Origin of the sequence: Streptomyces sp. NPDC051286 (genome assembly GCF_044455345.1) — a bacterium.
In the GTDB taxonomy this organism is placed as follows: domain Bacteria; phylum Actinomycetota; class Actinomycetes; order Streptomycetales; family Streptomycetaceae; genus Streptomyces.
The window spans coordinates 1-57,671 of the sequence record NZ_JBITER010000037.1 but is presented as its reverse complement, the minus strand read 5'-3'; the positions used below and the strand labels follow the sequence as shown (position 1 = coordinate 57,671).

Genomic DNA, 57,671 nt, shown 5'->3' with positions numbered 1-57,671 from the left:
GGTGTGCGGGGTGTCCGGCGCCGCGAGGGCGAAGTTGCCGCCCATGCCGACGAACACCTTCACATCGCCGCTGTGCATCGCCTTGATCGTGTGGACGGTGTCCAGGCCGTGCTCACGGGGCGGCTCGATATCGCAGACCTCGGCGAGGCGGTCCAGGAACTCCTCGGTGGGGCGGTGGTCGATGCCGCAGGTGCGGTTGCCCTGGACGTTGCTGTGCCCTCGTACGGGGGAGGGGCCCGCTCCTTCGCGTCCCAGATTGCCGCGGAGCAGGAGCAGGTTGACGATCTCCCGGACGGTGTCGACGCCGTGCTCGTGCTGGCTGATGCCCAGGCACCAGCTGACGATGCTGCGGTCGGCTTCGCCGTACACGCGCGCCGCTTTGAGGACATCGGCGCGGCTCAGCCCGGACTGCTTCTCGATCTCCTCCCATGGCGTGGCCTCGCACAGCGCACGGTATTCCTCGAAGCCGGCGGTGTGACGGTCGATGAACTCCCGGTCCAGAGCCCTGGGGTCGGAATCGGACTGCTCCAGGATCGCCTTGGACATGCCGCGCAGCAGAGCCATGTCGCCGCCGATGCGCGGCTGCAGGTTCAGGGTGCTGGTCCGTGTCGCCTTGGAGAGGGCCATGTCCGTGAAGTCGTGCGGGATGATGGTGCGTGTGGCCGCCGCCTCGACGAGCGGATTGATGTGCACGATCTGGGCGCCGCGGTGATAGGCCTCGGCGAGGGCGGTGAGCATCCGGGGTGCGTTGGAGGCGGCGTTGACTCCCAGGATGAACAGCGCGTCGGCCGACTCCCAGTCCTTCAGGTCGACGGTCCCCTTGCCGGTGCCCAGGGACGCCTGGAGGGCGCGGCCGCTGGCCTCGTGGCACATGTTGGAGCAGTCCGGCAGGTTGTTCGTGCCCAGTTCACGGGCCATCAACTGGTAGAGGAACGTGGCCTCGTTGCTGAGCCGGCCGGAGGTGTAGTACGACGCCTGATTGGGGTTGTCGAGGCCGCGCAGGGCACGGCCGGCCACCTCGAACGCGTCTTTCCAGCTGATCGGGACGTAGTGGTCCGTCTCCGGGTCGTAGACCATCGGTTCGGTCAACCGCCCCTGGTTCTCCAGGTCGTAGTCGCTCCACCCGGCCAGCTCCGTCACCGAGTGCGCGGCGAAGAACTCGCGCCCGACCCGCTTGCGGGTCATCTCCCAGGTGACGTGCTTGATCCCGTTCTCGCAGATGTCCAGGTGCAGACCCTTGGTGTCGTCCGGCCATGCGCAGCCCGGACAGTCGAACCCGGTGTTCTCGTGGTTCATCCGCATGATCGCCCGCGGCCCGTCCACCAGCGCACCCTCGCGCACCAGGAAACGGGTCACGCTCTTGGCCGCCCCCCAGCCTGCGGCCGGGTGGTGGTAGGGGCGGAACTCCGGATCCTCCTCGGGGGTGGGCCCCACGCGGTGCTCCAGGGGTTCCTGTTCGTCAGTGTTGGCGCTCAAGACTCTCAACCCTTCCACCATGCGGGCACGAGGGGATAAATGGCACTTTTGGGCAGGCTATGCCCGCTGGTATCCGCTCGCCATTCGACTTTCGGGGGAGCAGGGCGGTGCCGGCTACTCCGTGGGGGTGTGCCGCCGCGCTGTACCCCGGTTCACGCGCGGCTACTCTGACACTGTTCCCCTTTATTGCCTTTGCGGCTTATTGTCCGCCGGGAGCCCCATGGCTGTGTCCCAGCCCGTCGTCACACCGCCCTCCAGGGCAGCGGTCCTCCTGGTGGCCACCATGGCCCTCGGTGGTGAGGCCGCCGTGCCGAGGGTCTCCAGGACCTGGCGGGTCCGACCCGTTCCGTTCGACCCGGACGTCCCGGGGCACGTCGCCGTTGACACCGGACACCTCTCCGGCATCACACCGCCCGCTCCCGGAGTCACGGCGCGGCTGCGCGACGCGAAACCGATCGTCACACTGCGGGTGACGTTTCCCCGTCGACAGGGCCGCCGCACCAGGCACGACGCGAGCGGAATCGATCTGTACGTCCATGAGACGCTGATGTTCCTGACCTACACGGACGAGACCGTCGTCGTACTGGAAGCCTGAGACCCTTGACCGAGCTGCCGAGGCATCACTCTCGAGGCCCCAAGAACCAGTGGCTGATGCTTTCCGCCGTTCCCCGACTCGCGGGCGCGGCGGTAGTCGGAGTGCTCGTCGGCGCGGTCGTCGGCGTCCTGACCCACCTACCCCTGGGAATCCTCGCCGGGATTGCCACGGCGGAAACGTTTTTCGTCGTGACAGGGTGGATCGCCTTGTGGCCCATGGACGCCGCCACCACCCATCGCAACGTCCGGCGCGAGCAGTTCCGGCCTGTCGTCGAGGAACTCGCCGTCGTCGCGGCCGCCGTGTGCGGGCTGGTCAGCATCGTGGCGCTGCTCCTGGTCGGCCACTCGGGCCTGAGCCACGCCGCGGCCGCGACGGCGCTCTGCGGCGTGTTCATGGCCTGGGCGGCACTCCACCTGATGTACGCCGCCCGCTACGCGTACATCTATTACCTGCCACCCGAGGGCGGGATCGACTTCAACACCGACGAGCTGCCGCGGTACAGCGACTTCCTCTACTTCAGCTACAACCTCGGCATGACCTATCAGGTCTCCGACACCGACGTCTCCAGTTCCACGATCCGCGCGGTCGCCCTCCGGCACTGCCTGCTCTCCTATGTCTTCGGCGCGAGCATCCTGGCCACCACCATCAACCTCGTCGCCGGAATCGTCACGGGCTGACACGAGGGCGGTCTGGTGTCCCGACTTGCCGGATCGCCACTGCGTCGTTCTGAAGGCCGAGTGGCGTCGAGGTTGATGTCGTGGACTTCTCCGCGGGCGTCGCGGCAGACTCCTCGGCATGGTGCACCTGCGCGTTCTCACGAAAAGCGATTGGCCGTTGTGGCGGGAGGTTCGCCTTGCTGCGCTGGGCGAGGCACCGCAGGCGTTCAAGGCTCGGCTTGCGGACTGGCACAGCGGTGGGGAGGAGCAGTGGCGTGCGCGCTTGGAAATGCCCGACGCCTACAACATCGTTGCGCTGCTGGGTAGTCGAACGGTCGCGGTGGCCAGCGGCGTTCCCGGGGAGAGCGGCGCATGCGAGCTGAGGTCGGTGTGGGTCAGTCCCCAGGCGCGGGGTCTCGGCGTCGGAGACCGGTTGATAGCGGCAGTCGAAAGGTGGGCCCTGCAGTCGGGTGCTACGACTCTGAAACTCGCGGTGATCCCGGGCAACGAGCCGGCCATCGCGCTGTACCAGCGCAACGGCTTCGTCGTCGCGGAAGAGCTCGGAGACCGGTTGGCCGATGGTGTGACCAGGGAGCGGGTGATGGTGAAGGCGCTTCGCTGACGAGACGACACACGAGCTCGGCGGATCATTCCGCCTGCTTGCGCGGCCGTAGGACACCTGGCGTCTTCAGATGTCTGGGGTGGTGAGGTAGAGGCCGCAGGCGCAGTCCAGGGCTTCCTCGGGAGTGCCGGCGAAGCTGCCGGTGGGCAGGATGGTGTCTTCGTACCTGTCGGTGCTGGCGAGGTAGAGGGCGAAGCCCCAGGTGCTGGCGGATCCGCCTGAGCGCAGGCGCATGAGCTTGATGCGCTCGCCGTCGGTCAGTTCGCAGTCGATGTAGGCGAACTGGCCACGGTAGCGGACGTCCAGGCCGGCGAGCTGTGGCCAGGCGGTACGGGCTCGCGCGGTCAGCTTCTGGGTTCGACCGTGACCAGCTGCGGCCGATCGCGGGCGACAGCGACCAGGCCCAGGCCGTCAAGGTCGTCGCACGCGCCCACCAGACCCTGATCTGGGAACGCACCCGAACCTTCCAGCGGCTCCGCAACATCCTGCGGGAGTACTTCCCCGCCGCCCTGACCGCCTACGCGGGCCTGGAGCTGACCAGCACGGACGCGCTGGAACTGCTGGTCAAGGCCCCCACCCCGGCCGCCGCTGCGAGGCTGACCCGCACCCAGATCACCGCGGTCCTCGCCCGGGCCCGCCGGCGCAACCGCGACCAGAAGGCCGGCGCGATCCAGGCCGCGCTGCGCGAGAAGCACCTGGAGCTGCCGTTCAGTCGGTGACGACGGCGACGGGGCACGGCGCATGGTGGAGCATCGCGTGGGGGACCGGGCCGAGCCGCCCGAACGGGCGGCGGCAGCCGACCACGAGCAGATCCGCGCCGACGGCGGCGTCCAGCAGGGCGGAGGCCTTGCCGCCCGGCACGCACGAGCGGTTCACGGGCACCCCCGCGCCGTCGTGTTCCAGTTGGTCGGCGACCGCGGTCAGCAGTGCCTCGGCCCGCTCCCGGGCGGGGCTCGGGTCCAGCAGCGCGGACAGACCGGAGAAGTCCACATCCTGCTGCCAGGCGTGGACCACGTCGAGTTCGGCCTTGCGGCAGGCGGCCTCGGCCAGCGCGAAGTCCGCGGCACGGCCGGGAAGGTGACGGCTGCCGACGCCGAGGACGACCCGGCCGGTCTCCGTACGTGCCGGGCCGCGGACCACGACGACCGGGAAGTCGGCGCGGGCGGCCACCCGCAGGCTGACCGAGCCCAGCAGCAGGCCCTCGAATCCGCCGTGGCCGCGCGAGCCCAGGACCAGCATGGCGGAGCCGCGTCCCGCGCGCAGCAGGGACGGAACGGTCTCGTCCGCCAGCAGTTCGGTAATGACCGGCACACCGGGGCGGCGCAGCGAAACGCGCGTGGCCTCGGCCGCCAGCATGCCGTGCGCCGCCTCGCGCAGCCGCCCGACAAGGTCGTCGTCCGGTCCGGGACCGCAGCGCTCCCAGAGCGAGGCGCACACCAGGCGCAGTGGCACGCCCCGGCGGTCTGCCTCCTCCACCGCCCAGTCCGCGGCCCGCGCCGCACCGGCCGATCCATCGACCGCCACCACCACGTGTGTCACGTTCGTACGTCCTTCTGGTTGTCGCCTTCCGCGTCCGCGGAGGCCTTGGAGCGAGTACACCGGTCGGCCCGGAGGAACGGACAGGGCCGAACGGGCCCGTGCGGGCGGGCGGTGGTCCCGCCCCGCCCGCCGCAGTCGGCCCCGCAGGGGCTGTGGATCGAGACGGGCAGTCGGCTGAGCGAATCCGTTCTGCTGGGCCTGGCCGTGCTTGCCGCGCGCGGCCGGGTGCAGCGATGACCCCGTCCCCACCGGGCAGGACCTCGCACCGACGCTGCTGTGCGCCCGCCCCGGCCGACCGGGGCGTGGAGGTGCGGGTCCGCTGCCTTCTGGTCCCAGGCCTGACCCACGAGACCGCAGGCACCGAAGACGTCGTCTCCTTCGCGGCGACCCCGGGACACGCCAGCCGCGCCGGCATCCTCTCGTTCCACGGGCTGGACGCCGCCAAGTGGACAGCACCGGCCAAGGAGTTACCGCTCTGCGAGACCCCCCTCGCCCACCGCGGAGCAGTTGGACGCGCATGCCGGGTCCTCGCGGCCCACGGCCTGCGAGCCGTCCGAGCCGTCGCGTTCGGACCGTCGCGACCACCTCCGGCTGGGGGTGCTCGCGACGGTCTCGGTCGGCTGTGCCGCGATGCCGCTACGCGGCGGGTGTGATCAGTCCGTAGTGGCCGTCGTACCGGTGGTACAGGACGTGTCCGCGCCCGCTGGCACTGTCGAGGAAGAAGACGAACGGCAGCCCGGTGAGGGCCAGTCGCTCGGTCGCCTCCCGCACACTGATCTCGGGCGCCGGGACCTCGCTCACCGTCAGATGCGGTGCTGCCGGGGGCTCGGCAGTGGCTTTGTCGGCTGTCGCCATGCGGTGGTAGCCGGTGCGCGGGTCGCGATAGACGACGCTGTCGCGGCCGGAGTCGGCGTCGGCGAAGAGATAGAAGTCGTAGTCCATCGACTCCAGGTCGAAAACGGCCTCCTCGGGGGTCTGCCGGGGCAGGCCGAATGACTTGTGCCGCACGATCTGGCGTTCCTCGGCCGGCAGCTGGCGGTGCTGCGGACGGTGCTCGTGCCCGTCGTCGTGCCACCGGTCGCCGGGCAGGCGCACCGTGTCACCGTGGTGGTCCCCCCGGTTGTGGCGGCGTGTCCTGGCCAGCCGGGCGACCAGCCGGTCACGGAGCAGATCGACGGCTTCGAACATGGTGCCCGCGGCCACATGGGCCCGCACCGGGCACCCGTTGACGTCCACCACGGCCTGCGCGGCGGCGGGACGGCCCGACGCCGCGTTGGCGGCCTGAGTGAGCTTCACTCGGGCCGCAAGGACCGGCTCGCTCAGGTGGTCAAGGGCGGCCAGCGTCTTCTCACGCGCGTAGCCGGCCGCTCCGCGTGGCACCTGACCGCGGGCCTCCACTTGGATGTCGACGGCGGGCCTGGTCTTGAGACGAGTCATCAGAGATCCTCCTTGATCGCTCCCAGGATTGCCGTCGCGGCGGCCGGCGGGCGAGGGCCGGGTGGCCCGCGTGCCTGGCTCGTGGTCCCCACCTCGTCAGCCGTATGCCGGGACCGTCGGGCCGGAGCCGAGGACCTTCGCCCCATGACCGTCACCACCCCGTACGCGTCCGGGCGATTCACACGCGCGAAAACGGCAGCCGGGGCGGATGGCCGCGCGAACCGGACCGGGGAACGCCCGCTGCCACGCTCCGGCCGGGGCACGACAGGGCCCAATGGCCCTGCCGCAGTGGTCGCAACGGGCCACGCACGGTGGTGCCGACAGGGCCGCGGACGGGGACCTTCGCGACCCTGCCCGGGCCATGGCCGCGTGGCAGGGTCTGAGGTGATCTCCCCGGCGAGGTGCGGAACGCATCCGCCGTACCAGCAGGTCCATGCCGGACTGCGGAGATCCACCACTTCCAGTTCTTCGTCTTACTTCCCCTGGGGGAGATTCATGTCGTTCCACGTCGACTCCGAGACCGGCCGCCTCAAGCAGGTCATCCTGCACCGCCCCGACCTCGAGCTGAAGCGCCTGACACCCACGAACAAGGACGAGCTGCTCTTCGACGATGTGCTCTGGGTCAAGCGGGCGCGGGAAGAGCACGATGCGTTCGCCGACGTCCTGCGGGACCGGGGCGTGCGCGTCCATCTCTTCTCCGACCTCCTCACCGAGACCTTGGAGAACCCCGCCGCCCGGACGCTCATTCACGACCGGGTCTTCGACGAGCGGGAGTACGGCCCGCTGGCCACCGACCGCATGCGTGCCTTCTTCGACTCCCTGGGGCCGGCCGAACTCGCGGCCTGTCTCGTGGGCGGTGTCACCCGGCGCGAGCTCATGGACCGCCTGGGCCCGGTTGCGAGCGTACGGCTGCACGCCATGGATCCGGACGGCTTCGTGCTCGCGCCCCTGCCCAACCATCTGTTCACCCGCGACACCTCGTGCTGGATCTATGACGGGGTGAGCGTGAACCCCATGAAGAAGCGGGCGCGGCGCCGCGAGACCGTCCACTTCGAGGCCGTCTATCAGCACCACCCGCTCTTCGAGAAGCAGGAGTTCCACCGCTGGGCCGACGGGCAGACCGGCTACCCCTCCACCATCGAGGGCGGTGACGTGCTGGTCATCGGCAACGGCGCGGTCCTGGTGGGGATGGGGGAGCGGACCACGCCTCAGGCCGTCGAGGCGCTCGCGCTGCGCATGTTCGCCGCCGGGTCCGCCCGCCGGGTCGTGGCGATCGATCTGCCCAAATCCCGCAGCTTCATGCACCTCGACACGGTGATGACCATGGTGAGCGGTGACACCTTCACCAAGTACGCCGGTCTGGGCATGCTGCCCTCCTGCACCATCGAGCCCGGTCAGGACGGGCACAGCTTGAAGATCACCGATCATGCACCGGAGTACATGCACCAGGCGATCGCCGACGCCCTGGGCCTGGATGCCATCAGTGTGCTCACGCCGACTCAGGATGTGCGCTCCGCGGAGCGGGAGCAGTGGGATGACGGCTGCAACGTCCTGGCTGTCGAGCCGGGAGTCGTCCTTGCCTACGAGCGCAACGTCACCACCAACACCTATCTGCGCCGCAACGGCATCGAGGTCATCACCGTCCGGGGCAGCGAGCTGGGCCGGGGCCGCGGCGGTCCGCGCTGCATGAGCTGCCCCGTCGAACGCGACGCCGCCTGACCGGCACCGCCCCGGCACACCGCCCACCCCCGCACGTCCGTCTTCCGCTCGAAGGAGAGCACCCGCCATGACCATCGACCTGCGCCACCGCTCACTGCTGAAGGAACTCGACTTCACTCCCGATGAGTTCCGCCACCTCCTGGAACTGTCCGTCCGGCTCAAGTCGGCCCACTACGAGGGCACCGAACAGCAGCGCCTGCGGGGCAGGAACATAGCCCTCGTCTTCGAGAAGACCTCCACCCGTACCCGCTGTGCCTTCGAGGTGGCCGCGCTCCAGCAGGGAGCCCACGTCACGCCTCTGGATCCGACGGGCTCCCAGATCGGCCACAAGGAGTCCATCAAGGACACCGCACGGGTCCTGGGCCGCTTCTACGACGGCATCGAGTACCGGGGCAGCAGCCAGAGCGCCGTGGAGGAGCTGGCCGAGTACGCGGGTGTCCCGGTGTGGAATGGCCTGACCGACGACTGGCATCCCACCCAGTCCCTCGCCGACGCGCTGACCATGCGGGAGCACACCGACAAGCCCCTGCACGAGATCTCCTTCGCCTATCTCGGCGACGCCCGCAGCAACGTGGGCAACTCCTTGCTCGTCATGGGCGCGATGCTCGGCATGGACGTCCGCATGGTAGGCCCCGAGAGCCTGCACAACACCCCCGGCGTGGTGGCGGAGGCCAAGCGGATCGCACGGTCCACCGGGGCCCGGATCACCCTCACCGAGAACGCCGACGAGGGCGTGGCGGGCGTCGACTTCGTCTACACCGACGTGTGGCTCTCCATGGGGGAGCCGAAGGAACTCTGGGACGAGCGGATCGCCCTGCTCAAGCCGTATCAGGTGACCATGGACGTGCTGAAGGCGACGGGCAACCCCCAGGTGAGGTTCATGCACTGCCTGCCGGCCTTCCACGACAGCGGCACCACCGTGGGCGCGGAGATCCTGGAGCGCACCGGGATGAACGCCCTGGAGGTCACCGACGAGGTCTTCGAGTCCCCCCACTCCGTCGTCTTCGACCAGGCGGAGAACCGGATGCACACGATCAAGGCCGTCCTCGTCGCCACCCTCGGCAACTGACGCGCGATAACCGCCACCCCACCCGTACAGGAGAAGTCATGCGCGTCGTCGTCGCGCTCGGCGGTAATGCCCTGCTCCGCAGGGGAGACCGGCCGGACGCCGCCGTCCAGCTCACCAACGTCCAGGCGGCCGTGGCCGCCCTGGCCCCGCTCGCCCGACAGCACGAGTTGGTGATCACCCACGGGAACGGCCCCCAGGTCGGCCTGCTCGCCCTGGAGAACGCCGCCGACACATCCCTCACCCGCCCCTACCCGTTCGATGTCCTCGGCGCGGAAACCCAGGGGATGATCGGCTACTGGCTGCTGCAGTCCCTGCAGAACGCCCTGCCCGGCAGGCAGGTGTGCGCCCTGCTCAACCAGACCCTCGTCTCCGCCGCCGACCCCGCCTTCCACGACCCCACCAAATTCGTGGGCCCGGTCTACACACGCGAGGAAGCCGAACGCCTCGCCGCTGAAAGCCACTGGACGGTCAAACAGGACGGCCCGCACTGGCGCCGGGTCGTCCCGTCCCCCGATCCGCAGCGTGTCGTCGAGACCCGGCTGATCCGACTGCTGCTCACCTCCGGTGCCGTGGCCGTCTGCGCCGGAGGCGGCGGGGTCCCCGTGGTCCGCGACGAGCACGGACGGCTTACCGGTGTCGAGGCGGTGGTGGACAAGGACCTCACCGCCGCCCTGCTCGCCGAAGCCCTCGACGCGGATGCGCTGCTGCTGCTTACCGACGTACCCCAGGTCATGCGCGGATACGGCACCCCGCAGGCGCAACCCATCGGCCGTACGACCCCCGCCCGCCTGCGGGCCGAGCACCTTCCGGCCGGTTCCATGGGGCCGAAGGCGGAAGCGGCCTGTCGGTTCGTGGAACTCACCGGCGGCCTCGCCGCCATCGGCGCCCTCGGAGACGCCCAGGCCATCCTCGACGGCATCGCCGGCACGGTCGTCACTCCCAGCGGCCATCACCCCCAGGGCCAGGCCCTCACCGGCCCGCGCCACGACGACACCCTCGAGATCTGACATGACCACACACGCCGCCCCGGCCGCACCGGAGCCCGACACCCTGTCCGCAGCCGCGCCAACCAGGAAGAAGGGCCCGCACTTCCCCTCGGCGTATACCGTCCTGGCGATCGTCACCCTGGTGGTCTGGGCTCTGACCTTCGTCGTCCCCGCCGGACACTACGACACCAAGGACGGTCGCCCGGTCCCTGGCAGCTACCACACCGTGGAGCTGACCACCGGCTTCTGGGGCCGTCTCAAGGACCTCTTCCTCGCCCCCGTCAACGGACTCTACGGAGTCACCGACCCGCACACCGGGCTCACCGCCCCCGGCGGCAGCGGCGACTTCTTCGGCGCAGCGGGCGTGTTCCTCTTCGTGCTTGCCGTCGGCGCCTTCATCACCGTCACCGTGCGCACCGGAGCGCTGACCACGGGAGTGGCCCGCCTCGCCGAACGGCTGAGGCGCCACAGGACAGTCCTGCTCGTCGTCCTGCTCACCCTGTTCTCGCTGGGCGGCACCACCTACGGCATGGCGGAGGAAACACTCGGCTTCTACGCCCTGATGATCCCCCTGGCGCTCAAGCTCGGCTACGACCGGATGACCGGCGCGGCCGTGATCGTCGTCGGGGCCGGAATCGGCACCCTCGCCTCCACCGTCAACCCGTTCGCCACCGGAGTCGCCTCCGACAGCGCGGGCATCGGCACAGGCGACGGCATCGTGCTGCGGCTGCTGATGTGGGCCGTGCTGACCGCTCTTGCCGCGGCCTATGTGGTGCGCTACGCCAACCGCGTCCACCAGGACCCGTCCCGCTCCCTGGTCACGCCGAAGCCGGAGGACGAGGAACTGCGGACCCAGGGCGCCACCGCCGAACCCTTGACCGTGCGTCAGCGCATCGTGCTGGCGGTCTTCGCCGCAACCTTCCTCTTCATGATCTTTGCAGTGATCCCCTGGGCCGACCTGGGCGTCACCTTCCTGCCGACCCTGGGCTGGTACTTCCCCGAACTGGCGGCCCTGTTCATCGTCGCAGCCGTCGCCGTGGGCCTGTTCGCCGGGCTCGGTGAGAAGGGCACCACCGAGGCCGTCGTGGCGGGCGCCGGCGACTTTATCGGAGCAGCGATGATCATCATGCTGGCTCGCGGAGTCACCGTCATCATGAACAACGCCAGCATCACCGACACCATCCTCAACAGCCTGCACAGCGTCGTCTCCGGCACCTCGTCGGGACTGTTCGCCGTGCTGATGTTCCTGGTCAACCTCCCCCTCGCGTTCCTCGTGCCCTCCTCCTCCGGACACGCGGCCCTGGCCATGCCCGTCCTCGCCCCGCTCGCCGACTTCGCCGGCGTCAGCCGCGCCGTGGTGGTCACCGCCTACCAGTCGGCCTCCGGTTGGATCAACCTCATCACCCCGACCTCCGCCGTCGTCATGGGCGGACTGGCCCTTGCCAAGGTCCGCTATGACCGCTACCTGCGCTTCATGGCCCCGCTGATGGGCATCCTCCTGGTCGCTGTCGCGGGCTTCTTGGCCCTGGGAGCGGCGATCGGCTGAGCACCGGGCCGACAAGGGCCGTCTCAGCGGCGTCCTGGATCACCCCGGCGATTCCGTACACCGGCATGACCGCGAAGATGTGCACGCCGGCGAGAGGCTCGGCCTCTCGCCGGCCGCGCGGCTACCAGCGGTCGCGAACGAACTCGACGAACGTGGTCCACGCACTGCCGTCGATCACGACCACGGGGCCGTGCGGGGCGGTCTTGCTGTCGCGGACGGGGACGACGGCGACGAAGCCGTCGGCCACTTCGAGGCACTCGCCGCCGTCGTCGTTGCTGTGGCTGGACTTGCGCCAGCGAGCCGTGGTCAGGTCGAGCTTCGTGGTGAGCATCTGGCGTGGTCCTCCATCGTCGATCGGATCATCGCCTCGGACTCCCGGCGCGGTAGGGCAAGCGACCTGAGCCGGGTCGGTCGGTGCTCCCCGGCATGACCACGCGCCCACAGTGTCGGTGGCCTCATCTGGCCCGGTTGTTGTCCCGCTCGGATTCGAGCCAGCCCAGCCGTGCCGCCTGGAAGCCCAGTTGCATGCGATTGTGCACCTTCGCGACGTCCATCAGATGCCGGATCCGGCGCTGCACCGTCCGCAGGGAGGCGCGCAGTTGGGTGGCGATCGCCTGGTCGGTGAGGCCGGTCAGCGATAGGCTGAGGATTTGTGCATCCAGATCATCGATGGCGGGCGCGTTCTGCAGGGCACCTGCGGAGGTGACGAACTGCGTTGCCTTCTCCCATTCGGACTCGAACAGTGCAATCAGCGCGTCGAGCAGGCTGCTCTCGTGCACGAGCAGGGCTCCCGCCTTTGCGGCACTGGCCGAACCGAGGAGTGGAACAACGGCCAACTCGCGGTCCACGATGAAGAGTTTCAGCGGCACCATGTCGGCGACCCGGACCTCCTCTCCTGAGGCCCGCGCCTGGGCGATCTCGTCGAACGACGGGGCTCCCCCGTCGAGCATCGCGCGTTCGAGTATCACGCGGTAACGGACGCCGCGCGCGATGACCGTGTCGTCGGTCATGTTGCCGGGCGAAAAGATCGGCGCCTTGACGAAGTTCATGATCTCTTTCCGTGCGCCGAGTTGTATGTGTCCGACGCGCTCGCGGACGGCCTCGGTGCCGTGGATCACGTCGACGACCTCCGCGACGCCGCGCCCGAGGGTGGCCGCGCGGTAGATTTCGTCGAGGGAGTCGATTTCGAGTTCCGCCAGATTGAGCTCGTTCTGTCGCTGGACCAGGAGCGCCCGCAGCGCCGCCGCCGGTGGGGAGGCGACGAACCGGGTGGTGTGGCCGAGGCTGCGCGCGGCGAGTCCCCGGCCTTCGAGCATGCAGAGGATGCGTACGACCTGGCCGGCCTCGCAGCCGACGGACTCGGCGAGTTCGGCGGGAGTGGCGGAGGCTACGGAGATCAGGTTGTGGTAGATGTCCGCCTCTTCGGAGGTCAGTCCCAGCACGTCTGACAGCATGATGTTCCTCCGCCTGTCTGTCGGTACTTCGGCCTGGTGCGTTGCGAACGCGAGAGACGGCCGGGGCGAAACTTACGTCTCGCCCCGGCCGTGACCCCTCAGGGTCGGTTCACCGTTTCAGCGGTTCACCTCAGCGCAGTCGGTACGCCTTGGGAATGGTCTGCTTGACGGTGTTGCCCGCGCTGTCGGTCGCGGTGATCCGCAGTGCTGCGACTCCTCCGGGAGCCTGGTTACGCTTCGGGTCCTTGATGCGCGCGGTGAAGGTGTTCTTCCCGTCGGCCTGGGTGCTCACCGGCTGCCAGGTCTTGCCGCCGTCGAAGCTGGCCTCCGCCCGCAACTCGGTCACGGTCGGCGGCGTGCTGAGCCGATCCTGGTAGTAGCCGGTGACGGTGATGGGGTGGACCCCGCCGGCCTTGGCGGTGTTGTCCAGGTCCAGGCCCAGGTCGTATCGCAGGAAGATGAGCGGCTCCGGACGGCACTGGCCGGGATCCTTGACAACGACATCCGCGATGCACGGCTGTGACGTCGGCGTGTCGGGCTTGGTCGGCCGGTCGGACGTGTACTCCCACGCGGTCTTGACCCCGTTGGTCTCCGCCTGGAACGTGTAGCGGGCTGATTCCGCAGGCAGGTCGTAGGAGATGACGTCGGCCTTGCATCCCACCAGCGCGAGCATCGCCACGGCTGCCGACGCCGCCAGGTTCACCATCCGGCGCCGCCTCGATGGCTCGGCCGCGTTCATCGGAGCAGTCTCCTTTCCCATTTCGGTCATCACCGCCCGCTCCTCGACATCAGGTCCGACGCGTTGCCGGGCTCGCCGAGCTGGAAGACGAACTCGACCGGGTTGAGCTTTTGCTGGAGCTCGTGGCCGGCGTCGTCGAAGAGGCCTACCTTGCAGGCGGGGGGCTCACAGGACTGGACCCCGTAGATCAAATGGGCGATACCCGTGTCGTTGAGCATGCCCATCATGGCCTGGCGACCGCCCCCGCTGCTGGTCTGGTACAGGGTGGGCCAGAAGCGGTCGCCCTCCCGGCAGCCGGCGCACGGCAGGCCGGTGTCGGCGGTGAAGCCCGACTTGGTGCGGACCTGGGGCACCGCGCCGGGAAGCGACGGACCCGCGTTCCAGGCGATGGTGTTCTTCGCGCCGAGCGCCAGGTCCTGAGTTTCGACCGGGCCCGATGGACTTGCCACGGACGGCGCGAGATAGTCCCTGATGGACATCTCGAAGCGGTCGATCGCGTTGTCGTTCCGCGGCCCGACCAACGTGGTGAACTGCCGCTGACTGTCCGGCTTGGGCAGCATGCTTTCCTCTGTCACCGGGCCGGACTTCGTCATCCGGTTCCAGCTGAAGTGGGGAATCGCGCCAGGCTGGTCGGCGTGGAAGCGGTGATCGACGCGGTCGAGATCCCGGGACTGGACCTGGTACGGCAGGTTGCCGGGAACCCGACCGGCGGAGTCGAAGGCCAGAGCGTAGGCCCTGGACACTTCGCGGCTGCCGCCGAGCTCGATCTGGACGCCGGACTTCGCTCCGCCCTCGATCCGCCGGATCAGCGTGGCGGCCTGGGCCGGGGGTACGGTCACGATCGGCAGCGCTGCGTAGGGGTCGACCGGCGGGCAGCTGTCGGGACCGTTGTCGCACTTGTATTGCCGCCACGACTCGTACTTCAGCAGGGCGACCCGATCGGTTTCGCCGGTCACCAGCACCCCGACCGCGCCCGCGGCGGCAGCCGCCGCCACTCGCTTACGCAGTGCGGTGAAGTCGCCGCAGGTCTTCCCGCAGATGTCGGTCGGCTTCAGCAGCACCAGCGCACCCTTGGCATCGACCTTGGCGAGGTCCTCGGCCGAGCCGGTGCCCGCGTAGACGACGGGCTTCTTCCCGTTGGCGGGCAGCCGGGGAATCGTCGACCGCACGAGGGTGGTTACGGGCTTCCCGTCCTTCGTCCACCTCTGGTTTCCACCGTTTATGGTGGTGTCCGGTGTCGCGTAGCGGGCGTCGAGGTCGAAGGAATCGCCGTTCCCCGTGACCTTCATCGTCACTGACGGCGGTACCAGGACATGCCGGCTGAAGAAGTCGAGCGTGCCGAGGCTGACCTCACCGGCGGTCGGCAGTGCCCACCAGTTCGGCTCACCGGGACCGTATTCGGCGGCCAACGACGCCGTGATCCCCCAGTCTCCGTTCACGGAGATCCGCTGGGTCTTGAAGAGTGCCGTGTATGTCTCGGTCCGCTCCGGGGTGTTCACACTGATGGGCTTGACCTTCCGAAGGTCCAGCTCCACCGTGGTCGCCCCGGTGACCTCCACCTCCGGCACCATCGGTGCGGCCTTGTGCAGCTCGCCGGCTGCGTCCCGCCACGTCACCCCGATGGCCGCCGTGACAGTGCCGGCGAAAACCCGTGCCTTGATCGTCTCGCCGCCCGGTGCCGTCAGCGGCTTTTCGTACAGGTTCAGCTTGTCCTCGTCGACCGGGACGATCAGCGCGCTGCCGTACGAGACATCGGTGGCGCCGACTGGAGGAGTGACCTTGATGGTCAGGTCGTGGCGGATCGGTTCCACATAGCTCGAGATCCGCGACGATCCGAGCACTGCCCCCGCGCTGTCCTTGGCGGTCAGGACGCCGGTGTATGCGCCGTACTGCCCGGAACTGTCCACCACCCTGCCGTCCACGGTCACCGTCACATCGGCCGAGCCCTTGGCGGGCACGGTGACCTGGTCGGCGCTGAGGGTGAAGAGCCCCGCCGGTGCGGGCTTGCCCGAGGAGGAAGCCGAGGCGGAGAGCGCAAGAGTGATCGGCTCGTCGGTCCAGTTGCTGTAGGTGACCGTCCTGGACACCGGCGAGTGCGGGTATTCGGCTCGGCCGAAGTTCAGGTTTCCGTCGGGGGTGATCTTCGGATCGATCGCGCGGGCCACGTCCACCCGGCCGGCGCCCTGCGCGTACAGGTCGTGCCCGAGGTCCTTGGAGGTCGCCATCAGCAGCGCCTTGATCTGCCGCCCGGTGAAGTCCGGGTGCTGCTGGGCGATGATCGCTGCCGCGCCGGTCATATGGGGCGTGGCCATGGAAGTGCCGCTGACGGACGTGTAGAAGTCGCCCACGGGCTTGCCCATTTTGGAGCCCTTGGCGCGGGCCGCGACGATGGCGACGCCCGGCGCCGCGATGTCCGGCTTGGCCGCGCCGTCCCCGACGCGAGGTCCGCGGCTGGAGAAGGGGGCCATCTGGTCGTTCTTGTCCACGGCCGCGACGGTCAGCGCATCGTCGGCGGCACCTGGCGCCCCGACCGTCCCGGAGTTCGGGCCGTTGTTGCCCGCGGCGATGACGAACAGGGTGCCGTAGGTGCGGCTGAGCCTGTTGACCGTTGAGCTCAGCAGGTCCGTTCCGTCGGTGGCCTGGCCGCCGATGCTCATGTTCACCACGTCGGCACCGGACTTGGCGGCCCACTCCATGCCGGCGATGACCGCGTCGCCGGGGCACGAGCCGTCGTCGCCGCACACCTTGCCGATGGCGAGCTTCGCACCGGGCGCCACTCCGCGGCGCAGCCCATCGGAGGCCTTGCCGGTACCGGCGATCGTGGACGCCACATGGGTACCGTGTCCGTGTCCGTCCACCGGACCGCTCGGGCTGTTGGTGAAGTCGACCGCCTCGGCGATCTGGCCGACGAGATCAGGGTGGGTGGCATCGATGCCACTGTCCAGCACCGCGACCTTCACGTTCGAACCGTCGTAGCCGCGTTCCCAGGCGGCGGGCGCGCCGATCTGCGGTACGGACTGTTCGAGCTGCAGCTTCGTCAGCTCGTTCAGCCACACCTTCCCCACCCCGGCCAGCGGGCCGGTCGCCAGGGAGGCGGCGGCGGACTTGCCGGTGTTCTTCTTCCGCACCTCTCGCCACCACTGGCCGTTGCCCTTGATGCTCATCGAGCGGGCGTTGATGCTCGGCAGGACGGTCTTGGCGGTCGTACCGGTGGGGGGCGTCGCCGTCCGGGCACTGGTCTTGCCGGTGTACGTGGCGATCACCGGGACCTCGCCGGTCCTGCCCTCGGCCGCCCAGCCGGCCAGCTTGGCGAGGTTGAAGAGCTCCCAGTCCAGCAGGTCGGCACCCAGCAGCGGCAATGCGTCGTCCGGTACGACGTAGACCTGACCCTTCCTGGTGACGGTGTGAAAGAGAACCGACTCGTTCCCGGGCCGCGTCGCGGGCTCGATCTCACGGACGACCGGCTGCTGGCCCTTGGTGACGCCGATTTGCACCTTGTCGCCGGTCACCAGCGTCAGCGGCAGGTTCGCCCGATTTCCGGCGGTAGCCTTGAGAAGGCTGTCGCTGACCGAAGCCGGCAGGTTGAGGGAAGTAAAGGAAGACGGAGCCGGAGTTGGGTTGGAGGCATTCGCCGCGGTGCTCGACATGACCGTCCCGAGGACGGTGATGCCGGCGGCCGCGGTGGCCAGCCGTCGCCCGAAACGCCTCATCGCGAGGCCTCCTGAGGTGCCGTTCTTTCGGGTTCGCCCTGAATATGGCGCGGTGGATGCATGAGCGTCTCCTGCTCGTCGCGAGAAAGAAGTACTTGCTGCATTCGGCAGATACTTTCGGGCTCTGCACGGACCGAGGCAACCGACTGGCAGTGGCGGATTTCCTCCATGTCACAAACCCGCCACGGCAATCGGGCGGAAAACCGGCGAAGGAACGCCAGAGTGTTCGCGGGCAGGGAAAACTGCTGGCGCTGCGCTCGGGAATGTGGAGCTGCGTCGATGGTGCGGTGTATCAAGCGTGCTGGTGCGGACGTCAGAACTCTCGGACAGGTCCAGTCTTTTCGAGGATGCTGTTAATTTCGGCAATACGGTGGACCGGTAAGGTATTTGATTGCCAATACAACGGGTTATGCCCCTGGCGCAAGGGCGTTCCTTGTGCCAGGGGCGCGTTCAGGAAAGGGTTGCTGTGCGGGTCAGCGAATGGCGTAGGCCTTGATCAGGGTCTGCTCGATCTTGCTGCCGTTGGTGTCCTGTGCCTTGACGCGCAGGGACACGTAGCCCGAATCCGGGTTGCTCACGGACACTTTGTAGCTGCCGTTGCTCTTGCTCTTGACCGTCGCGGGCTGCCAGGTGGCGCCGTCGTCGGCGGACGCCTCCACCTCGACCCCGTCGATGTCCGGGGTGGTGCCGTTCTGGAGGAGGAACGCCAGGTCGAAGTGGTAGGTCTGGCTGCCCTGGGTGGTGTTCTCCGCGTCCAGGTCGAGGCCATACTTCGGGTAGAGCAGTGCCAGGTCCTCCTTGCCGTTCGCGGGCCGGGCGGACTTGAAGGTCCATGCGGTGCTGGCCTTGGTGGACAGCGGGAACCAGTCCGGGTGCTCGGTGTCCATGGTGATCCGGTAGGTCGCCGGGTCAGGGCTGACCGGCAGCGTCGTGAGCGAGAACCAGCCCTGCTCCGTGAGGAGTTTGCCGTCCTGGTACAGCCGCACCTTCGTCACGGTGCCGTTAAAGCCCTGGAAGTAGGCGTAGTGTCCGGGCTGGCTGTCGCTCATCTCCATCATGTTGAGGGTGACCTTGTCGCCGTCGCGGAACGCGAGGGTGTTCTCCGGTCCGGCCGGGCCGTTCACAGCGCCCAGCCAGGTCTCCTCGCGCTGCTCGCCCGGACGGTAGTTGCGGAGTAGGTCACTCATGGCGGTGACGATGTCCTTGCGGTCCGGGTGGACCTTGTGCCACCACCGCATGTCCTTCATCGTCGGCCACTTGCTGCCGGTGGAGTACCACTCCTCCCGGACGGTCGGCGCGTCGTAGAAGTCCACGACATTGGTGACCATGGTCTCTCCCGGGCGGATCGCCGTGTCGGTGTCGCCGATCAGAGTGCCCTTGGTGCCGCGGTAGTGGGACTGCACCACGGCCGAGTTCTCCGTGGTGACCGCGTCGGTGGGGTCGGCCGGAATTTCACCGGGAACCATCAGCGCGATGTTGTACACATACGGGTGGTTCCCGATGCCCTGCAGGTTGATCTGCGTGGGACCGTCGGCCATCCGGCCGAAGAGCACCGCGCCCTCGTCCTGGGTGAGGCTCCAGGCCGGGATGGCAGTGCCGGTGACGCGCAGCACGCTGGTGGCGTAGACGCCGGGCCGGTCGTTGACGATGATCACTGCCTTCGCACCGGCGCCGGCCACTGCGGCGATCTGGTCGGCGACCTTCAAGGTGTCATCGCGGGTGACGATCGCGAGCTTGCCATCGAGGTCCTTGCCGGCCAGGTCCTCCGGCCGTCCCGTGCCGGCGTTGACCGCCTGGAGCGTGCTGGAGCCGTACAACCGGGCCGCAAAGACCACCGGCTCAAGCGGGAGCGCGCCCTCCTGCCCGGCATAGGACGCCCGGATCACCGGCGAGTACCTGCGGTCCTGGAAGTTGAACTCGAACATGCCAACCGTCACCGGCGCGGTGGGCACCACATAGGCGTGCTTCGAGAACCGGCTCGACACGCCCTTCATGTAGTCGATCCCGCGCTTGCCGGGCAGCTGCTGGCGGTACCCGAGATCGTAGATGCTCGACTGCGCCTCCTTGGGGGTCGTGACCTTGACCTCCTTGCCCAGCCGGGCGTCCATCGTGATCGTCCGATTGGCCTTCAGGTCCACCACGGGCTCGCCGGCGAGGGTGTGGCTCAAGGCCTGGCCCGTGGCCTTGTCCAGCATGTATACGTCACCCATGACGGAGTAGCGACCCTGCGGCAGCGCGACCGTCTTCGTTCCGTCCTGGGGGTAGAACTGGCGGACGACGCCGTTGTCCAGGTCGAACACCGTGAGTTCGCCGACGGCCGGGTTTCCGTTCCGGTCGATCGTGTTGAGGGTGAGGTCGACGGTGGGCACGTCCTTCGTGGCGCCGACGGTGGTGCGGATCGCGGTGCCGTCGGCCGCGGTGGCGGTGATGATCCCCGTGTAGTCGCCCACGGCGCCGAGCTCGGGGTGGTAGGTCACCGTCACGCTCGCGGTGGAGTTCGCCGGGACCGTCACGCTGTTGGCGCTGAGCGTGAACATGCCGTCCGGGGGTGCCGTCTCCCCGACGCTGAACAGGCTGAGCGACAGCGTGGTGTCCGTCGCGGAGGTGTTGACGTAGTTGACCGTCTTGGTGACCGGCGCGCTCTCGGCCGACTTCTTGCCCATGCTGATGACGGCAGGGCTGGAGTACACCTCGGCACCGATGGCCTTGGGCACGTCGACGCGGCCGTTTCCGCCCTGGTAGGCGGTGTATGAGCCCTGCTTGGCGGTGCTGACCAGCACCTGCTTGAGCCGGTCGGCGGTCCAGTCGGGGTGGCGCTGGGCGAGGATCGCCGCGGCGCCGGACACATGCGGGGTGGCCATCGAGGTGCCGCTGGCCGAGGTGTAGTTGGCGTCGACGGGGGTGCCCATCGTGGTGCCGGCGGCGCGCGCGGCGACGATGCCCACGCCCGGTGCGGTGATCTCCGGCTTGACCGCGAAGGTTTCCTTGAGCGGGCCGCGGCTGGAGAAGTTCGCGAGCTGGTCCTGCTTGTTCACTGCGCCGACGGTCAGTGCGTCTTCTGCGGCGCCCGGCGAGCCCACGGTGCCCTTGCCCGGGCCGGTGTTGCCGGCCGCGATGACGAACAGCGACCCGGAGGAGGCGGTGAGCTGGTTGACGGCCTGGCTGATCGGGTCGGTGCCGTCGCTGCCGGCCGCCGAGCCCAGGCTCATGCTGATGACGTCCGCGCCCTGGGCCGCTGCCCACTCCATGCCGGCGATGACCATCGACTCGGAGCCCGAACCGGCCGTGTTGAGGACCTTGCCGATGTACAGGTCGGCGCCCGGCGCCACACCCTTGAGCCTGCCGCCCGACGCGGCACCCGAGCCGGCGATGGTCGAGGCGACATGCGTGCCGTGGCCGTGGTGGTCGACGGCGTCGGGGTCGTCGGTGAAGTTCTGCGCCTTCTTCACCCGCCCTGCCACATCGGGGTGGTTGGGGTCGATTCCGGTGTCGAGGATGGCCACCTTGGTGCCGGTGCCGTCGTAGCCGGCCGCCCACGCCTCCGGGGCGCCGATCTGCGGCACACTCTGGTCCAGAGCGACGCGCACCGGCTTGTCGAGCCACAGCTTCTTGATGCCGTCGGCAAGCTTCGGTGCCTTCGTCGCGGCGGTGCTGTCGTCGTCGACCGCCTCCCAGAACGTCGCCGCCTTCTTCTTGCCGGCGTGCAGCGCCACCGCGTTGGCGCTGGGCAGTTCGTCCTTCTTCACCGAGCCGGCCGGCGCGGCCTTCTCGAGCGCCTTGCCGGCCTTGCCCGGCGCGCCCCCGTAGGTCGCGATCAGCGGTACGGCGGGGCGGTGTGCGTCGTCGTAGCCGTACTCGACCAGCTTGGTGACGTTGAACAGCTCACGGTCGAGCTCGTTCGCGGCGAGGTAGGGCTGTGCCTTCTCCGGGATGACATAGACCTCGTCACCCACCTTCATGGTGGTGAACGCCGCCGCGGTGCCGTCGGCCGCGGGCTCGACCGTCGCCGCCTGCAAACCGTTGGCGTGACGCTGCAGCGTCACCACTTCGCCGGTGACGAGGGTGAGCTTGTGCGTGGCGACAACAGGGCTGTTCTGCTGCGACTGGGCGGCCTGGGGTGCCGGCGTCTCGGCGGCGGTGGCAACGGGGAGGGCGGTGAGTGTTCCGGCCACACAGGCCGCGGTGAGCAACCCCAGGACCGTCCGCACTGGACGGAATGTCAGCCGGTAGGCTGCGGAAGTGGTCGGGTGGTCCGGGATTCCGGTCGGCCCAGCCGGCCGTGACGGTCTCATCAAGGTGATGACCTTCTCTGAGAGGGAATGAAGGCGCGCGGAACCACGCAGTCGCGCAGATTCGGCGCCGCGTCTCCTGCTGTCGTGAGAAAGAAGCTCTTGCTGTATTCGGCAGATACTTTCGGGCTTCGCACGGACCGAGGCAACTGATTGGCATGGCGGATTTCTTCCATGTCGCAAACCCGCCACGACAATCGGCCGGAAGACCGTGGGGGAACGCCAAAGCGTTCGTGGGCAGGGAGAACTGCCGGCGCGGCGTTCGGCAATGTGGAGCTGCGCCGATGAAGCAGTGCGCCAAGCGGGTTGGTGCGGATGTTAGAACTCTCGGATATGTCCCTTCTTTGCGAGGATGCTGCTGATTTCGGCAACACGGAGGAACGGCAAGGTATTTCGATTGCCGGTACAACGGGGTGCGCCCCTGGCGCAAGGGCGTTCCTTGTGCCAGGGGTGCGGTCAGGAAAGGGCCGTTGTGAGGGTCAGCGAATGGCGTAGGCCTTGATCAGGGTCTGCTCGATCTTGCTGCCGTTGGTGTCCTGTGCCTTGACGCGCAGGGACACATAGCCCTTTGCCGGATTGCTCACGGACACCTTGTAGTTGCCGTTGCTCTTGCTCTTGACCGTCGCGGGCTGCCAGGTGGCACCGTCGTCGGAGGACGCCTCCACCTCGACCCCGTCGATGTTTGGGGTGGCGCCGTTCTGGAGGGTGAACGCCAGGTCGAAGTGGTAGGTCTGGCTGCCCTGGGTGGTGTTCTGCGCATCCAGGTTCAGGTCGTACCTCGGCCAGAGCAGTGCCAGGTCCTCCTCGCCGTTCGTCGGCCGGGCGGACTTGAACGTCCACGAGGTGCTGGTCTCGGTGGACAGCGGGAACCACGCCGGGTGCTCAGTGTCCATGGTGATCCGGTAAGTCGCCGGGTCGGGGCTGACCGGCAGCATCATCATCGCGCGCGTCGTCTCGGCGAGGCGCTTCCCGTCCTGGTACACCCGTACCTTGGCCTTGTCGGGGTCCGCGCCGAACCAGCCGAAGTGCTCCGGTTCGCTGTCGCCCATTTCCGGCACGATGAGGGTCATGTCGTCGCCCTCGCGGACCGCGAGGGTGTTCGCCGGTCCGGCCGGGCCGTTCGCGGCGCCCAGCCAGGTCTCCTCATGCCGTTCGCCCGGGCTGTAGGTGCGGAGTACGTCATCCATGCGACGGAGGATGTTGGGGGCGTCCGGGAAGACCGCGTGGGACCACCGCATGTCCTTCAGGGTCGGCCACTTGCTGCCGGTGGAGTACCACTCCTCCCGGTCCGGCGGCCCGTCGACGAATTCCACCACCTGAACGATGAGGCGCTCCCTCGGGCGGACCACCGACGTGGTCTCGCCGAGTCTGGCGCCCTTGGCGCCGCGGTAGTGGGACTTCACCACAGCCGAGTTCTCCTCGGTGACCGCGTCGACGGGGTCGGCCGGAATTCCACCGGGAACCATCAGTGCGATGTTGTACACATACGGGCTGCTGGCGATGCCATGCAGGTTGACCTGCGTGGGACCGCCGGCCATCCGGTCGAAGAGGACCGTGCGTTCGTCCCGGTTGAGGGTCCAGGCCGGGATGGCCGTGCGGGCGGCGAACGGCACGCTGGCGTTGAAGGTACCCGGCTGGTCGCCGACGATGATCACTGCCTTCGCGCCGGCCTCGGCCACGGCGGCGATCTGGTCGGCAGTCGTCCGTGTGGCATCGCGGGTGACGACCGCGAGTTTGCCACTGACGACCGTGCCGGCCAGGTCCTCGGGCAGCCCCTTGCCGGCGTCGACCGCCCGGAGCGTGCTGGGGCCGTCCAGCCGGACCGCATTGAACACCGGCTCAAGCGGGAGCGCGCCGCCCTGCCCGGCAATGGACGCCCGGATCGCCGGGGCGTACCTGCGCTGCTGGAAGTTGAAGTCGAACGTGCCGAGCTTCACCGGCTCGGTGGGCACCACGTAGGCATGGTCCCAGATCGGGCTGAACATGATCTTCATGAAGTCGAACCCGTAATTGCCGGGGAGTTGCTGGCGGTACCCGATTCTGTAGCCGTTCGGCTCGGACTCCTTGGGCGTCGCGACCTTGACTTCCTTGCCCAGCCGGGCATCGAGTGTGATCGTCTTGTCCGCCTTCAGTTCCACCATGGGGTCGCCGGCGAGGGTACCGTTCAGGATCTCGACTCCGGCCTTGTCCCGCGTGTAGACGACACCCATGACCGAGTAGCGTCCCAGCGGCACTGCGACAGTCGCCGTTCCGTCCCGGAGGTAGGGCTGGATGACCTCGTCCTGGTCCAGGTCGAACACGGCCACGTTGGTGCCCTGCGCCGGGTTTCCGTTCCGGTCGACCGCGTTGACGGTGAGGTCGACGGTGGGCACCCCCTTCGTCGCGCCGACGGTGGTGTGGATCGCGGTGCCGTCGGGCGCCGTGGCGGTGATGACACCGGTGTAGTCGCCCAGGACGCAGAGTTCGGGGTGGTAGGTCACCGTCACGCTCGCGGTGGAGTTCGCCGGGACCGTCACGCTGGTCGCGCTGAGCGTGAATGTGTCGTCCGGTGCCGGCCCGGTCTCCCCGGAGGCGGCCAGGCGGAGCGACAGCGTCTTGTCCGCACCGGAGGTGTTGACGTAGCTGACCGTCTTGGTGCCCGACGCGCTCTCGGCGGTCGACTTGCCCATGCTGACGACTGCGGGGCTGGAGTAGACCGTGGCGTCGATCGCCTTGGGCACGTCGACCCGGCCGCCGCCCTGCTGGTAGGCCGTGTACGCGCCCTGCTTGGCGGTGCTGACCAGCACCTGCTTCAGCCGGTCGGCGGTCCAGTCCGGATGGCGCTGAGCGAGGATCGCCGCGGCGCCGGCCATGTGCGGGGTGGCCATCGAGGTGCCGCTGGCCGAGGTGTAGTTGGCGTCGACCGGGGTACCCATCGCGGTGCCGGCGGCGCGCGCGGCGACGATTCCCACGCCCGGTGCGGTGATCTCCGGCTTGACCGCGAAGTCGCCCTTGCGCGGGCCGCGGCTGGAGAAGCCCGCGAGTAGCTCCGACTTGGACACCGCGCCGACGGTCAGCGCGGCGTCGGCGGCACCCGGCGAACCTACGGTCGATTTGTCCGAGCCCTCGTTGCCGGCCGCGATGACGAACAGCGCGCCGGTGGACGCGGTGAGCTGGTTGACGGCCTGGCTCAACGGGTCGGTGCCGTCGCTGGGCGCGTCCGAACCCAGGCTCATGTTGACAACGTCCGCGCTCTCGGCGACCGCCCATTCCATGCTGGCGATGACCCCCGACTCGAGGCCGACACCAGCCTTGTTGAGGACCTTGCCGATGTACAGGTCGGCGCCCGGCGCCACACCCTTGTACTTGCCGCCCGATGCGGCACCCGAGCCGGCGACGGTCGAGGCGACATGCGTGCCGTGACCATGGTGGTCGACCGCGTCAGGGTCGTCGGTGAAGTTCTTCATCGTCTTCACCCGGCCCACCAGGTCGGGGTGGTTCGGGTCGACGCCGGTGTCGAGGACGGCCACCTTGGTACCGGTGCCGTCGTAGCCGGCCTTCCACGCACTCGGCGCGCCGATCTGCGGCACACTCCGGTCCAGCGTCGCCTTGACCGGCCGGTCGAGCCAGAGCTTCTTGATGCCGTCGGCAAGCTGCGGTGCCTTCGTCGAGGCGGCGCTGTCGTCGTCGACCGCCTCCCAGAAGGTCGCCGCCTTCTTCTTGCTCGCGTGCAGCGCCACCGCGTTGGCGCTGGGCAGTTCGTCGGCCTTGACCGAGCCGGCCGGCGCGGCCTGCTTCAGCGCTTTCCCGGCCTTGCCCGGCGCGCCGGCATAGGTGGCGATCAGCGGCACGGCGGGGCGGTGCGCGTCTTCGTAGCCGTACTCGACCAGCTTGGTGACGTTGAACAGCTCGCGGTCGAGCTCGTTCGCGGCGAGGTAGGGCTGAGCCTTGTCAGGGATGACATAGAGCTCATCGCGCACCCGCAAGGTGGAGAACGCCGCCGGGGTGCCGTCGGACGTGGGCGCGACCGTTGCCGCCTGGAAGCCGTTGGCGTGACGCTCCAGCGTCACTACCTCGCCCGTGACGAGGGTGAGCTTGTGCGTGGCGACAACCGGGCCGCCCTGCCGTGACTGGGCAGCCTGAGCGACCGATTCGGCCGGTGTTGCTGCGGCGGCGGCCGGCAGGGTGATGAGCGTGCCGGCCACACAAGCCGCGGTGAGCATCCCCAGGGCCGTCCGCACTGGACGGCGTGTCAGCCGGTAGGCTATGGGGGTGGTTGAGCGGGCTGGGAAGCCGGTCGACCCAGCCGGTCGTGACTGTCTCATCAAGGCGTTGACCTTCTCTGAGGGGGAGTGAAGGCGCGCGAAAGCCACGCGGTTGCGGGAATTCGGCGCCGCGTCGGATCACTGCATTGGATGCGGTGTGTGGTTGTGCTGCACTTTCAGGTGTGAGCGGTGCAGCAGTACCAGGGCGGCGGACCACGCGCCGCGTTGATGCGGCGGCCGTGCGCCGTCGCTGTGTCAGCTTGGTGGTGTGGCAGGGGAACCTCGCTGCGTTGTGAGGTCCGGAAACTTGGGCCGGCCGGAGGGGTTGGGCGGGTTTGCAGGATTCGGTCGTGCGGTCGGCTAGGTGGGGCCGGGCAGCGGTTCGGGAATCAGGCCACGGCCCAGTGCCGCCGTCACGGCGCCGGTGCGGCTGTCCACCCCGAGCTTGGCGAAGACACGGACCAGGTGGGTCTTCACTGTTGCCTCGCTGATGAACAGCGCGCGTGACACCTGCCGGTTCGACAGGCCCTTCGCGAGCAGGACGAGAATCTCTGTCTCGCGTGGGGTCAGTGTGGACTGCGGTGCCCGCATGCGGCCGAGCAGCCGAGTGGCGACGGGCGGAGCCAGCACGGTCTCGCCGGCCGCGACGGCGTGCACTGCGGAGATCAGGTCCTCGACCGGCGCGTCCTTGAGCAGGTAACCGGTCGCACCCGCCTCGACGGCGGCAAGGATCTCGGCGTCGGTTCTGTAGGTGGTGAGGACCAGTACCCGGGGCGGGGCCGGCAGGGCCCTGATCCGGCGGGTGGCCTCGACACCGTCCATGCGCTCGCCGCCGCCTCGCCCGCTGCCGGTTGCATCGGTGGCGACGCCTGACGCCTCGTCGGTACCGCCGCCCATGCGCAGGTCCATGAGGACCACGTCGACCTCCGTCGGCCCGGCGACCATGCGCAGCGCCTCGGCGCCGTCCCCCGCCTCACCGGCCACCACGACCTCGGGTACGTCATCGAGCAGCGCACGCAGGCCGCGGCGCACGACCGGGTGGTCGTCGACGATCAGCACGCGCACCTGCGCGACGGAGACGGTCCGCGGCGCGGTCATGACGTCACCTCATTCGGAATCGGCAGACTGGCGGCGACCGCCGTTCCCTCGCCGATCGTGGACTCGACGGTGAGCGCGCCGCCCAGCTCCTCTATCCGCTGGCGCATCCCGAAGAGCCCGAAGCCGCCACGGGAGTCCTGTCGAGGAAGCTCCGGATCGAAGCCCTTGCCGTCGTCGAAGACATCGAGCGTCACCCGGTCGTCCAGGTAGCACAGGCTCACCACGCACCTCTCGGCGTGCGCGTGCCCGCGCACATTGGCCAGCGCCTCCTGAGTCAGCCGCAGCAGCGCCACATCGCACTCGGCGCCCAGCGGGTACGGTTCCCCGTGCAGGTGGAAAGCGGTGCTGAGACCGTCCTCGGCGCTCCGGTCGACCAGTCGGCGCAACGCCTCGGGCAGGGGCGTCTCGACCAGGGGCGGCGGGTTCAGTTCGTACAGGAAGCGCCGGCACTCGGCGAGGTTCTCCGTGGCGACCTCGGTGGCTGCGGCGGTCCGCTCCTGCGCCAGGGACGCGTCCGGCGGCAGCGCGGCGTCGGTGGCACGCAACAGCATGATCACGCTCGAGAGGCCCTGCGCGACCGTGTCGTGTATCTCCCGGGCCAGCCGCTGGCGTTCTGCGAGCCGGCCGGCCTCCCGCTGCGACTCCGCCAGCGCGTCCCGGGTGACGAGCAGCTCAGCGACGAGCGCCTTGCGGGCCTGGCTCTCCCGGTACAGCGACTGGTACCCGAGCAGCGTCAGCGTGGAGACCAGCGCGCCCAGCAGCGGTCCGGCCACCTGGGGGATCCCCAGCGTGCCGGCCTCCGCTGCCTTGGCTGCGACCACGATGGCAGTCCCCAGAGCGACGGCCACGACCGCCAGCCGCAGCGGCAGGTGCAGGACATACAGTGCGAACAGCGGGAACCCCAGCCAGCCGAACCCCGAACTGAACGCCATGAGGCAGGTCCACAACGCGGTCAGCGCGCCAAGCCAGTGCAGCACACGGCCCGGGTTCCCTCCGGTTATGTCGACGGGCTCGGTGGGTTCCTCGCGATGTCGAGAGTCGGCAGGCCTGGCAGGGCCGGCGAATCCCACCGCGTACGTGGCGGCGAGGAGCACGGACAGGGCGGCCACGATGGACGTGTCCTGGCTCGACACAGTGGTACCCGGACCGATCACGATCAGAAGGGCAGCGACGAGCGAGGAAACGAACAAGCCGTTCAGTGCATGCCGCAGCGTCGGCGGCATGGCGCACGCCGCCCCTCTGGGCTGCCCAATCCTCATCCGCGCCTCACTCCTGGTTCACTTCAGGCGGTCAGCGCTGAGACTAAGCCGTGCACCGGTTCGGGGTCGTGTCCATCGTTCGGTTGACTTGGGAGGGTGCTTGATCCTTGATCGTCCTTGAATGCAATGGTTCTCGAGGCGGATGACGACCGCAGAGAAGTGGCCTGCCGGGGCTGATCTGCTAGGGGGCGATTCGAGCACTGCGCCCGTCTTTTTTCGCCTTCCTCCTGACTCAGCACAGGACGCATTGATCGTTTGCAACTGCCGCCGACGCGCCGTCAACTATCGGGAAGGATGTTCTTGAGTGTCGTCCGTGCTCGATGGATCGCCACCGACCTCCTTGTACACCACCTCTGCGAGCGGATGGGCGGGGAGGCCGAACTTCTTCGCAGCATTCCACCGTCTGAAATCCTCCTTTTGTCCCGGGTCCGCTGGAAGGATTCCGGCCATGACTGACAGCGCCCCGGGCCGGCAGGCCCGTGAATTGCTCACCAGGGCATCCCAGCACCCGATCGCCAGCCCACAGCGCGACGCCCTGGTGGCCGAGGCCGCCGTGTGGGCACAGCTGGAGCACGCAGCCAGCATGGACAAGTACACGGCCGCAGCAGTCGATATGGAGTCCGCACTGGCCTCCCTCGCCGCCCCTGTGCAGAAACTCGGCAGTGAGGTTGGTGACCTGACCGAACGCATCAAGCTCGGCCAGAAGTGAGCGCCCACGTTTCCGGCCGCGGGGCAGCCCTCCGCACTCTGCCTGGAAGCAGAAGACTCTCATTCGTGGCGTATCAGGCTTCAGGAGGTGGAGCTTGGGGAAACCACCGCGGCCCGCGGCCCGCACAGCGACGCCTTGGCGATGTGACGCACCGCCACCGCATCGACGCCAGGAGCCCGTCACACGATCTTGTGATGCTGCCCTGGTCGCGGTGCCTGGGCAGCCGACCGTCCCGCGCGTGCAACCCACTGCGTGTGCCGGATGATCCGCTGTCGTTCGGTGACGGGCTCAGCAGGTCTGTGTCGGCCCGGACTTCAGGACGCTGCTCATGTGGAACTTGCCAATGGCTGGGATGTCGTTCCCCTGCTCACGAGGAGGGGTGAGGCGTTCGGAGATAGTTATGGGACCACGAACACGATCTGTTCAGGCGCAGCCGACAGGTCAGGCCGAGGGCAGGCGGCTACGGGCCCGGGTGTCGGCGTCGATGCGTTCGAACTGATCGTCGGCGGGGCGCTGTCGCTGTGCTCCAGTGGGTGTTGCAGGTGAGCGAGCTGGAAGTCGGACACGTCGTCACGCTCCGGGGCACCGCACGGGACGGCGCCGACAACAGCGTCTTCCGGACGATCACCCGGGCCCGCTGCCTGCGCTGATGTCATCGGCGGAGTACCTACTGGCTGGGGGTGCAGCCGGAGGTGTTCCGCCCGTTACCTGCGGCAGGCCGGCATTCGTTTGCTCAGTTCGGGTCGGCCGATGTGAAGGTGACGGGCAGCCGCTCGGGGCCCCGCAGCCCGCCCGGCCGCCACTGCAGCTCGCCGGGCGGCACGGCCAGGGTGAGGTGGTGAAGGCGACGCAGGACGGTGCCGATGGCGATCTGGCCCTCGAGCCGGGCCAACGGCGCCCCCAGGCAGTAGTGGATGCCGTGCCCGAACGCGAGGTGAGCATTGTCCTGTCGGGTGATGTCCAGGTGATCGGGGTCGGAGAACTGTGCCGGGTCGCGGTCGGCGATGGCGGAGGCGACCAGCACGGTTGCGCCGCGTGGGACGGCCACGCCGGCGATGGTGACGTCTTCACGCGCGAACCGGGCGATCCCGGGGCTGACCGGTCCGTCGTAGCGGAGGAACTCCTCGATCGCGCCCGGCAGAAGCGCCGGATCTTCCCGCAGCATCTGAAGCTGGTCGGGGTGGGCGAGCAGCGCGGCGATGCCGCTGCCGATCAGGTTGACCGTGGTGATGTATCCGGCCGCCAGCAGCAGGAAGGCCATGGCGATCAGCTCGTCCTCGTCCAGCCCGTGCTCCTGGTCCCGGGTGGTGATCAGCGAACTGAGCAGGTCGTCCCCGGGCCGGGCCCGTTTGGCCTCCAGGAGCCTGGTCAGGTACGAGCGCATCTGCCGCCACGCCGCGTCCACCCGGGCCGGATCCGGCGGCTCCGTCCCCTGGAGGATCATGTCGTCGGTCAACTGTTGGAAGTCGTGCCGGTCGGCCACGGGCACCCCGAGCAATTCGCTGATCACCGTGACCGGAAGCGGCAACGCGAAGTCCTCGACGAGGTCGGCGTGGCCGACCGGCACGATCGCGTCGAGCAGTTGGTCGACGATGGCCTGGACGCGAGGTTGCAGCTCGGCCACCCTGCGCGCTGTGAACGCGTTGGAGACCAGACGGCGCAGGCGGGTGTGGTCGGGCGGGTCGGAGCGGAGCATGTTGCGCAGCATGGAGTCGCGTTCCGTCGCGGGCAGCCGCTGCACGAGCTGTGGATCCGAGGCGTCACGGACGTCGCTGCTCAGCCGGGGGTCCGACAGGGCCACGATGCCGTCTTCGTAGCGCGTGACGAGCCAGGCTTCCAGGCCGCCGGCGATGACGACGCGCCGTACCGGGCCGTCCTCGCGCAGCTGTCGGTAGAGCGGGAAGGGGTCCGCCACAAAGGCCGGGTCGGCGTAGGGCAGAAGGACCGGCTGCTGGCTCATCATGCCTCCCAGAAGTATCCGCGAATCTCCGCGGCAGATTTGCAGGTTTTGATGGTATATGTCCCATCGTGACGGATGCCGGGATTTCACCGAGGTCAGGGGCTGCGATGGAACGCACCACGTGCTGTGTTGTGGGCGGCGGCCCCGCCGGGATGGTCCTCGGCCTGCTGCTGGCCCGGGCCGGAGTGGCGGTCACGGTCCTGGAGAAGCACGGCGACTTCCTGCGCGACTTCCGCGGCGACACGGTGCATCCGTCCACCCTGGCGCTGCTGGACGACCTCGGCCTGGCGGAGCGGTTTGCCCGTCTGCCACAGCGGCGGGTGACGACGGTGCAGTTGCCGCTCGGCCCTGACGGTTCGCTGGTCACCGTCGGAGACATCAGCGCGCTGCGGGGTCCGTACAACTACGTGGCGATGGTGCCGCAGTGGGACCTGCTCGACCTCCTCGCGGACGAGGCCAGTCGGGAGCCGTCGTTCTCCGTGCGGATGAGCACGGAGGCGACTTCCTTCCTGGTGGAGCGCGGACGGGTCATGGGGGTGCGGTACCGCACCCCCGACGGCCGCACCGGTGAACTGCGGGCCACCCTCACGGTGGCCTGCGACGGCCGGAGCTCGCTGGCCCGGTCTCGGCCCGAACTGGCCCTGCGGAGATTCGCCTGCCCCATGGACGCATGGTGGTTCCGGTTGCCAAGGCGGGAGGGTGATCCGCACGGGCTCGTGGGAGGCGTCGGCGACCGGTTCCTCACCGCCATGATTGACCGCGGGGACTACTGGCAGTGCGCGGCGCTGATCCCCAAGGGGACCGATGCCGAGCGCCGTGCCGCCGGCCTTGAGCGGTTCACGGCCGACTTCTCGGCCGCCGTCCCCTGGCTTGCGGACCGGGTGCACGCGCTGCGGTCGTGGGACGAGGTGAAGATGCTCGACGTACGGCTCGACCGCCTCCGACGCTGGCACCGCCCGGGACTGCTGTGCATCGGTGACGCGGCGCACGCGATGTCGCCGGTCTTCGGTATCGGCATCAACCTTGCTGTCGAAGACGCCGTCGCCACCGCCCGGTATCTCATCGAGCCGCTGCGCAGGGGTGCGGTCGGCCTGGGGGACGTACGCGCCGTACAGCGCCGCCGGTGGCCGACCACAGCCGCGACGCAGGCGTTGCAGCGATTCGCCCATGCGCAGGTCATCGCACCCGTACTGGCCGGACGACCGCCCTTCGGGAACCCTGAGCGGTCACAGCGGATGGCCGAACTCTTCACCACGTCGCGGTGGCTCAAGCGAGTACCGGCGTACTTCATCGCCTACGGCGCGGTACGCGAACGTCCGCCCACGGCGTCCACGCGGTGATACCCGGTTTTCCGGCCCTCGCCTCTGGCCGGGGCCCCTCAACACGCCCGCCGCCCGACCACCGAAGCGGGTCCGGGCGCCACCGACGAGGGCGCGATCGCCCGCGTCCCGGGAGCGCCGCCGGCCCTGGTCGCCCCGGTGCCTCCGAGTACCGGGGGACCGGGGGAGGGTGCCAGGCGGTCAGTCGGTCTGCGGGTCAGGAGTGGTCCGGGACGGGCGGGGTGCTGGGGCTCGGTACCTGGGCGCGGGAATCCGGCGCGTACTGGGCGGCCTGGGTGTGGAACATGGCTGCGTACCGTCCGTCTGCGGCGATCAGTTCATCGTGGGTGCCGTGCTCGCTCAGGCGTCCCTGGGTGAGGACGTAGATGGTGTCGGCGTGGCGTACACCGGACATGCGGTGGGTGACCAGGACCACCGCCCGGTGTGGCCCGGCGAGTTGGCGGATGCGGTTGAAGGCGGCGATCTCTGCTTCGGGGTCGAGTGCGGAGGTGGGTTCGTCGACGATCAGGACGCTGTCCGCCGGGCACGTGGAGCTGCGCCAGTGTGTACGGGCCAGTCCGATTTTCTGCCACTCGCCCTCCGGAGAGCTCCGAGGCGCCGCGGAACATCCGGGCCAGCAGACTCCGCAGACCATGGGGCAGTTTCGCGATGACCGGGGAGGCGCCGGCGTAGTCGACAGAAGGCTCCAGTTCCTCGTGTTCGGCATCCTGGTCGGGGCGGCCGATGCGGATATTCAGGGCGGCTGTCACCGGCCAGCGCTGGAAGTCCTGGGTCAGCAGTGCGACGCGGTCGAACACCTGGGAGCGGTCCAGGCCGGTCAGTTCGGATTCGCCCCGGTGCACCGTGCCGCTCTGCGGCAGCAGCAGGCCCGCCAGGACCTTCATCAGGGTGCTCTTGCCCGATCCGTTTTCGCCCACCACTGCGGTCACCGATCCCATGGGAAGAGTGATCGAAACCCCGTCCAGTGCCGGAGCGTCGCGGTCCGGGTAGCGGTAGGTGACCTTGTCGAGGACGACCTGTTCGACCTGGTGCGGCAGGTGTTCCCCGCCTGATGGGATGGCTCGATCTGCGGCCTCGGCCAGGAACCTGTCGTGGTCCCGGACGTAAAGACTCTCCTCGTGCAACTGGTTGACGTTCATGACCAGCGCGCCCAGGCTCGCGGAGCCGGAGCGTACGGCGATCACGGCGGTGCCGGCCACAGCAAGGCTCATGTGCCCGGCCGTGATCAGCCAGAACATCAACCCGTACGTGCCGGCCATGGCCAGACCGGACAAGGCAGCGGCCACCAGCTCGGTCAGGGCCTTGCCGTTGGCGAGCCGCTTCTGCTCGGCCTCGGCGCTCTCGGCCATCCCCTTGTACTTGTCCAACAGGAACGGGCCGACCGAGTGGATCCGCACTTCCTGGGCCGCGCTGCGCTCGGTGAGGAGATTGCCGATGAGGCGGCTGGCGCGCATGTGCTCGACCCAGGTCATCACCGAGACATAGCGCTCCTGCGCCACCCGCATGGCTCCCCAGCCGCGCGGTGCCGCGATGAGCAGCAGCATGGGCAGCAGCGCGGGGTAAGTCGTTGCAGTCGCTGTGTCCCACACAGGTCGTGTCGCATTACGGCAGGAGTGGGGCCTCGGCCCATGTCGCGTTCCGAAGCGGCATCGTGTCCCTTTACTGGGAGAGTGGCTGACGAAGATTACACGGCAGAACAGCCTGCATCGCAGCTCGGCGTCTTGCTGCCGGCCGTGCCCGACCCCCGCACCGCGCTGAATCGCGGACATCGGGCGACCGTTGTATGACCGTTCGGAGGCGTGAACTACCAGGGACAGACGTAGGTTCCGGCTGCTGGTCCAGGTCTCGGCATCGGTCTACGTCTGCTCGGTGGACTGCTGGGCGGCCTCGCCTGCGCCGATACTGACCAGACCTGTCTCGTAGGCGACGATGACGGCCTGGACACGGTCACGGAGTCCGAGCTTGGCGAGGATGCGGGCGACATGCGTCTTGACAGTCGCCTCGGCCAGGTGGAGGCGGGTGGCGAGTTCGGCGTTGCTCAGTCCTCGGGCCAGCAGACCGAGGACCTCCAGTTCGCGCGGGGTGAGCGAGGTGAGGTCGCGGTGGAGGGCGGCGGTGTCGCTGCCGCGCTGGGTGAACCGTTGCACGAGGCGGCGGGTGATGGCGGGCGCGAGGAGAGCGTCGCCGGTACGGACCGTGCGGACGGCTGCGGTCAGCTGCTCGGGGGTGACATCCTTGAGGAGGAAGCCGCTGGCCCCGGCGGACAGTGCCGCGTAGACGTATCGGTCGAGGTCGAAGGTGGTCAGGATGATGACGCGGGGTTTGTCGGGTGCGCCGGTGAGGATGCGGTGGGTGGCCTCCAGGCCGTCCATCTCGGGCATCCGGACGTCCATCAGGACAACGTCGGGCCGGGTGCGGCGGACCGCTTCGACCGCTTCGGTTCCGTTGGTCGCCTCGGCGACGACGTCGATGCCGTCGGCCCTGAGGATCAATCGGAATCCGGTGCGGACCAGGGTCTGGTCGTCGGCGAGGAGCACCCGCAGCGGCTCGGTCACGGTGTCTCCAAGGGGATCAGGGCCTCCACACGGTAGCCGCCGGTCAGGCGGCGGCCGGCGTTCAGGGTTCCGTCGTAGACGGCAAGGCGCTCGCGCAGGCCGATGAGGCCCCGGCCGTTTCCGGTGGTTGCGTCCGCGCTCGGGTGTCCACCGGTGTCGGTGACCTCGATCCGGAGCCGGTCCGGGCCGTATTCCACGGTCACGGCGGCGGTGGCGCCGGAGGCGTGCTTGACGGTGTTGGTCAGGGCTTCCTGGACCACGCGGTAGGCGGCGAGTTCGAGGCCGGGCGGGAGGGGCCGGGGCGGGCCGGTCACGGTCAGGTCGACGGGCAGTCCGGTGTCCCGGACCCGTCCGACCAGCTTTTCCAGCTGGTCCAGGCCGGGTTGCGGGGCCAGCTCCGAAGCCGTGTCGGCCGGGTCTGCACCTCCGTCCGTTCCCGCGCCCTCGTCGGCCATGGTGAGCAGTCCCATGACGTGGCGAAGCTCGGTCATGGCCGCCCGCCCGCCCGCCTCGACGGCGAGCAGCGCCTCGTTGGCCTCCTCGGGGGAGGTTTTCATGATCTTGCGGGCGGCGCCCGCCTGGATGATCATGACGCTGACGTTGTGCGTGACGACGTCGTGCAGTTCGCGGGCGATCCTGGCCCGCTCGTGCTCGACGGCCCGGCGCAGCGCCTCGGCCTGTTCGCGGTCCAGGGCCAAGAGCAGGGTGCGGCTCTCGTCGGTCCGGAGCTTCCAGGTACGCAGGCCGACGGCGGCCACGGCCATCGGGACCAGGATCAGCAGGGCGATGTACTGGTTGGGGACGATCGGTGTCACCGAGTTCCCCGAGGTGCTGACCAGGACGACCGACACCGGCAACGCCGCCAGGGTCGCCACCCGGTAACGGCTGTACACGGCGGCGCTGTAGACGGCGATGACGAACGCGTAGAAGGTCAGCCGCAGGACGCTCTGTGGTGTTGCCAGTGTCGCGGCCGTCACGATGCACAGCACGGCGAGCGGGTAGCGGCGGCGCACGGCCAGGGCACCCGAGGCGATGACCGCGAGGGTCACCATGAAGGCCAGGCCGCCGGGGCCGGACGGGCGCGGCATCACGACCGCCACGCCGGGTGCGATCTCGCGCACCACGACGTTTCCGGCGTTGTCGATGCCGTAGTAGACGGTGGCGATGCCGAGTGCCAGTGCCACCAGCGCGTCGAGCTGCCAGGCACGCCAGGTGAGCCGCAGCGGTGGACCGCTCGGAAGCCTGGCGTCGCGGACCGTCCGGCGGGTGGCTTCCCGCAGCCTCTCCAGCGTCGTACGTACGTCGGTCACCGGTTCATTCTCGCCGCTGCGCGGACCCGCGGAGTCCGTCCCCATGGTCATTTCCGCCGCACCGGATACATCACCTGCCTACATCGCAGGGATGACGTTTTTGAGGCTCAACCCAGCGCGGTACCGCAATGGGTTCGAGCGGGCGACGCGTCGGGGCCGGGCCCGCTCCTAGCGTTCACGCAGCCAACTGCCCGTACCCGAGGAGCCCTTCATGACCATGCCGGTGATCGAACTGCGCGAGGTGAGCCGCCGATACGACGACGGCCCGCCCGCTCTGCACGAGGCGTCGCTGACCGTGCAGAGCGGCGAGGCCGTCGCGATCCTCGGCCCTTCCGGCAGCGGTAAGTCCACGCTGCTCAATCTGATCGCGGGCCTGGACCGGCCCGATACGGGGACCGTCACCGTGGACGGGGTGCGGGTGGACCAGCTCGGCGAAGCCGGATCGGCGCTCTACCGGCGGTCGAAGATCGGCATGGTCTTCCAGTTCTTCAATCTGCTCGACGATCTGACCGTCACCGACAATGTCGTCCTGCCCGCGCGCCTCGCGGGTATGGCACGTGGCGAGGCAGACCGCCGGACGGTGGAACTCCTGGAACTGCTGGGCATCGACCGGCACGCCCGCGCCTACCCGGGGCGGCTGTCCGGCGGCGAGCGGCAGCGCGTCGCGGTGGCCCGGGCGTTGATGAACCGGCCGGCGCTGCTCCTGGCCGACGAGCCGACCGGGGCTCTGGACACGGCCGCCGGACAGGACGTCAGCAGGCTGCTCACCGGCCTCAATGCCGAGGGCCAGACCATCGTCGTGGTCACCCACGACCTGGCTCTGGCCCGGTCCTGCACGAACCGTACGGTCCGGATCGCCGACGGCCGGATCACGGAAGACGTCCGGTCGCAGGCTGTCGCCTCGGAGACCGTCCGATGAGCGCGCTCGGCAAGGTGGTGCGCTCGGGGGTGGGACGACGCCGGGTGCAGACGCTGGTGATCGGGCTCGCCACGATGATGGCGGTGGCCGCCTCCGTCCTCGGCGGATCGCTGCTCGTGGTTTCCGGCGCGCCCTTCGAGGACGCCTTCGCCAAGCAGCACGGCGCACATCTGTCCGTGCAGTTCGACGCGGGCAAGGTGAGTGCCGGGCAGCTGTCGAAGTCCAAGAACGCGGAAGGGGTGAGCAGTGCGGCCGGGCCGTTCCGTACGGCGACGGTCACCCCGCGGTCGGACGGGGCGGGCCCCGGGTGGCCGATGACCGTGGTGGGCCGGGGCGATCCCGGCCGGGACGTGGACGAGGTGGCAGTGCTCGACGGGCGGTGGCCCACGCGCTCCGGCGAGATCGTGCTGTCCGCCAGCTCCTTGTTCTTCCCGACCATGGGCATGAAGATCACTTTCCCCGGTCTGTCCGGCGGCCCGACACTGACGGTGGTCGGTGTGGCCCGCTCGGTCACGCAGACTGCTGACGCCTGGGTGGTTCCGTCCCAGATGCCGGTGCTCACCGCGCCCGGCAGCGGCGGCTACCAGATGCTCTACCGCTTCACCGACGCGGGCACCGCTGCGCAGATCACCGCGGGCGGCAAGGCCGTGACCCAATCCCTGCCGCCGGGAACGGCCGTCGGCGAACAGTCATGGCTCACCGTCAAGAAGACCGCCGAGCGCGACACCGCGCTCTACGTCCCATTCCTCATGGCGTTCGGCGCCCTGGGCCTGGTCATGTCGGTGCTCATCGTCGGCAACGTCGTCGCGTCGGCCGTCGGTACGGGAACGCGCCGCATCGGCATCCTCAAGGCCGTCGGCTTCACACCGGCCCAGGTCGTGCGGGCCTACGTGGGCCAGGCGCTGATCCCGGCCGCCGTCGGCACGGCCTTCGGTGTCCTCGCCGGCCACCTGCTCGCCGTCCCCGTACTGGCCGAGACCGAGGAGGTCTACGGCACCTCGTCCCTGGCCATCGCCCCCTGGGTCGACCTGGCGGTGATCGCCGGGGTGCTCGGCCTGGTGGCGGCGACCGCGTGGGCGAGTGCCTGGCGGGCCGGCCGGCTGCGTACGGTCGATGCGCTCGCCGTCGGGCGTACCGCTTCGACGGGGCGCGGCCGGTGGGCGGCCCGCTTTGCCGGTCGGCTGCCGTTGCCGCAGCCGGTCGCCCTGGGCCTGGCCCGGCCCTTCGCGCGGCCCGCCCGCGCGCTGGCCATGGGCACGGCGGTCCTGTTCGGCGCCATCGCCGTCACGTTCACCGTGGGGATGGGCGCCTCGCTCGGCCAGGTGATGAAGGCCAAGGCCCACGATGCCGCCGATGTCACCGTGCCCGCGCCCTTCCCGCACTTCGGACCCCAAGGCTCTGGCCCCGAGAAGCAACCCAAGGCCGATCCCGCTGCAGTCGCCGCGGCCATCGAGGCCGCCGCCGGAACCGGGAAGTACTACAGCGCCGCGACGGTACGGGCGACCCTGTCCGGCCTGACCGGCACCATCGACGTGACCGCCTTCACCGGCGACGCCTCCTGGGGCGGCTACACGATGGTCTCGGGCCGCTGGGTCGACAAGCCAGGCGAGGCCGTGGTCCCGACCCCCTTCCTGGCCGCCACCGGCACCCGTATCGGCGACACCGTCACCCTGAACGGCCTGGCCGAGCCGGTCACGGTCCGGATCGTCGGCGAGGTCCTCGACCCCCGCAACGACGGCATGCAGGTCTTCACCGACGCCTCGACCCTCACGGCCGCACATCCCGACCTGACGGAGACGAGCCATCACATCGCGGTCACGTCAGGCACCGACGTCTCCGACTACATCGACGCGCTGAACAAGGACCTGGCACCGCTGGGGGTCACCGCGAGGGCCGGCGGGCTCGGCGCCGGCAGCGACATGGTCGTCACGCTCAACGCGCTGTCCGTGATCCTCACGCTGATGCTCGTCGCCGTCGCCGCGCTCGGCGTGCTCAACGGCGTGCTGCTCGATACCCGCGAGCGCGTCCGGGAGCTCGGTGTCCACAAGGCGCTCGGCATGACCCCCCGGCAGACCATCGCGATGGTCCTCACCTCGGTCGTCGTGACCGGACTGGTCGCGGGCACTCTGGGCGTGCCGCTCGGCGTAGCCCTGCACGGCTGGGTCATCCCCGCGATGGGCGACAGCGTGGGGCTCCGCCTCCCCGGTTCCGTCATCGCCGTCTACCACGGGGCCGAACTGCTCCCGCTCGCACTCGGTGGCCTGCTCATCGCCACCCTGGGTGCGCTCCTGCCCGCCGGCTGGGCCGCCAGGACCCGAACTGCCACGGCCCTGCGCACCGAATAAGAGGTCAGGTTCAGAGCTCGTGTCTCCGACCCCCAGGGAGCGGTGGGGGTCGGTCGGCTACCGGCCTTCATCAAGGCAGTGAGCGTGTACGACCAGCAGAGACGGGTGGAGGGGGCAAGCCGTGGGCGCATCTCTCTCCACCCGTCGGTGTCAACTGCACGAGCCGAAGGGGGCGGTGCTGCTCGGGGCGGGCAGTGGGCGGACGTTGTGATGGACCGCCGCTTGCTTGCGCAGACGTTCGATCTCGTCGTGTTGGGCGACCAGCCGAGAGATCGCCAAGTTCTTGAAATCGGTCAATTCCGCCAACTGCTCATCGCGGGCGCTGATTCGCTTCCTCAGCTCAGCGTTCTCCTTCTTGAGCCGACCGATCTGGGCGACTCGGGGATCGAGGATCTCCCCGGCGTCCCGAAGCTCCCTGAGCCGCCGCTCGAACTCCTCGGCGAGGTGCTGGTAGGCGCCGGGCCTTGTGGTGCCATCACGGTTCGTTTTGGGATAGAAGCCGGTGCGGGTCACCCCGGCCAGGGTGGCGAGGGTTTTGAGGTCGGCCTTTCCACTGGGTGGCAGGTTCCCGCTCAGGATCCGTTCCATGGCAGCCCGGATGGCGGCCTCGTTGCGGGTCTTGGTCTCCTCGTTGAGTCGGGCCATCTCAGTCCTTTCCAACGGGCGCCGCGGCCTGGGAGGCGGCGTCGATCTCGGCGACGACCCGCAGGGCGCGATCACGCTCGGGTAGCAGCCGTGTTTTCTCGCCCTTCGCCACCCGAGGGCTCCCGATGAACACGTCAATGACGGTGGCCTGTCCGGCCCAGACGGGACGGTGACAGGGGTGGTGGGTGGCCTGCGGGCAGCGAGCCGAGTCGCACATGCCGACCAGCGGCTTCGTTGCATTCGGTGTGCCGGCCAGACGCAGGCACAGGGCCTTCGAGGGGTCACGGAACCAGCAGAAGTTTGCAGGCCCGACGTGGAGCGTCTTGGCCTGTTTTCGCAGCAGATTCTCCAGGTGACGGTCGTCCTTGAGGATCTTCGCGTCTGTGCGGGCCGCGTCCTTCAGCTGGGCATCTACATGGCGGAATGCCTCGATCAGGCTGCGTGCACCGGGACCGGCGGGCAGGCGGCCCGCTTGGACATCTCGGAATGCCTGCACCGTCAGCTGCACGTGATGGGCTTCCTCAGCCTCCTCGATCTCGGAATGGAACAGTCGCTGGGATCCGCCGGGGCGAGCGGCATACCCCTCCGTGGTGGCCACGGAGATGTGCTTGAGGGCGATCTTCGCCGCCAGCAGACCGCCCGGACGCTCCGCGATGGCCAGGGACAGCGTCCGTCGCAGCATCCTGGCGTTGAGCGACCCTTGGGGATGACCGGGAGTCCCCAGCGCTCCCGGTTGCCGGTCCTCTCCAGCCAGCCACGCAGGTTCTTCAACCGGCCGGCCAGGTCGATGGTGCCGAACAGCGCCTCACCAGCGAGCCGGTTCAACAGGCGTTCGGCGAGGGCCACAGCCCGGTCCACCTGCTCGATGACCACCCACTCGTCGGGGACCCCCCCGAACTTCTGCCCTTTGATCAGGCGGCTGGCGAGCCGGAACCGGCGGCCACCCCCGGGCGTCGTCACGGCAGCGAGTCTGCATCCTGCCTCGATTTCCAGGAGTTCGCTGGTCCGCATCCCGCTGAGGGCGCAGGTGACCACCAGACAGGCTGTCACCGCATGGTCGGCCATGAAGACGAGATCGCCCTCGGCCAACGGCAATGTCCACGGGATCAGTTCGCTGTCCCCCATGCGCGGGATGGCTGCGGCCTGGCGGGCTAACGGCGGCTGGAATCCGACATCAGCGGCCAGTGTGCTCAGCTCCGGGACCATTCGCCGACGCGCGTCGTCCCCGAATCTGCGGGCGCCGACGGTTCGGGCGAGTGCTTCCCACCCCAGGTGCTTCAGAGGGCCTTCCTGTCCCAGCGCGGTCCGCTTCCGTAGCTGAACATCATCAACCGCGGGCAGCGGTTCGCCATTGGCCCGCATGAGGGCCAGGATCTTCCGTAGAGCGGGAAGGTGCGCCAGGGTGACGCTGCCCGACGCCATGGTGTCCGCTCGGGAGGTGCGCGCCGCGTCCACCAGGTCTGCCAGATGCGGCCCCACCTCATTGACCAAGTACAGGCAGGTGGCCAACAGCGGCTGCAGCAGGGAGTCCGGCACGGGCGGTGTGAGGTTCGGCCCCTTCGACTTGTAGCCGACGACCTGGGTGGCGGTCTTCCCCTTCCACGGGACAAACCCCGTCTCGTAGCTGTCACTGGACAGCAGTTCCTCGTACTGGGCGATCAGTTTGAGGATCCGGACATGCGCCACGGTTGAGTACGGTTCCAGACGCCGCCTCGGCCGCCCGGGGACCGGAACGCTCCACGAGTAGTGCTCCAGGTACCGTTCGCACATCTCCTGCGTGACATCCTCCAGAGCCGTGATGCCCTGCTCGGTGAGCCAGTTGAACCACTCGGTGTATCGCTGAAGGAAGTTGAAACAGGTCCGGGGAGAACGGGGGGTCCGAATCGCATGCGCGCACTCCAGCACCGCCTCGTACTGCGGGGCGAGCATCGCCAGCAGGATCTCCTTGGCCACGATGCTCCATCGCGGATTGACGATCCGGGTGAAGTCCCAGATCTGCTCGTGATCGGACATCATCCGGTGTGCGTCCGCGAGGCCGGAGAACACCCAGCGGTCCTGCTCGAACCGCGGGCGGGTCGCGCCATCGACGAGTCTCAGCCCGGCGATCTCACACACGTCAGTCTGGGCGAAGACCGAGGCTGGCCGGCGGTGACGGGAAAGGCGCGCAGGTACGGGATGGGACGTCACAGTGTGGCCTCCTCGGGCCTCAGCGGGAGGTCAGTGTCGTCGTCCGCCACCTCGCCTTCGCCCTTCGCCTTGGCCTCGACGGAGAGCTTCGGCAGGATCTCGTTGGCCAGACGGTCGGCGTACGGACCGAAGACCCGGACGAAGTTCTCCGTGGGCATCTGCCGGAACTGCCGCGCGAAGAAGGCATTCAGTCGCAGCAGGTTCGCCGCATGACGTGGCAGGAACACCGCCAGCGGGCACAGAAGACACACCCACGGCCGGGCCGGACACGGTTGCCCGGCAGGACCGTGGACTCCAGCCAGTTGATCGGCGCAGGCCGCAGTGAACACATCGCGCTCGCCGCCCACCAGCTCGGCAATGGCCGCGGTATCCAATTCGAGCCGTTTCACCTCATAGGGGAACTCCTCGGCGAACCGCGCTGCCTGCTCCGTCGAGAGCACCACCGGCGGTAGTGCCTTGCGGAGGATGTCGGCCTGGCCGTCCTCAATGATCGACTCGACCGCATCGAGCTGGGCGGGACTTGTCGGAGTGACGTAGTGATCGCCTTCGGTGCGGGCGGTGTGGTTCGGATCGATCGTGGCCCGTCCGGTCCACCCCCGCCTGGCCAATCGCTCGTGGTACGTCGCACGAATCCGGCCGCGATGGATCACGAACGGCTTGCCCGCATCGTCCACCAGGCCCAGCTGCTTCACCAGATCACGATGACGGCCTGTGCCCGACGGAGGACCGACGACCGGGCTGAACTTCCCACTCGCCGTAAACCACTTCGGCGTGTACGAGGTCCACAGCTGCCCACGGATCTCGGCGTCAGCGAAGTTCCGCAGCGGCGCCGAGTACGCCAGCCACCGCTCCAGCAGCCGCACCGCCCGAGCCGGAAGATTGGAACTCTCACGCGCAGTACGCCCCTTGACGTACGTGATCAGCATCGTGTCGTCGCCAGTCCATTCGAGACCGTCCAACCCCAGATCGTCGATGCCGTCCGGCACGACCCCGCAGTACATGCCGAACAAGACGGAGTAGGCGACTTGGACGACCGGGTGCGGAAACAGATCGCTGCGTACCTGCCGCACTGCCCGGCGCAGGCCCCACTGCGTCGACTTCGTGCCCTGGGTCTGCGCCCGGTACACGGGCCGGTCCGGAAAGGGGCCGTCCCGCAACAACAGCCAGGCGATGTCCTGCGGAATGTGGTGCGCCCTCGTCGACGGCTCCCCGCCCCGCGCGGCCAGCTCCAGAGCCCGCCGGTGACGGGCCCAGCTGTCGTCCACCACCGCCCGGCACGACGTCTCCAGCCGCTCCCACTCTCCATCGGTGTACGCCTTGTACGGGCTGGTGCTTCGATACGCCTGGATCTGGTTCCCCGTGAGGTAGGTGCGCACCTCCGGACGCAGAGCTCCGGTGATCGCGTCGAAGCCCTTCAACAGCATGCGGGTCTCGCGCTCACGCGTATACGTGCTGGCCATCCAGTAGCGGACCAGCGTGGCCCGCGTCAGGTCCGGGACGCTCCCGGTGAACCCGGCCTCAGTCAAAGCGCTCACCATCTGGCGCAGGGCCACCGCGTACGCCTTGGCCGTGTTCTTCGCGCCGATGCCGCCGTCGGGATGCGCGTTGGCCGCGAGCCCTTTCGCAAGGTCGCGCGCCAGCCCGGGATTGGGCAGACCGTCCAGAACGGCCGTCCACTCACGGCCGTTGGGGAACGCGAAGTGCACGGCCAATGGCTCGTCCATCACATACGCGGGCATTCGCCAGCCTCCTCGTCGTCGAACTCGGCCGCAGCTTCGGCGGCGGCCTCCGGATGTGGTGCGCCGGCCGTGTCCTTGTACGCGTCGCGATAGATCCGTGTGACGTCCAAGCGAGCGACGTAAAGCTCCGTCGACAGGACGCTCTGATGGCCGAGCAAGTCCCGCAGGATCAGCATCGGATCGTTCGTGGTCAGATAGAGAGCCATCGCGGCGTCGTCTCCGGTGTTGGCGGCGAGGGCAGCCGCCCGCTGGTAGTAGCCCGTGACCAGCCACTCCAGGGTTGCCATCGCCATCGAGTGACGCAGCCGGTGCGGGGCCACCGTCGGGAACCGCGGTTCGAACCGCTCGCGGATACGGGCCGACGTCCGACGGAAGACCGTCGCCCAGTCCACGAACGGCTTCCCCGAGGACTGCAGGCCCAGCAGTGGCGAACTCCCATCCGGAGCGACCAGGCGCAGCCGCTCGGCAGGCCGCAACTTCCGCCACGACCGCCGCTCCCCGTTGAGGTACGTACCTTCCCAGTCGGGCTCCTCCACCACCAGCGGCTCACCCAGCTTCGACGGCGGCCGCCACGTGAAGCCCTCGGCCGACGCGGCCCGGTCCAACTCGATGTACTGGTGCACCTCGGCGAGTGCCTCATAGCTGATCCACGATGTACGGGCCTTCTGCCCCTTGGTGATTGCATGGCTCAGCGGTAACAGCACGGGCAACGCTCGCGGGCGGGACGGAAGAGGCGGTACCTCGTAGATTGTCAGGTGCGTGAACTCCTGCCGCCGCAGGCCGCTGGACAGCACCAGGCCGCCCATCGCCGCGTTGCGGGCCCCTTCCCAGCCGCGGTAGCGCGGATCCGGCTCGCCATCCGGGCCGAGCCCTGCCAGGCCCCGCACGAACAGCTCCGCGAAGTCCCGTTCCAGGTACTTGATCGTCGTGTGCGGCCTCGGGGTGCGCAGCTTGGCAAGGTTCCGCTCCACCTCGACCAGAACCCCCTCCGCCATGCGCCGACCCGTCCGGTAGCTGAACGGCATGGCGGAGGCGATGCCTTCTTCACGGGCCCACGAGTAAAAGCCCGACAGGATGCCCATGTTCAGGTTCCATGTGCTCGGGTCCCAGCGGTCCTTGAGCTCCCCGGCCAGCCGGTACTCGGCGTACATGCCCAGGGCGGCGCGCAGATCCCGACCGTCACCCAGGGGGCCAACACCCCGGACTTGGAGGAACGCCAGCCAGTCGCGGAGGCAGTTGGCGCTGTTCTGCCAAGTGCGCGTGGCTGGGGCACCGTTCAGCGGAAGCTCACGCAGCCAGCGATTGACGAACACCGTCGGCCGGGGCACCCCTGGAGCGTCCTCGAATCTCAGGTCGTCGTCGATGAGTACGGGCATCCGGTCCCGGATGAGCGGCTGTTGAGCCACATCCCAGGACTCCCAGCCGGTGGCGGAGAAGCCGATCAGTTGCATGGCGCGGAGCCTAGATATTCGACACGACCTCACTGCAACAGACTTGGAGGAATCACTCCAAGGTGTACCGCGAGGAAAGCGACACGGCGATTAAGCAGCGACTTCGGGGTGCAGGATGGTCAGGACGCTTGCTGTGGCGATCAGCGAGATCGTGCCGTTCAGCGCGGCCACGCAGGCGCTGATCATGCGCCGGGCGGAGGCCGCACCGTACTGCGCGACATCGATCAGGCGCCGGAACTCCGGGTCCTCGATGGCCTCCAGTTCGACTGCGGTGGCTGCTGCCAGGTACTCGGTGGTCGCGATCCGTTCCACCAGGGGCTCCAGGCGCCCGGCCCGTGAAGTGGACCAGCCGGCCAGGCCGGCGTTCACCACCGCCACGGCCGCGCCGGCGATCAACGCGGGAAGGGCACCGTACAGGCGGTCGACGGGCGTGCCGCTGCCGAGCAGGGCATGCATCACGGCGTTGACCGCGAGCAGGCTGACGGCCGCCGCGATGCCCTGGCCGATCTCACCGACGCCGACTGCCAGCAGTGCGGGCCGGTCGGCGGACCAGGCCCGGCGCAGGGTGCTGCCGACCAGCCGGGGCATGGCACGAATGGCCGAGAGCATGGTCAAGTCGAGCCGCGCACGCTCATGTTCGGCCCAGCCCATGTCGTAGCGCAGGGGCCCGCCGAACAGCTTCTGCTCGGCTGCGGAAACTGTCGGCTCAACCATCCGCACCCGACGCAGATACCGCTTCACGATGCGCCTCCCCGGGCAGGAACGGGCCGGCTCAGGGTCAGGCACGTGGGCCCCTCGGCGACCATGCGGAAGATCGCCACGGTGCAGGGGTTGCAGCCGTGCGACGGCTTGCCCAAGGCAGCCCGGAACGGTCCATCATGCCTGTCCGGCTCAGCATTGTGAGGTTCGCCGCTCCAGGACTGCGCCACGAACACCGTGCTGATCCGGTCCTCGCCGAGGGGGTCGTCGTCATGCACCAGACCGCAGAACTTCTGATGACGCGGGTCGGTATCGACCCCGGCCGCCACGCGTGCTTCCCCGCGGGCTGCCTGATCGAGCGACTCACTCTCCTCCAAGTTGTCGCCCACCACCGCGAGTTGTCCCGGCGCGGGGTCAGCCCCGGCAGCTCTGCGGACGCACAGGACACATCCGTCCGAGCGGAACGGTAACCGGACAGCATCTGCCGCCAAACGGTAACGATCGTTGGTCACTCGAAGGTCCCCCTCTTCAGCCACTCCACCGTGCGCAAGCCTCGCGCGGTCACGGCTTCGCCGCCATACCGCGATCCGTAGGCCGGAGCGCCGGCTGCATCCGCCGCTGCGAAGCAGAACCGGGTGTCCTTCTCCGGCCTGCCTGCCGAGGCCGCCCCACGTGCGTGGCGGGCTGCCATGTTTCGCGGGCTCGGCGAGCGCCCTCACCGAGCCGGGCGGCATCGACCTGCTGGTGAACAACGTCGGAGCGGAGGACGACGTCCAACCGGTCGGCTTCCTCGACACCGACGACACTCGTGGATCGCCCCAGGGCCCATGTGGGCCGCATCTGACGCCGTGCGCTGATCCACCAGGGATGACGGGACAGCCCTTAGATGAGCGCGTTGAGTCCCGGATCGGCGGACGATTGCGTCGGGTGCAATCACCGCTGGCCCTGCCAGTCGGCCCACTGCCGGAACGAGGCTCGGGCCGTGTCAGTCGGTACAGCTGTGGGCGTGACGCGCCACCCGCTTGCGCCACGGGGCTGAAGGGTGCCGTCCCACTCGGCGATGATGTCCTGAGCCACGCCGTAACCGATACTCAGGGCGCCCTTTCGCCTCTGGGGCCGACCCTGGTCTCTGCCCTCGCCCTCTACGCGACCGATCGGATACTGGCCGCCACTCAGAGCGCTGCGACAAAAGGAAAATGACGGCCATTCAGATGGACATCAACCTGACTATTTTTCAAATAGATGAAGCGTATATGCGTAAATAGCGCAAATTCACCCGATCAGTCGTTGGATATCACGCCTTAGAGGTGTCCGACATGACAGATAAAAACATTATTCAGTACGTTTGTCACGTATCGGCTACAGCCGATGTCTCTGAGACAGGAGAAGCGATATGACCACGCGTACTGTCGCCGTGACCGCCGCCGTTGTAGGCGCCGCGGCCCTGGCGGCAACCGGTATCAACTACGCCACGGCCGCGGATACCCCCGCAGCCGCGCCCGTTGTCCAGCAGCAGGCCGCTGCTCCCGCCGCGGCACCGCTGGAAGAGGGCGGCGGCGGGAAGGGCAACAGCAACGGAGGTGGCGGCTACGGCGGCAACGGTGGCGGCGGCCGAGGTGGCGACAGCGGTGGCGGCTACGGCGGCAACGGTGGTGGCGGCAACGGTGGCGGCTACGGCGGCAACGGTGGTGGCGGCAACGGTGGCGGCTACGGCGGCAACGGTGGCGGCGGCAACGGTGGCGGCTACGGCGGCAACGGCGGTGGCGGCCGAGGTGGCGACAGCGGTGGCGGCTACGGCGGCAACGGTGGCGGCGGCAACGGTGGCGGCTACGGCGGCAACGGTGGCGGCGGCAAGGGCGGCGGCTACGGCGGCAACGGTGGCGGCGGCTACGGCGGCAACGGTGGCGGCGGCTACGGCGGCGGGGACGAGGGCTACGGTGGCGACTACGAGAGGGGAAGGATTTTCTTCAACGAGCGGTCCTACTCCGCCCACTCCGACGGCTGCATCACCGTGGTGAGCGGTCTGGGCTCCAGGACTCTCAACGTCCGCAACGACAGCCGTCGGACCGTTGAGGTCTTCCGCGGCGCCACCTGTGACAACGGCTCTCCCGTTGCCACGGTCGGCCCGTACAGCACCAGCAACGGTGTCACGCCGCGCTTCGTCCACGGCGGCGTGTTCGTCAAGAACGGTGTCGTGGGCAGCTTCCGAGTGATCAGGGACCGCTACCGCGACGAGTGGTAACGGCAACGCCCACACGCTATGGAAACCCTGGCCCGCCGGAATCGGGCCAGGGTTTCCGGTCTTCGATGCGCGGTACGCATCAGGTCGGCGTCGCGGAAGCCGGAGAGTGCGGCCGCGCACAGTCGGACGGCCGGTATGCGGGCTTCATGGTTACCACACTTCCTGTCGCGGGAGGCTGTTTGGCGCCTGTGCTGCCATCTCACGGCCGCGGCCAGGGCCTGCCGTCCAGGCGCTCAATGTCGGTGTTGAAGCGCTTGAGGTAGTCGGCGAAGGCGGCGATGTCCTCGTCGGACCAGTCGGCCATGATCTGTTCCAGGGTATGGATGGTGCCCTCGCGCTCCTCGTCGAGACGCTGCTCGCCTTCCGCGGTGATACGGAACTTGCGCGCCATGCCACCGTCGGGGTCCGGGATGCGCTCGACGAGCCCGGCGCGCATGGCGGCTGCGGTCTGCCGGTTCAAGGTGGACGCGTCGAGGCCGAATGCGTCGCCGAGCTGACCGATGGACATCGGGCCCTGCACCCGGATACGGCTGAGCAGGATGTATGCGCTGCGCTCCAGGGTGCTGCCCTTGCGCCGCCCCTTCGACTTGTGCAGGTGAAGGTAGCGGCTCTGCAGCATCTGCTCGTACTCCACCTGGCGCGTGGCCCTGTTCATCGGATCTCCTCGACGGTCCCGTGCATGCCGGACGGTGCATGCGATGTCGCAATGATCCTGCCTCATGCATGCTGCATGCAGCATGGCCGATACATTAGATGTGTATGATGCATATTCTCTTTCGATCTCGAATCCCGAACACCTAGAGGAGCCCTTTATGGACGGCCCCCAGCCAACCCCCCGATCGGGCGGCGTTGTCGCCACGCTCGCGCTGGCCGGCACTGTCGCCGCGATCATGCAGACCCTGGTGACGCCGCTGATCACGGATCTGCCGCAGATCCTGCACACCACGTCCTCCAATGCCACGTGGGTGATCACCGTCACGCTCCTGTCGGCAGCGGTCTGCGTCCCCGTCGCCGGCCGCCTCGGCGATCTGCTGGGTAAGCGCAAGATGCTGCTCGCCTCCTGTGTGCCGCTGATCGTCGGCTCGGTGGTGTGCGCCCTGACCTCGTCCGTCGGCATGATGATCGTCGGGCGCGGTCTGCAGGGCATGGGCATGGGCGTGGTGCCGCTCGGCATCAGCATGCTGCGTGACCTGCTGCCGGCCGAAAAGCTCAGCTCTTCCATCGCACTCGTGAGCGCCTCCATGGGCATCGGCGGCGGCCTCGGCCTGCCGATCGCCGCCGCAGTCGCGGAGTACACGAGCTGGCGGGCGCTGTTCTGGGGGTCGGCCGTCCTCGCCGCGCTGATCGCCGTGATGATCTGGTCCTTCATTCCCAACGTACCGGCCGCGGCGAAGGGGGAGCGCTTCGACCTGGCCGGGGCGCTCGGTCTCGGCGTGGGCCTGGTCTGTCTGCTGCTCGCGATCTCCAAGGGTGCGGACTGGGGCTGGGGCTCAGGCAGCACGCTCGGCCTTTTCACCGCCGCGGTCGTGGTCCTGCTGGTCTGGGGTTTCTGGGAGATGCGCACCCGCGACCCGCTGATCGACCTGCGCACCACCGCCCGCCCCCGGGTGCTGCTCACCAACGCCGCCTCGATCCTGATCGGCGTCGGCATGTACGCGCAGATGCTGATTGTGCCGCAGCTGCTGCAGTTCCCCGAGGCGACCGGCTACGGCCTCGGCCAGTCGATGCTGGCGATGGGCCTGTGGATGGCGCCCGCCGGCCTCGTCATGATGGTCGTCTCGCCGTTCGGCGGGAAGCTGACCAACGCGCGCGGCCCGAAGTTCACCCTCGTCTCCGGTTCCCTCGTCATCGCGGCCGGCTATGGCCTGTCCATGGCGTTGATGGGCTCGACCTGGGGTCTGCTGATCGTCACCGTGGTGATCAGCGGTGGCGTCGGTCTCGCCTACGGTGCGATGCCCGCCCTGATCATGAGCGCGGTCCCGATGTCCGAGACGGCCGCCGCGAACGGCTTCAACGCGCTGATGCGCTCGCTCGGCACCTCGATCGGCGCCGCGGTGATCGGTGCCGTCCTCTCGCAGATGACGGTCACCATGGGCGGCTTCACGTTCGCCTCCGAGGACGGCTTCCGCGTCGGTCTGCTGATCGGCGGCGGCGTCGCGCTCTTGGCAGCCGCGGTGGCAGCGGTCATCCCGGGCGTTGTCCAGTCCGCCGCTGCGCAGGACGGTGAGGCGGGGAACGCCGTTACCGCCGAGCTCGCTGTCAAGGCCTGAGGGAGGCACATCGGCAGGGCCGTCCGCTCCGGGCCGTCGGTGTCCCGGGGCGGTCGCGGGCCCACCCACCGCTCGGGGTGCGGCGTCGATCTACCCGTCCAGCAGCTGCACGTGGAACGTGGTGAACGCCATCATGGGCAATCCGTACGCCCCACCGTGAACACCAGGTCCATGAGCTGTGCTCGTCGGGTGCCCTCCGCGACGCGACGGTCGCCGATGCCGAATCCGCCGTCGCCGCCCCGCCGCGCCCCATCGTCAAGCGCACGACGCACGACGCACGGCGCACGACGCACGACGCACGGCGCACGGGGAGGCGGTGACGTGCAGTCGGCGCCGACCGGTCGTCCTGGAACCCGATGTGGTGCGCGAACCCACCCGTATCTTCGCGGGTCCCGATACGGCAGTCCGTGCCGGTAGTCATCCGTCGGGAGTCGGAGTAGCGCCATCCGGGCCCGCTGCGTGCCGCTGGGCGACTCGGTCGATGTCGTGGGCGGTGACGATCCCGTCGAGTCGGCCGCTGTCCGTGACCAGGATGGGCAGCCCGCCGCCCGAGCCGAGGCGGTCCAGGACCCCGATGAGGAGCTCGTCCGCTGTGGCGAGCGTGCACTGCGACAGCGGGGTTGCCACTTCCCGTATGCGCAGCGTCTCCCGCTGCTCGGACGGCACGGCACCGAGGCGGCGCAGCCGTACGACGCCGCTGGGACGGCCTTCGAAGTCCACCAATGGCACAACCGAATGACCGGCCTGTGCGGCCACGTCGGACAGGAATCGGTTCACCGTCAGCCAGTCCGGACCGGTGGCGGCCGGACTGGTCATCGCCTCCCTCACGCGTACGCCGCGCAGGACTGTGCGGAGCTCGGCCCACCGTCGTTCGGCTGCGGCGGTGAGTGCCACGAACCAGCCGATGACCAGCAGCCACAATCCACCCGGCACCCCCCTCACAAAAGCCAGCCACCCGACCACGGCGAGACCCATACCGAGGATCTGTCCGCTGCGCCCGGCCGCCCGCCGGGCCCGGTCCTCGTCACCCGTGCACCACCAGAGCGCGGCCTGCAGGACCCGGCCGCCGTCCAAGGGTGCGGCGGGAAGCAGATTAAAGACGCCCAGCAGCAGGTTTGTGCCGCCCAGCCACGCGAGCACAACAGCTGGTATCCGCCAGCCCCCTGCCCCGGCTCCGGCCGCGGCCCCCAGTGCGGCCCCGCCGAGCACCAGGCTGGCCAGCGGCCCGCTCACGGCGACCACGAGCGCAGCCCGTGCCGTCGCAGGCCGCTGCATCCGGGTTATTCCGCCCAGCGCCCACAACGTAATGTCCCGCACGGGGATCCCGGTCCTGCGGGCCGTGAGCGCGTGCGCCACCTCATGCGCCACCAGACTCACCAGCAACAGCAGAGCACCGATGACTCCAGCCACCGCGTACACCACCGACGCCAGGCCTGGCGCGTACGCAGGCAGTGTGCGGCTGCCCAGACCGTACGCGAAGAGCAGCATGATCAGCGGCACGCTCCAATGCGCACGCAGCTCCAGCCCCCGCACACTCCCGATCCGGATCGAACCCTTCATTGCGATCACCCGTAGACGGAACACGACGCACGGCCGCCGACCGAAGTCCGTCCCCTTACATGGTCCGTCGGCAGGCCCAGCGACCGGAACCGCTCAACGGCCTTGCGTCGGAGTGATGCCGCCTTGTGCCGGCCACAAGATCTCAGCAGGAAGCCCCGAGACGGAGGTCGCCGTGATCCCCGGGGCTTCTTCGCGGTTTCTCTCCCAGGTGCCGTGACCGGAAAGGTTCACCGGGTTGTGGCCGGCGGTGTGGCGCTCGCTGAAATCCGCTGTGAGCGTTGTTGCGGTGCCGCTACTGTGGCGCGGTGATGACTCAGGTGATCTTTCTCAATGGTGGCTCCAGCTCGGGGAAGTCCGGGATCGTGCGGTGTCTGCAGGCGGTCCTGCCGGGTCCGTGGCTGGCCTTCGGAGTCGACACGCTGGTTGAGGCGATGCCCGCGTCCATGCGGGCATCGGATGCCGGGATCGAGCTCGCTCCGGACGGCGAAGTGATCGTCGGGCCGGAGTTCCGGACTCTGGAAGCAGCCTGGATCGAGGGAATCGCCGCCATGGCCCGAGCGGGCGCGCGGGTCATCATCGATGAGGTCTTCCTCGGCGGCGCGGACTCACAGCAGCGATGGCAGAAGGCTCTGGGCGAACTGCAGGTGCTGTGGGTCGGCGTCCGGTGCGACGGTGCGATTGCCGCAGGCCGTGAGATCGCACGAGGGGATCGGGTCGCCGGGATGGCCATGTCCCAGGCCGATGTGGTCCACCGGGGCATGGTCTACGACCTGGAGGTGGACACCACACATGCCGAGTCGATGGAGTGCGCACGGGCCATTGCCGTACATGTCAGGTAAGCGACGGCTCGGTTCTCTGCAGCTGCGACCGCAGCGCCGGGACGGTGCGCGTCAGGCGTGGCCCCTTCCGAGATCACCTGCGCGCACGGCCTCGACGGGCCGCGATGTCCTCTGGCCGGGCGTGGTCCCGGGGCGCGTGTGTGGGGTGTCAGCATAAGGATCAGCGCTCGCGAACAGCCCTGCGGTAGTGATGAGAACGCCCAGCAGCAGTGCGAGGTTGGTCCGTTCCGCCGTCATCGTCAGCCCACGGCGTCGTCTGCAGCGGACGGACCTGGTTGAGGAAGGCGCCTTCACGGGTCAGGACAAAGGCCGGGGTGAGCGTGGGTCGGCTCATGGGGACCGTGCGTGCCGGACGACGGGCCCGCCCCGAAGGAGCCGGTTTGCAGCACGTCGATGGTGGAGGCAGGGTGGGATGACAGCCCCGCTTACGACACCCCTGCCGAACGCTCGGAAGGACAGGGATTCTGATGACCAAGGGCACGGCGAAGGCGAAACAGGTCAAGGGCAAGATGAAGGAGACCCTTGGCAAGGCAATCGGCGACAAATCCGCGCAGAGGCACGGTTTGGGCGAGCAACTGCGCGGGAAGGCGCAGGAGATCGCCCACAAGACAGCCGACCAGGTCCGGAAGCGGACGGGGCACTGACCTCGACCACTCGTGAGGCGAAGTAGAAGTATCGGTTCTGCCGCTGGCCCCCGGTGCGCCGTTCTGCCCGGGCCCGGCGCGCGTCTCCATTCACGCCGCAGGGAGGCACGCCGCCCAGGAGCGCACTGAGACCGTTCCGCCCCGACCGCCCGTCTCCCGATGCACGGACGCCCCGTACAGCGCCCGCCCCCCAGTGCGGGATGCTGGAGCAGGGCGCCTTGTACGAGGCCGGGTGCCGCGCGGCGAGGCAACCCGCCGGTAGTACGGATGACGCGGCATTGGGTCGCAGTGCGACCCGTCCGGACCGGGCGTACAGGACCACCGTGTCCAGGGGCCGTGGTCTGTCTGCCCGCTCGTCCGCGAAGGCCCGTTCCCGCCGCTGGAGGATGGAGGCGGCCCATCGATGCGTGCACAGGGCCAACGATGCGACGATTCCCTGTTGTCAGGCGTGGGGCCGGTGGCCCAGCGCGCGCACGATCTGCCCCGCGTTCTTGTAGCGCTCACCCCCGGGCAGTTCACGCACCGCATCGACCAGAGTGTCCGGGGCGTGCTCCTTCGACAAGGTCTGCACGAGTGACGAACGGTCACCCGGGAAGGCCGTGCGATTCAGGTGGCGCGCCAGATCGGACCGCAGAGTTTCGGCCGCCTTCTCGGCGCGTATCCGGTCCCTTTCTTTGCCTGGTGGGGGGACGGGGCCACCCGGGTCCACTCGCACGTCGTCGTCGGCTGCCGGCTCGGGATCGTAGGTCTCCTCGGCATGGGTGGGGTGGCCGGACCTCAGATAGCCCTGCAGTTCATGCTTCCTCGCATCGTCCTTGTGCGGGCTGACCTGGTTGCTTCCTCGCTCCATGGTGGAACACCTTCTCTGTGCGCGGTGATGCTGCCGGACGGTCAGCCGACGGACGGGGCTTCGACAGGTCCTCAACGGCCGGATCAGGCAGCGCCTGGGCGGGCCGGGCCTGCAGTTCGCGAGCGGCTGGTGGTCCTCAACCATCGAGGCATCGACACACCAGCTGGCACGCCTCACCGACCGCCTCTCCGGACGGTTCACGGAGTGCTCCTGCACGCTGCTACGGCCCTGCGTGTACTGCTGACGGGCAGTCGAGGCCTGCGGCTTCGGATCGAGGTCGTCGTGCCCCTGCTCGCGGGCGCGCAGATCGCGCTCTGCCGCCTGCCTTGTGCCTGCACGCCCCCCTCGCAGTGTGGGGGCTGCGATGGCTTCGGCGGTTTGGTCATGTCCTGGCCTCGCTGTCCAGAGTTCGTGCTCAGGCGGCTCTCTGCACACCTTTTGAGGGTAGTCGAAATCACCCATCTGCGCGTATGGGACCACTGAGGATGTTTCGTGCCCTTTCCTCCGACGGCGGCCGTGCGGTGGTGGTCGGGGCGTATTCGTGGCGGGTGGCGATGCCGCGCCACTGCTGTACGCGGGCGAGCACATGGTTGGTGAGTACATTCATTGCGAAGGTGAACTCGAACCCGTCTGCTCTGCCGTGATATCGGCGCAAGGCCGGGGCGGGCACCAGGGCGCCGGGTCCGGGCGGCTAGAGCTGTGTACCGCGGGGACTGCGCCGTGGATCACGGGCACCACCCTCTGCGTTGACGGCTACATGAATGAGGACTTCCGTCAGGTCGCCGACAGCCTGGCGTGGGTCAGTTGCCGCCACTCGGGCAGCGGCCTCGACGGGCGTGGGCCACCTCCCGTGCGGCCGGGCGATTCGCTCCGGTGCCCCGGTGAACAACGGTTCCCGGGCGTTCACGATGTCCTAACGTCCGGGCTTCGTATGGGCTGCAACTGCGGCCTAGCGTCGCAGGGTCCAGTTCGTCCGACGTACATGAGGTTCACATGTCCCTCCGGCATGCAGTTGCCGCGCTGGCCGTCGTACCCGCGCTCGTGGTCCCCGCGACGGCCCAGGCGGCCACGGCTCACAACGGCCACGTCCCGCCCCAGCAGAGCCATTTCGACCTCCAGGCCCACCGCGGTGGCATCGGCATGACCACCGAGGAGTCCCTGGAGGGCTTCGGCAAGGCCCTTCGCCTCGGAGTGACCACCCTGGAGCTGGACACCCATATCACCAAGGACCAGAAGGTCGTCGTCAACCACGACCGGCAGATCAGCGCCCAGAAGTGCAAGGACACCGGGCCGGTGACGCCGGGCGACCCGATGTACCCGTACGTCGGGAAGTACATCAAGGACCTGACGCTGGCTCAGATCAAGGCAATGGACTGCGGCTACCAGCAACTGCCCGGCTTCCCCGAGCAGGAGCAGGTCAAGGGCTTCCGGATGGTGGAGCTCAAGGACGTCCTCAACCTGGTCAAGAGTTACGACGCCAAGCAGGTCAAGCTCAACATCGAGACCAAGGTCGAGGCGGGCGCGCCGGAGCAGACCGCACCGCGCGAGCTGTTCGTCCGCCGCGTCCACGAGGAGATCCACCGCTCGGGGATCGAGCGGCAGGTCACCATCCAGTCCTTCGACTGGGGCGCGCTGAAGGAGATGCACAAGCTCGCGCCGTCCTACCCGCTGGTGGCACTGACCAACTACGACTTCCTTCAGGTCGGCAAGCCCGGCGCCTCCCCGTGGCTGGGCGGCATCGACGTCGACGACTACGACGGCGACTTCGTCAAGGCTGCCTCCGCCGTCCCAGGTGTCACGGCGCTTTCCCCCAATTACGGCTTCCCGCAGAACGGCACCGTGGCGGACCCGAGTTTCCGCTTCTACCCCGACGAGAAGATGATCTCCGAGGCCCACGCCCGAGGCCTGAAGGTCATCCCGTGGACCTGTGACGACAACGCCACGGTCGAGGCGCTGATGGACATGGGCGTCGACGGCATCATCACCAACTACCCCAACCACGTACGGGAGATCATGGCCGAACGCGGCATGCGTCTGCCCAAGGCCTACCCCGCGCCGAACCACCACTGACGAGTGCCGGCACGCCACAGGCGCGTACGTCCCCGGAGCGCCGTTGTTCCGGGGACGTACGCCGTTACGGGACCGGCCCTGGGGCGTGTTTCGAAAGTCCCGCCTGCCTGGCGGCGTCTGGCACGCACGCTCGCTGCGTTGTCGGGCTCACCCCGATACGCCCAGTATCGGGGTGACCGTCCGCCTTGCGACCGCACGCACCAGACGCCGCCAGGCCCGCCCTACGGGCGGACGACGCTCCTTTCGAAACACGCCCTAGTGGTCGTTTCAGAGTGAGGACACCGAGTCTTTCGAGGGCGCGCAGCCCGGCCGCGCGCCGGCCGCGTCGGCCATGAAAATCGCTGTCCGGTCGCCGGAGCACGGTGATAGCCAGCCGGAGTGGAAAATACTCTGGAGTTCCTCGACCTGCTGCAGCTGATCGACGAACGGTCGACATCTCCAGTACCCCGGCCCTCCCCAGATCCGCCAGGTTCGAGCCGGTGGCACTTTAAGAGACGTAAACGCCGGTTCCTCGCGTACTCCTCTCCATCATGCTTGCCGGACCCGCCCCATCTGGCAGTACGGGACACGTCCCGGCTTTGTCAGGGCCGCTCTCGCCCTCCCCGGCATCACCCGGATCAGGCTGCCCCTAGCACCAACCCCACTGCTGCGACAGCGGGTTGGTGCAGGTCTTCCACCTCCACTCGAACCAACAGTGCCTCAGGGCGCAAACGGAACCTGTGCCAGAACCTCGGATTTCGTGACATCCCCACCCTCCTCCTGGTCTCGCAAGTCTTCGCCCACGCCGCTCCTGGCCCTACTCAGCCCGGATCCACCGGCTTGATTCCGGTGTGATCGTTTCGGGGTTGTGCAGGCCGTGTCGGGGTTGAGCTGCGGATTCGGGCGTGGGGTGGCCGCTG

41 protein-coding genes and 3 pseudogenes (1 of these 44 running past the window's edge) are annotated in these 57,671 nt (G+C 68.7%); 18 read left to right on the top strand and 26 right to left on the bottom strand.

Translation table 11 applies throughout. The features are described 5' to 3' along the window. Positions 1–1,497, bottom strand: partial view of an FdhF/YdeP family oxidoreductase gene (locus ACIBB8_RS28675; RefSeq protein WP_398956926.1) — the 5' portion only. 837 nt of this gene lie to the left of the window's left edge; 1,497 of the gene's 2,334 nt are visible here — the first part of the coding sequence; the start codon lies at positions 1,495–1,497; the stop codon falls past the left edge of the window. A 199-nt stretch (positions 1,498–1,696) separates the two neighbouring features. Between ACIBB8_RS28675 and ACIBB8_RS28670 the strand changes: the two genes are divergently transcribed. From ACIBB8_RS28670 to ACIBB8_RS28660, 3 genes are all read left to right on the top strand, one after another. Then, positions 1,697–2,071: a hypothetical protein gene (locus ACIBB8_RS28670; protein ID WP_398956924.1), complete on the top strand. Its 375-nt coding sequence runs from the start codon at positions 1,697–1,699 to the stop codon at positions 2,069–2,071. A 56-nt stretch (positions 2,072–2,127) separates the two neighbouring features. After that, positions 2,128–2,748, top strand: coding sequence for a DUF1345 domain-containing protein (locus tag ACIBB8_RS28665; protein ID WP_398956922.1), 621 nt, complete (start codon positions 2,128–2,130; stop codon positions 2,746–2,748). A gap of 118 nt (positions 2,749–2,866) precedes the next feature. Further along, on the top strand, positions 2,867–3,349 hold the full coding sequence (locus ACIBB8_RS28660; protein WP_398956920.1) for a GNAT family N-acetyltransferase: 483 nt from the start codon (positions 2,867–2,869) through the stop codon (positions 3,347–3,349). 66 nt (positions 3,350–3,415) lie between these two features. Here ACIBB8_RS28660 and ACIBB8_RS28655 read toward each other — a convergent pair whose 3' ends face one another. Continuing rightward, entirely contained in the window at positions 3,416–3,583 is a 168-nt protein-coding gene (locus ACIBB8_RS28655) for a hypothetical protein (protein ID WP_398956919.1), read from the bottom strand. Between the two features lie 83 nt (positions 3,584–3,666). Here ACIBB8_RS28655 and ACIBB8_RS28650 point away from each other — a divergent pair, with 83 nt between their 5' ends. After that, the gene (locus ACIBB8_RS28650) at positions 3,667–4,068 is read left to right on the top strand and encodes a transposase (RefSeq protein WP_398956917.1); all 402 of its coding nucleotides are present in this window, start codon (positions 3,667–3,669) and stop codon (positions 4,066–4,068) included. On the opposite strand, the gene ACIBB8_RS28645 is transcribed toward ACIBB8_RS28650, so the two are convergent. After that, on the bottom strand, positions 4,058–4,888 hold the full coding sequence (locus tag ACIBB8_RS28645; RefSeq protein ID WP_398956915.1) for a universal stress protein: 831 nt from the start codon (positions 4,886–4,888) through the stop codon (positions 4,058–4,060). The genes ACIBB8_RS28650 and ACIBB8_RS28645 overlap by 11 nt on opposite strands. 636 nt (positions 4,889–5,524) lie before the next feature. Then, positions 5,525–6,325: an HPF/RaiA family ribosome-associated protein gene (locus ACIBB8_RS28640; protein WP_398956913.1), complete on the bottom strand. Its 801-nt coding sequence runs from the start codon at positions 6,323–6,325 to the stop codon at positions 5,525–5,527. Positions 6,326–6,820: 495 nt separating this feature from the next. Between ACIBB8_RS28640 and ACIBB8_RS28635 the strand changes: the two genes are divergently transcribed. The 4 genes from ACIBB8_RS28635 (at position 6,821) to ACIBB8_RS28620 (ending at position 11,645) form a co-directional block, all read left to right on the top strand. Then, positions 6,821–8,044 carry an arginine deiminase gene (locus tag ACIBB8_RS28635; protein WP_398956911.1) on the top strand — a complete coding sequence of 408 codons (1,224 nt, stop codon included), beginning with the start codon at positions 6,821–6,823 and terminating at the stop codon, positions 8,042–8,044. 67 nt (positions 8,045–8,111) lie between these two features. Next, positions 8,112–9,113, top strand: coding sequence for an ornithine carbamoyltransferase (gene argF, locus ACIBB8_RS28630; RefSeq protein ID WP_398956909.1), 1,002 nt, complete (start codon positions 8,112–8,114; stop codon positions 9,111–9,113). A 38-nt stretch (positions 9,114–9,151) separates the two neighbouring features. Then, positions 9,152–10,120 carry a carbamate kinase gene (locus tag ACIBB8_RS28625; RefSeq protein ID WP_398956907.1) on the top strand — a complete coding sequence of 323 codons (969 nt, stop codon included), beginning with the start codon at positions 9,152–9,154 and terminating at the stop codon, positions 10,118–10,120. Position 10,121: 1 nt separating this feature from the next. Beyond that, complete coding sequence (locus ACIBB8_RS28620; protein ID WP_398956905.1) at positions 10,122–11,645, top strand: YfcC family protein; 1,524 nt, start codon at positions 10,122–10,124, stop codon at positions 11,643–11,645. Between the two features lie 121 nt (positions 11,646–11,766). Here the strand turns inward: ACIBB8_RS28620 and ACIBB8_RS28615 are convergent, their stop codons facing one another. From ACIBB8_RS28615 to ACIBB8_RS28580, 8 genes are all read right to left on the bottom strand, one after another. Further along, positions 11,767–11,976 carry a DUF397 domain-containing protein gene (locus ACIBB8_RS28615; protein WP_398956903.1) on the bottom strand — a complete coding sequence of 70 codons (210 nt, stop codon included), beginning with the start codon at positions 11,974–11,976 and terminating at the stop codon, positions 11,767–11,769. Between the two features lie 124 nt (positions 11,977–12,100). Then, positions 12,101–13,099 (bottom strand): helix-turn-helix domain-containing protein, encoded by a 999-nt coding sequence (locus ACIBB8_RS28610; protein WP_398956901.1) that lies wholly within the window; start codon positions 13,097–13,099, stop codon positions 12,101–12,103. Between the two features lie 130 nt (positions 13,100–13,229). Then, positions 13,230–13,868: a hypothetical protein gene (locus tag ACIBB8_RS28605; RefSeq protein WP_398956899.1), complete on the bottom strand. Its 639-nt coding sequence runs from the start codon at positions 13,866–13,868 to the stop codon at positions 13,230–13,232. Further along, on the bottom strand, positions 13,868–17,548 hold the full coding sequence (locus ACIBB8_RS28600; protein WP_398956897.1) for a S8 family peptidase: 3,681 nt from the start codon (positions 17,546–17,548) through the stop codon (positions 13,868–13,870). The genes ACIBB8_RS28605 and ACIBB8_RS28600 overlap by 1 nt, the downstream gene beginning before the upstream one ends. Before the next feature lie 473 nt (positions 17,549–18,021). After that, complete coding sequence (locus ACIBB8_RS28595) at positions 18,022–21,756, bottom strand: S8 family serine peptidase (protein WP_398956895.1); 3,735 nt, start codon at positions 21,754–21,756, stop codon at positions 18,022–18,024. A 560-nt stretch (positions 21,757–22,316) separates the two neighbouring features. Beyond that, positions 22,317–26,021, bottom strand: a complete 3,705-nt coding sequence (locus ACIBB8_RS28590; RefSeq protein ID WP_398956893.1) for a S8 family serine peptidase — start codon at positions 26,019–26,021, stop codon at positions 22,317–22,319. A gap of 420 nt (positions 26,022–26,441) precedes the next feature. Further along, positions 26,442–27,179, bottom strand: a complete 738-nt coding sequence (locus tag ACIBB8_RS28585; RefSeq protein WP_398956891.1) for a response regulator — start codon at positions 27,177–27,179, stop codon at positions 26,442–26,444. Next, positions 27,176–28,402 (bottom strand): sensor histidine kinase, encoded by a 1,227-nt coding sequence (locus ACIBB8_RS28580; RefSeq protein WP_398956889.1) that lies wholly within the window; start codon positions 28,400–28,402, stop codon positions 27,176–27,178. Before ACIBB8_RS28580 ends, ACIBB8_RS28585 begins: the two co-directional genes overlap by 4 nt. A gap of 484 nt (positions 28,403–28,886) precedes the next feature. Between ACIBB8_RS28580 and ACIBB8_RS28575 the strand changes: the two genes are divergently transcribed. Further along, a complete protein-coding gene (locus tag ACIBB8_RS28575) occupies positions 28,887–29,147 on the top strand; it encodes a hypothetical protein (protein ID WP_398956888.1) in 261 nt (86 codons plus the stop codon). Between the two features lie 733 nt (positions 29,148–29,880). Here the strand turns inward: ACIBB8_RS28575 and ACIBB8_RS28570 are convergent. Further along, positions 29,881–31,107 (bottom strand): cytochrome P450, encoded by a 1,227-nt coding sequence (locus ACIBB8_RS28570; protein ID WP_398956886.1) that lies wholly within the window; start codon positions 31,105–31,107, stop codon positions 29,881–29,883. A gap of 107 nt (positions 31,108–31,214) precedes the next feature. On the opposite strand from ACIBB8_RS28570, the gene ACIBB8_RS28565 reads away from it, so the two are divergent. Beyond that, positions 31,215–32,447: an FAD-dependent oxidoreductase gene (locus tag ACIBB8_RS28565; protein ID WP_398956884.1), complete on the top strand. Its 1,233-nt coding sequence runs from the start codon at positions 31,215–31,217 to the stop codon at positions 32,445–32,447. 196 nt (positions 32,448–32,643) lie between these two features. Here ACIBB8_RS28565 and ACIBB8_RS28560 read toward each other — a convergent pair. From ACIBB8_RS28560 to ACIBB8_RS28550, 3 genes and pseudogenes are all read right to left on the bottom strand, one after another. After that, positions 32,644–34,009, bottom strand: a pseudogene (locus tag ACIBB8_RS28560) (ATP-binding cassette domain-containing protein); the annotation flags it as partial. A gap of 294 nt (positions 34,010–34,303) precedes the next feature. Beyond that, the gene (locus ACIBB8_RS28555) at positions 34,304–35,002 is read right to left on the bottom strand and encodes a response regulator (RefSeq protein ID WP_398956882.1); all 699 of its coding nucleotides are present in this window, start codon (positions 35,000–35,002) and stop codon (positions 34,304–34,306) included. Further along, positions 34,999–36,357 carry a sensor histidine kinase gene (locus ACIBB8_RS28550; protein WP_398956879.1) on the bottom strand — a complete coding sequence of 453 codons (1,359 nt, stop codon included), beginning with the start codon at positions 36,355–36,357 and terminating at the stop codon, positions 34,999–35,001. Before ACIBB8_RS28550 ends, ACIBB8_RS28555 begins: the two co-directional genes overlap by 4 nt. 166 nt (positions 36,358–36,523) lie before the next feature. Here ACIBB8_RS28550 and ACIBB8_RS28545 point away from each other — a divergent pair, with 166 nt between their 5' ends. Both ACIBB8_RS28545 and ACIBB8_RS28540 read left to right on the top strand, forming a co-directional pair. After that, positions 36,524–37,231: an ABC transporter ATP-binding protein gene (locus ACIBB8_RS28545; protein ID WP_398956877.1), complete on the top strand. Its 708-nt coding sequence runs from the start codon at positions 36,524–36,526 to the stop codon at positions 37,229–37,231. Beyond that, positions 37,228–39,576: an ABC transporter permease gene (locus ACIBB8_RS28540; RefSeq protein ID WP_398956875.1), complete on the top strand. Its 2,349-nt coding sequence runs from the start codon at positions 37,228–37,230 to the stop codon at positions 39,574–39,576. Before ACIBB8_RS28545 ends, ACIBB8_RS28540 begins: the two co-directional genes overlap by 4 nt. Before the next feature lie 150 nt (positions 39,577–39,726). Here ACIBB8_RS28540 and ACIBB8_RS28535 read toward each other — a convergent pair whose 3' ends face one another. The 7 genes and pseudogenes from ACIBB8_RS28535 to ACIBB8_RS28505 form a co-directional block, all read right to left on the bottom strand. Continuing rightward, positions 39,727–40,221: a hypothetical protein gene (locus ACIBB8_RS28535; protein ID WP_398956873.1), complete on the bottom strand. Its 495-nt coding sequence runs from the start codon at positions 40,219–40,221 to the stop codon at positions 39,727–39,729. Position 40,222: 1 nt separating this feature from the next. Then, complete coding sequence (locus ACIBB8_RS28530; protein WP_398956871.1) at positions 40,223–40,729, bottom strand: hypothetical protein; 507 nt, start codon at positions 40,727–40,729, stop codon at positions 40,223–40,225. Continuing rightward, positions 40,720–42,336 carry a hypothetical protein gene (locus ACIBB8_RS28525; RefSeq protein WP_398956869.1) on the bottom strand — a complete coding sequence of 539 codons (1,617 nt, stop codon included), beginning with the start codon at positions 42,334–42,336 and terminating at the stop codon, positions 40,720–40,722. Before ACIBB8_RS28525 ends, ACIBB8_RS28530 begins: the two co-directional genes overlap by 10 nt. Before the next feature lie 68 nt (positions 42,337–42,404). After that, the gene (locus ACIBB8_RS28520; RefSeq protein ID WP_398956867.1) at positions 42,405–44,147 is read right to left on the bottom strand and encodes a hypothetical protein; all 1,743 of its coding nucleotides are present in this window, start codon (positions 44,145–44,147) and stop codon (positions 42,405–42,407) included. Next, positions 44,132–45,598, bottom strand: coding sequence for a site-specific integrase (locus ACIBB8_RS28515; RefSeq protein WP_398956865.1), 1,467 nt, complete (start codon positions 45,596–45,598; stop codon positions 44,132–44,134). Before ACIBB8_RS28515 ends, ACIBB8_RS28520 begins: the two co-directional genes overlap by 16 nt. Before the next feature lie 105 nt (positions 45,599–45,703). After that, positions 45,704–46,312, bottom strand: a pseudogene (locus ACIBB8_RS28510) (ABC transporter ATP-binding protein); the annotation flags it as partial. A gap of 23 nt (positions 46,313–46,335) precedes the next feature. Further along, positions 46,336–47,031, bottom strand: coding sequence for an NUDIX domain-containing protein (locus ACIBB8_RS28505; protein WP_398956863.1), 696 nt, complete (start codon positions 47,029–47,031; stop codon positions 46,336–46,338). Between ACIBB8_RS28505 and ACIBB8_RS28500 the strand changes: the two are divergent. After that, positions 47,006–47,107: pseudogene (locus tag ACIBB8_RS28500) on the top strand (3-oxoacyl-ACP reductase); the annotation flags it as partial. The gene ACIBB8_RS28505 and the pseudogene ACIBB8_RS28500 sit on opposite strands and share 26 nt — an antisense overlap. 583 nt (positions 47,108–47,690) lie before the next feature. Next, the gene (locus tag ACIBB8_RS28495; protein WP_398956861.1) at positions 47,691–48,539 is read left to right on the top strand and encodes a hypothetical protein; all 849 of its coding nucleotides are present in this window, start codon (positions 47,691–47,693) and stop codon (positions 48,537–48,539) included. A 199-nt stretch (positions 48,540–48,738) separates the two neighbouring features. Here the strand turns inward: ACIBB8_RS28495 and ACIBB8_RS28490 are convergent, their stop codons facing one another. Further along, positions 48,739–49,194 (bottom strand): MarR family transcriptional regulator, encoded by a 456-nt coding sequence (locus ACIBB8_RS28490; RefSeq protein WP_366136645.1) that lies wholly within the window; start codon positions 49,192–49,194, stop codon positions 48,739–48,741. Between the two features lie 157 nt (positions 49,195–49,351). Between ACIBB8_RS28490 and ACIBB8_RS28485 the strand changes: the two genes are divergently transcribed. After that, on the top strand, positions 49,352–50,809 hold the full coding sequence (locus ACIBB8_RS28485; RefSeq protein ID WP_398956859.1) for an MFS transporter: 1,458 nt from the start codon (positions 49,352–49,354) through the stop codon (positions 50,807–50,809). Positions 50,810–51,226: 417 nt separating this feature from the next. Here the strand turns inward: ACIBB8_RS28485 and ACIBB8_RS28480 are convergent, their stop codons facing one another. After that, entirely contained in the window at positions 51,227–52,369 is a 1,143-nt protein-coding gene (locus ACIBB8_RS28480) for a site-2 protease family protein (RefSeq protein WP_398956930.1), read from the bottom strand. A 308-nt stretch (positions 52,370–52,677) separates the two neighbouring features. On the opposite strand from ACIBB8_RS28480, the gene cpt reads away from it, so the two are divergent. Further along, the gene (gene cpt / locus ACIBB8_RS28475) at positions 52,678–53,208 is read left to right on the top strand and encodes a chloramphenicol phosphotransferase CPT (RefSeq protein WP_398956928.1); all 531 of its coding nucleotides are present in this window, start codon (positions 52,678–52,680) and stop codon (positions 53,206–53,208) included. 467 nt (positions 53,209–53,675) lie between these two features. Beyond that, complete coding sequence (locus tag ACIBB8_RS28470) at positions 53,676–53,852, top strand: CsbD family protein (protein WP_398956857.1); 177 nt, start codon at positions 53,676–53,678, stop codon at positions 53,850–53,852. 442 nt (positions 53,853–54,294) lie between these two features. Here the strand turns inward: ACIBB8_RS28470 and ACIBB8_RS28465 are convergent, their stop codons facing one another. Then, entirely contained in the window at positions 54,295–54,702 is a 408-nt protein-coding gene (locus tag ACIBB8_RS28465; RefSeq protein WP_366691044.1) for a DUF2795 domain-containing protein, read from the bottom strand. Positions 54,703–55,695: 993 nt separating this feature from the next. Between ACIBB8_RS28465 and ACIBB8_RS28460 the strand changes: the two genes are divergently transcribed. Beyond that, positions 55,696–56,772 (top strand): glycerophosphodiester phosphodiesterase family protein, encoded by a 1,077-nt coding sequence (locus ACIBB8_RS28460; RefSeq protein WP_398956854.1) that lies wholly within the window; start codon positions 55,696–55,698, stop codon positions 56,770–56,772. Positions 56,773–57,671 lie beyond the last annotated feature (899 nt).

Bases quoted from the DNA above. Each gene is read 5' to 3' on its own strand.
- ACIBB8_RS28670 (WP_398956924.1), top strand. From the start codon at position 1,697: ATGGCTGTGTCCCAGCCCGTCGTCACACCGCCCTCCAGGGCAGCGGTC.
- ACIBB8_RS28665 (WP_398956922.1), top strand. From the start codon at position 2,128: ATGCTTTCCGCCGTTCCCCGACTCGCGGGCGCGGCGGTAGTCGGAGTG.
- ACIBB8_RS28660 (WP_398956920.1), top strand. From the start codon at position 2,867: ATGGTGCACCTGCGCGTTCTCACGAAAAGCGATTGGCCGTTGTGGCGG.
- ACIBB8_RS28655 (WP_398956919.1), bottom strand. From the start codon at position 3,583: ATGCGCCTGCGCTCAGGCGGATCCGCCAGCACCTGGGGCTTCGCCCTC.
- ACIBB8_RS28640 (WP_398956913.1), bottom strand. From the start codon at position 6,325: ATGACTCGTCTCAAGACCAGGCCCGCCGTCGACATCCAAGTGGAGGCC.
- ACIBB8_RS28635 (WP_398956911.1), top strand. From the start codon at position 6,821: ATGTCGTTCCACGTCGACTCCGAGACCGGCCGCCTCAAGCAGGTCATC.
- argF (WP_398956909.1), top strand. From the start codon at position 8,112: ATGACCATCGACCTGCGCCACCGCTCACTGCTGAAGGAACTCGACTTC.
- ACIBB8_RS28625 (WP_398956907.1), top strand. From the start codon at position 9,152: ATGCGCGTCGTCGTCGCGCTCGGCGGTAATGCCCTGCTCCGCAGGGGA.
- ACIBB8_RS28620 (WP_398956905.1), top strand. From the start codon at position 10,122: ATGACCACACACGCCGCCCCGGCCGCACCGGAGCCCGACACCCTGTCC.
- ACIBB8_RS28615 (WP_398956903.1), bottom strand. From the start codon at position 11,976: ATGCTCACCACGAAGCTCGACCTGACCACGGCTCGCTGGCGCAAGTCC.
- ACIBB8_RS28610 (WP_398956901.1), bottom strand. From the start codon at position 13,099: ATGCTGTCAGACGTGCTGGGACTGACCTCCGAAGAGGCGGACATCTAC.
- ACIBB8_RS28605 (WP_398956899.1), bottom strand. From the start codon at position 13,868: ATGACCGAAATGGGAAAGGAGACTGCTCCGATGAACGCGGCCGAGCCA.
- ACIBB8_RS28600 (WP_398956897.1), bottom strand. From the start codon at position 17,548: ATGAGGCGTTTCGGGCGACGGCTGGCCACCGCGGCCGCCGGCATCACC.
- ACIBB8_RS28585 (WP_398956891.1), bottom strand. From the start codon at position 27,179: ATGACCGCGCCGCGGACCGTCTCCGTCGCGCAGGTGCGCGTGCTGATC.
- ACIBB8_RS28580 (WP_398956889.1), bottom strand. From the start codon at position 28,402: ATGCCGCCGACGCTGCGGCATGCACTGAACGGCTTGTTCGTTTCCTCG.
- ACIBB8_RS28575 (WP_398956888.1), top strand. From the start codon at position 28,887: ATGACTGACAGCGCCCCGGGCCGGCAGGCCCGTGAATTGCTCACCAGG.
- ACIBB8_RS28570 (WP_398956886.1), bottom strand. From the start codon at position 31,107: ATGAGCCAGCAGCCGGTCCTTCTGCCCTACGCCGACCCGGCCTTTGTG.
- ACIBB8_RS28565 (WP_398956884.1), top strand. From the start codon at position 31,215: ATGGAACGCACCACGTGCTGTGTTGTGGGCGGCGGCCCCGCCGGGATG.
- ACIBB8_RS28550 (WP_398956879.1), bottom strand. From the start codon at position 36,357: ATGGGGACGGACTCCGCGGGTCCGCGCAGCGGCGAGAATGAACCGGTG.
- ACIBB8_RS28545 (WP_398956877.1), top strand. From the start codon at position 36,524: ATGACCATGCCGGTGATCGAACTGCGCGAGGTGAGCCGCCGATACGAC.
- ACIBB8_RS28540 (WP_398956875.1), top strand. From the start codon at position 37,228: ATGAGCGCGCTCGGCAAGGTGGTGCGCTCGGGGGTGGGACGACGCCGG.
- ACIBB8_RS28535 (WP_398956873.1), bottom strand. From the start codon at position 40,221: ATGGCCCGACTCAACGAGGAGACCAAGACCCGCAACGAGGCCGCCATC.
- ACIBB8_RS28520 (WP_398956867.1), bottom strand. From the start codon at position 44,147: ATGCCCGCGTATGTGATGGACGAGCCATTGGCCGTGCACTTCGCGTTC.
- ACIBB8_RS28515 (WP_398956865.1), bottom strand. From the start codon at position 45,598: ATGCAACTGATCGGCTTCTCCGCCACCGGCTGGGAGTCCTGGGATGTG.
- ACIBB8_RS28505 (WP_398956863.1), bottom strand. From the start codon at position 47,031: ATGCCGCCCGGCTCGGTGAGGGCGCTCGCCGAGCCCGCGAAACATGGC.
- ACIBB8_RS28495 (WP_398956861.1), top strand. From the start codon at position 47,691: ATGACCACGCGTACTGTCGCCGTGACCGCCGCCGTTGTAGGCGCCGCG.
- ACIBB8_RS28490 (WP_366136645.1), bottom strand. From the start codon at position 49,194: ATGAACAGGGCCACGCGCCAGGTGGAGTACGAGCAGATGCTGCAGAGC.
- ACIBB8_RS28485 (WP_398956859.1), top strand. From the start codon at position 49,352: ATGGACGGCCCCCAGCCAACCCCCCGATCGGGCGGCGTTGTCGCCACG.
- ACIBB8_RS28480 (WP_398956930.1), bottom strand. From the start codon at position 52,369: ATGAAGGGTTCGATCCGGATCGGGAGTGTGCGGGGGCTGGAGCTGCGT.
- cpt (WP_398956928.1), top strand. From the start codon at position 52,678: ATGACTCAGGTGATCTTTCTCAATGGTGGCTCCAGCTCGGGGAAGTCC.
- ACIBB8_RS28470 (WP_398956857.1), top strand. From the start codon at position 53,676: ATGACCAAGGGCACGGCGAAGGCGAAACAGGTCAAGGGCAAGATGAAG.
- ACIBB8_RS28465 (WP_366691044.1), bottom strand. From the start codon at position 54,702: ATGGAGCGAGGAAGCAACCAGGTCAGCCCGCACAAGGACGATGCGAGG.
- ACIBB8_RS28460 (WP_398956854.1), top strand. From the start codon at position 55,696: ATGTCCCTCCGGCATGCAGTTGCCGCGCTGGCCGTCGTACCCGCGCTC.